Below are 54775 nucleotides of genomic sequence, written 5' to 3' on the forward strand. Positions count from 1 at the left end.
TGGCTTGGCTATCTCTCGACCACCGGGGTCTATGGCGACCACGGCGGCGGCTGGATCGACGAGGGAACGCCGCTTGCCCCCGCGACCCGACGCGGCCGCGAGCGTGTCGCGTCCGAGGAAGGCTGGCAGGCGCTTGCCGCCGCCCATGACCTGCCGCTGCATGTCTTTCGCCTTGCCGGGATCTATGGCCCCGGACGCGGGCCCTTCGCCAAGGTCAGGGCCGGGACCGCGCGCCGGATCGTCAAGCCGGGTCAGGTCTTTTCCCGCATCCATGCCGAGGATCTCGCGCAGGCATTGCTGGCCTCGATCCGCTCGCCGTCTCCCGGCGCGGTCTATAACCTCTGCGACGACGATCCCGCCCCGCCAGAGGAGGTGATCGCGCATGCCGCCAAACTGCTGGGCCTGCCCCTGCCCCCGACCGAGGATTTCGCCACCGCCGAGATGACGCCGATGGCCCGGTCCTTCTATGCCGAAAGCAAGCGCGTCTCGAACGCGCGGATCAAGCGCGAGCTGGGCATCCGGCTGAAATATCCCGATTACCGCAGCGGCCTTGCGGCGCTGCTGGCCGAGGGCGGCGACTGAACCCTATCGCGCGATCGAGCAGCAGCCGGTCAACATCCGCGACGGCGTTTCCGCCCCGTCGAGGATGACGGAAACCGCCAGCGCAAAGCCGCGATCGGACATGCCGTCGCTGCATTGCGCGGGGCGGATGAAGGCCGTGACGCGGCCCTTGCCGTCGCCCGCGATCAGGCCGCGCGTCGGCTCGCCCTCGATCCCGCGATCCATGACCTTGCGCAGTTCAAGCGCCCGGTCCCCGGCATCGGGTTCGGAAAAAACCATGCCCGAGCGGGTGGTCTTGAGACCCCAGAAAGGCTCGGTCCCGTGGCAGGCTAGGCTTTGGGGCAGCGAGGCAGGCTGCCAGACGCCCTTCTGCTCGGCCAGGAAGCGCAGCGCCACCCAGCCCGACCGCTCGCCCGCGTTGACCCGGCCCCATTTGCCCGAGGAATCGCGGGCCACGACCTCGACCCCCTTCGCCGTCGCGGGCAGCGTGGCGATGACCTTGGCCTGCCCGTCCGGCTTTTCGCGCACGTTCAGCGTCTCCCATGTCTCGACCACGGTGACGTCGAACAGGTTGGGCAGGAAGCCGTCGGGCTTCGCGGGCGCGGGCGGAGGCGCGACCAGCGGCGCGGGCCGCGGGGTCTCCGGCGCCTTGGCCGCCTCGTCCCCTTCCGGCGCGGCGGCCGGGGCCGGTTCCACAGCCTTGTCCTGAGCCCCGGCCGCCAGCGGCAATGTCAGGGCAAATCCGGTCAGGAGAACTCGAAGCATGGAACCTCTCAGGCACGTTTGGCGATGGCGACGCCCAGAACCTCCAATACCTTGGCCCTGATGTCCGGGGCGGACATGCGGGCTTCGCGGTACATGGCCTCGGGGCTGGCATGATCAATGAACGTATCCGGCAGAACCATCTGACGGAAGCGCAAGCCGTCATCGAAAATACCTTCATCGGCAAGAAGTTGCGCGACGAGGCTACCGAAGCCGCCGACGGCCCCTTCCTCGATGGTGATCAGCGCCTCATGCGTGCGGGCAAGGCGCAGGATCAGCTCGCGGTCGAGGGGCTTGGCGAAACGCGCGTCAACCACTGTGGGCTGGACGCCCGAGGCGGCAAGTTCCTCGCGCGCGCGCATGACCTCGGCCAGACGCGTGCCGAAGGAGAGGATCGCGACGCCCTTACCCTCGACAATGACGCGGCCCTTGCCGATCTCGAGCGGGATGCCGCGTTCGGGCATCTCGACGCCCGTGCCCTCGCCACGGGGATAGCGGAAGGCGATGGGGCCGGCATCATGCGCGGCCGCGGTCGCGACCATGTGGACCAGCTCCGCCTCATCCGCGGCGGCCATCACGACCATGCCGGGCAGATTGGCGAGGAAGGCGATGTCATAGGCCCCGGCATGGGTCGCGCCATCCGCGCCGACAAGGCCCGCGCGGTCGATGGCGAAACGCACCGGCAGGCGCTGGATCGCAACATCATGGACGACCTGATCATAGCCGCGCTGCAGGAAGGTCGAATAGAGCGCGCAGAAGGGCTTCATCCCCCCCGCCGCCAGCCCGGCCGAGAAGGTCACCGCATGTTGCTCGGCAATGCCCACGTCGAAGCAGCGGCGCGGGAAACGCTCGGCGAAAAGGTTGAGGCCGGTGCCGTCCGGCATGGCAGCGGTCACCGCGACGATCTTCTCGTCCCGGCTCGCCTCCTCGATCAGGGCGCGCGCGAAGACCGAGGTATAGCTCGGCGCGTTCGACTTTGCCTTGGCCTGCGCGCCGGTGGTCACGTCGAACTTGGCGGTCGCATGGCCCTTGTCGGCGGCCTGCTCGGCCGGGGCATAGCCTTTGCCCTTGCGCGTCACCGCATGGATCAGGACCGGCCCGGTCGCGCGCGCCTTCAGCGTGCGCAGCAGCGGCAGAAGCTGGCTGAGGTCATGGCCGTCCACCGGGCCGACATAGGAAAAGCCCAGCTCCTCGAACAGCGTGCCGCCGACGGTCATGCCCTTGAGCATCTCCTTGGCGCGGCGCGCACCTTCCTGCAGGGTCGGCGGCAGGAAGCCCACCGCGCCCTTGGCCACGGCCTTCAGGTCCTGGAACGGGTTCTCGGCATAGAGCCGGGTCAGATAGCGCGACAGCGCCCCGGTCGGCGGCGCGATCGACATTTCGTTGTCGTTCAGCACCACGAACAGGCGCTTGCCCAGATCGCCCGCATTGTTCAGCGCCTCGAAGGCCATGCCGGCGGTCATCGCGCCATCGCCGATCACCGCGACCGCATCGCCCGTATCGCCGCCCAACTCGCGCGCCATCGCAAAACCCAGCGCCGCGCTGATCGAGGTCGAGCTGTGCCCCGCCCCGAACGGATCATAGGGGCTTTCGGAACGCTTGGTGAAGCCCGAGAGCCCGCCCTCGGTCCGCAGCGTGCGGATGCGGTCGCGCCGTCCGGTCAGGATCTTGTGCGGATAGCATTGGTGGCCGACGTCCCAGATGATCTTGTCGCGCGGCGTCTCGAATACCGCGTGCAGCGCGACCGTCAGCTCCACGACGCCAAGGCCCGCGCCAAGGTGCCCCCCGGTCACGGAAACGGCGCTGATCGTCTCGGCGCGTAGCTCTCCGGCAAGCTGGATCAGCTCACGGTCGCTCAGCGCCTTCAGGTCCGAAGGCAGGTTGACCCGGTCGAGGACGGGGGTGGCTGGGCGGTCGGGCTGCTGGTCGGTCTGGCTCACGGGCTGAACCCTTCTTGATCGTGAAACTTCGGGCGAGCGGGGCCTGGGATCAGGCATCCCGCTCGATGATGAACCGCGCAAGCCGCCGCAGGTTTCCTGCCGCCTCGCCATAAGGTTCAAGCGCGGCATCTGCGTGACGCACAAGCTCGCGCGCGTTTTCGCGCGCGCCGTCGAGGCCAAGCAGCGAAACGAAGGTCGCCTTGTTCGCCTCGCCGTCCTTGTGCAGGCGCTTGCCGGTCTCGGCCTCGTCGCCGGTCACGTCGAGGATATCGTCCTGAATCTGGAAGGCGAGGCCGATATTCCGGGCATATTCGGTCAGCGGCGCCACGTCCCGGCCCGCCATGATCGCGCCGGCGGTGCCGGAAAAGACGATGAGCGCCCCGGTCTTGGCACCTTGCAGGCGCTGGATCGCGGCAATGTCCAGCGGCTCGGACGCGGTTTCGGCCGCGATGTCGAGGGCCTGACCCCAGACCATGCCGCGCGCGCCCACCGCATCAGCGAAGGCGCGGATCAGATTGATGCGCGCTTCGGGCGAGCCAACCTCGGGCTGGGTCAGAAGACCGAAGGCAAGGGTCTGGAGCGCGTCGCCGGCAAGAATCGCCGTCGCCTCGGACCATTTGACGTGGCAGGTCGGCAGGCCCCGGCGCAGGTCGTCATCATCCATCGCCGGCAGGTCGTCATGGACGAGGCTATAGGCGTGCAGCGCCTCGACTGCGGCAGCGACGGGCAGCGCGGCGGCATCCGGCAGCCCAAACAGGCGCGCCGATTCCATGACGAGGAAAGCGCGCAGCCGCTTGCCGCCGGTGCAGGCATAGCGCATCGCGTCGGTCAATTCGCCCGGCGGAAGGCCGGCCATGGCCGCGTCCAGCGCGGCCTGAACCTGCGCCTTCACATCATCGAGGCGGTGCTGCATCACAGCCCCTCGACGGGCACTGTTCCGGTCGGCTGACCATTGGCGGCAAGGGTAATCTTCTCGACCCGTTCCTCGGCCTTGCGCAAAACCTCGTCGCAATGCTTGCGCAGCGCGGCGCCGCGTTCGTAAAGCGTGATCGATTCCTCCAGCGTGGCCTCGCCATGCTCGAGCTTGCCGACGGTCGCCTCAAGCTCGCGCATCGCCTCCTCGAAGGACATGTTTTCGATCTCGGTCATAGCGACGTCTCCCTCAGAACCTCGACATGGGCGCGCGTGGTGCGGCCCAGGGCGGCAAGATCATAACCGCCTTCGAGGACCGATACCACCGGGGCCGAACATGCCGTGGCGGAGTCGCAGATCATCCGGCTGATCGCACGGAAATCATCGTCGTCCCACGCAAGCGAGGCCAGCGGGTCGTCGGCATGGGCGTCGAAGCCTGCGGAAACCAGCACAAGCTGAGGCCGCCAGTCGGCAACGCGGTCGCAAATCTCGCGCCAGGCGGCCCGCGCGGGCGTGCCATCCGTCCCCGAGTGCAGCGGAAAGTTCGCGATCTGGCCATATGCCCCACGCTCGGATGCAGCGCCGGTGCCGGGATAAAGCGGAAACTGATGGGTCGAGGCGAAGAAGGCCCGCGGTTCGTTCCACAGCAAGTCCTGCGTGCCATTGCCGTGATGAACGTCGAAATCCAGCACCGCCAGCCGGTCGATCCCGTGATGGTCCAGCGCCCGCTGCGCCCCGATCGCGATGGAGTTCAGGATGCAGAAGCCCATCGCCCGCGCCCGCTCGGCATGGTGGCCCGGTGGGCGCATGGCAACGAAGGCATTCGGCCCCTCGCCCGCAAGGACCGCATCGACAGCTGCGCAGACGCCGCCCACCGCATGGCGCGCTGCGGTCAGGCTGCCCGCCGAAAGATAGGTGTCCGCATCGAGCATCGTCCAGCCTTCATCCGGCACCTTGCGCCGGACGGTCGCAAGATAGCTGGCGGGATGGCAGCGCAGAATATCCTCATCCTCGGCGTCGGGTGCTTCGCGGCGATCGAGGTCCATATCCCGCAACGCACCGATCACGGCATCGAGTCGCGACACCTGTTCCGGGTGGCTTGGCGGCGTAACATGCCGAAATCCCGACGGATGTGTATAAAGGAGCGTCATCGCGCAACGATTATGCGCGGCCCATTTCCCGAGCAAGAACTTGTTCCCGAACCTGCCGAAATGGACGACTGGCACCTTGCCCTACTGCCTAAGCAAAGCGCAGATCGCGGTTTCGCGCGCCGGATCTTGCTGCAACGCAGCATGGAATCAGGCGATCAGGCGCTGTCCGTCATGGCCGGTGATCGCAACCTCGATCAGCGAGCCTTCGGGCATGTCGCGATCAAAGGAAACCTCGGTGAAATGCTCGGTCCGGGCAAGGCGCGGCCCCTCGGTCAGCACCAGACGGCGCGTGCCGACCTGCGCCTGAAGATGGCGGGCCAGCGCCTTGTCGCCCGCGGCGCGCAGGCGCGAGGCGCGCTCCTTGATCGCAGGGCCATCGACGCGGGGCATCCGCGCAGCCGGGGTGCCCTTCCGCGCCGAATAGGGAAAGACATGCAGGAAGGTCAGGCCGCAATCCTCGACCAGCTTCAGGCTGTTTTCGAACATCGCTTCGGTCTCGGTCGGGAAACCGGCAATGATATCGGCGCCAAAGACGATGCCGGGGCGCAGGCGGCGGGCATCCTCGCAAAAGCGGATGGCGTCGTCGCGCAGGTGGCGGCGCTTCATCCGCTTCAGGATCATGTCGTCGCCCGCCTGCAAGGACAGGTGCAGATGCGGCATCAGGCGCGGTTCGGTCGCGATGGCCAGCATCAGGTTCTCATCCGCCTCGATCGAATCGATCGAGCTGATGCGCAGTCGGGGCAGATCGGGAACCAGCCGCAGGATGCGCATGACCAGATCGCCCAGCTTCGGCTGACCGGGCAGGTCCGCGCCCCATGAGGTCAGGTCAACGCCGGTCAGCACAACCTCGTTGAAGCCGCGGTCGCGCAGGCGCTTGATCTGCTCGACCACCACCCCCGCCGGGACCGAGCGCGAATTGCCGCGACCGTAAGGGATGATGCAGAAGGTGCAGCGATGGTCGCAACCGTTCTGGACCTGCACATAGGCACGATGACGGCCGAAGCCGTCGATCAGGTGGCCCGCCGTCTCCTTCACCGACATGATGTCGTCGACCTGCACCTTCTCGGTCTCGCCGATCAGGTCGGGGGCCTGCATCGCGGCCCATGTCGCGGGCTGCATCTTTTCGTGGTTGCCGATGACCCGCGTGACCTCGGCCATGGCGGCAAAGGTCTCGGGTTCGGTCTGGGCCGCGCAGCCGGTGACGATGACGGGCGCACCGGGATTTTCGCGGGCAAGGCGGCGGATCTCCTGCCGGGCCTTCCGCACCGCCTCGGCCGTCACGGCGCAGGTGTTCACGATCACCGCGCCGCTGAGCCCGGCGGCATCGGCCATCTCGCGCATGGCCTCGGTCTCATAGGCATTGAGCCGGCAGCCGAGCGTCGCGAAGACCGGAGGGTTTGCCTGATCCTTCATCCCCGCCAGACCCCGTCAAAGACATGCGCGGTCGGGCCGGTCATCCAGACCCCGTCCTCGCGCCAGTCGATCTCCAGCACGCCGCCCGGCACGTTGACCTTGACCTTGCGGTTCGTCAGCCCGCGCCGCGCCGCCGCGACCACCGCCGCGCAAGAGCAGGAACCGGAGGCCAGCGTGATGCCCGTCCCGCGTTCCCAGATGCGCAGAATGATCTCGTCAGGCGAGACGACCTGCACCACTTCCACATTGGTGCGTTGCGGGTAAAGCGGATGTCTTTCGTGGATCGGGCCGAAATGCTCCAGATGGACTGCCGCCACGTCCTCGACAAAGAAGGTCATGTGCGGATTGCCCATGCCGGTGGCGACGGGATCGCCCGCAATCGGCAGGTGCAGCATATCGACATCCTCGGCCAGCGGCACATGCGCCCAGTCGAGCACGGGCGGCCCCATGTTCACGCGCGTCAGGCCATTGCCCGCCTCCTCTGCCAGAAGGACGGCGTGATCGGTCGCAAGGCGCAGCTCACGCCGGCCCGATTCGTCCAGAAGATAGCGCGCGACGCAGCGCGTGGCATTGCCACAGGCGGCCGAGATCGAGCCGTCGGAATTGTAGAAGACCAGCCGCGCATCGGCATTCTCGCCCGGCAGGATCACGGCCAACTGGTCGAATCCGATGCCGAAATGGCGGTCCGCCATGGCCGCCACCACGGCAGCATCGGGCAGCCGCCCGGTCTCGCGACCGTCGATGACGACGAAATCATTGCCCAGCCCATGCATTTTCATGAAGGGCAGCGGGGCGCGGAGGCCAAGGTGCTGCTGCTGATCCATGCCGGTCACATACGCTCGCTGCAAAGTTTTTTCCAGAGGTCGCGTTTTTTCCGCTTGACCCCACCAGCCACCAACACTAATCAGCCCCCCGTGATGTGGGCCCATAGCTCAGTTGGTAGAGCAACTGACTTTTAATCAGTGGGTCACAGGTTCGAATCCTGTTGGGCTCACCACTTTTTCTCGCAGAGAAACAGGCGCTTCGCTGCAGCCGTCCGACAAGGACGGCCGGCAGCTTCCGACTTCCCCGAGCAGCCGTCAAGTGGTGACAAGACATCGGCAATCGGCCAGGCCAAAACCGGCCACGAGGTCGGGTTTTTCCTGCCCTATTGCGTCCGCGGCCCGGCTATGGGCTCATTGACCTCTCCGCGACGGGATCGCCCCGCCGAGACGACAAGAGAGGTCATCATGAACCCCAAACTCGCAATCCCCGCCGTCGCCATGCTCGCGGCCCTATGCGCGCTGCCCGCCGCCGCCGAAGAGGCCGCGGCCTGCCGCACGGTGCGCCTTTCCGATCCCGGCTGGACCGACATCACCGCCACCAACGGCGTCGCCCGCGCCCTGCTGCAGGGGCTGGGCTACAAGCCCGACATCAAGACCCTGTCGGTTCCGATCGGCTATGAGGCGCTGAAGAGCGGCGAGACCGACGTCTTCCTCGGCAACTGGATGCCGGCGCAGCAGAAATTCCGCGACGACCTCGACGCCTCGGGCAAGACCGAGGTTCTGGTCCAGAACCTGACCGGCGCGAAATTCACCCTCGCCGTGACCGATGCGGCAAGCGATCTGGGCGTCAAGGACTTCGCCGATCTCGACCAGCACAAGGACGCCTTCCAGGGCACGATCTATGGAATCGAGCCGGGCGCGCCGGCAAACCAGTCCATCACCAAGATGATCGACGAGGACAAGTTCGGCCTCGGCGACTGGAAGCTGGTCGAATCGGGCGAGCAGGCGATGCTGGCGCAGGTCGCGCGTAATGACGCCGCGGGCACGCCCTCGGTCTTTCTGGCCTGGGCGCCGCATCCGATGAACGTGAACCTGAAGATCACCTATCTGTCCGGCGGCGATGCCGAGTTCGGCCCCGATTTCGGCGGCGCGACCGTTCATACCGTGGCGCGCAAGGACTGGATCGCGGCCTGCCCCAATGCGGCGAAGCTTTTCCGGCAACTGACCTTTACCGTCGATCAGGAAAACCTGCTGATGGGCAGCATCCTTGACGAGGGCATGGACGCCGCGGATGCCGCCAAGGCATGGATCGCCGAAAATCCCGAGGCGGTCGCGAAATGGCTCGATGGTGTCACCACGTTTGACGGCCAGCCCGGTGCGGATGCGGTCATGGCTTCGGTGAAGTAATTGTCACGCCCGAATATCCTGATCGTCATGGTCGACCAGCTGTCGGGGGTGCTTTTCCCCGACGGCCCGGCCGAGTTCCTGCACGTCCCGAATCTGCGCAAGCTGGCCGAGAAATCGACCCGCTATGCGAATGCCTATACCGCAAGCCCGCTTTGTTCCCCCGCGCGGGCCAGCTTCATGGCCGGGCAATTGCCGCGCCGCACCCGCGTCTATGACAATGCGGCCGAATTCGCCTCGGACATCCCGACCTATGCGCATCACCTGCGCCGGGCGGGCTATCAGACCTGCCTCTCCGGCAAGATGCATTTCGTCGGCGCCGACCAGCTCCACGGGTTCGAGGAGCGGCTGACGACCGACATCTATCCCGCCGATTTCGGCTGGACCCCGGATTACCGCAAACCGGGCGAGCGTATCGACTGGTGGTATCACAATATGGGCTCGGTCACGGGCGCGGGCGTGGCCGAGATCACCAACCAGTATGAATATGACGACGAGGTCGCCTATAACGCCTGCCGCAAGCTCTATGACCTGTCGCGCGGTGCGGATCCCCGGCCATGGTGTCTGACCGTCAGCTTCACCCATCCACATGACCCCTTCGTCGCGCGGCGCAAGTATTGGGATCTTTACGAGGGCATCCCCGAGCTGGAGCCGCCCGAGGCCATTCCCTACGACCGGATGGACGCCCATTCGCAGCGGCTGATGGAGTCCTGCGACTGGCGCGGCCTGAACGTCACGCCCGAGAACATCCGCCGCGCCCGGCAGGGCTATTTCGCCAACATCACCTATGTCGACGAAAAGCTGGGCGAGCTTCTGGACGTGCTGGACCGCAGCCGGCAGGAGGCGATCGTGGTCTTCGTCTCGGACCATGGCGAAATGCTGGGCGAGCGCGGCCTGTGGTACAAGATGAACTTCTTCGAGCCCTCGGCCCGCGTGCCAATGATGATCTCGGCCCCCGGAATGGAGCCGGGGCTGGTCGAGAACCCGGTTTCGACCATCGACCTGCTGCCGACGCTTTGCGAGCTTGCCGGCATCCCGAGGGAGGAGGTCGCGCATTGGACCGATGGCGAGTCGCTGGCGCAGGGCAGCGCGGATCATGGCCCGGTCGCGATGGAATACGCGGCCGAGGGTTCGATCACGCCGCTGGTCGGGCTGCGCGAGGGCGACTGGAAATATATCGCCTGCAGCGCCGATCCCGAACTGCTCTACAACCTCGCCGACGACCCGGAGGAGCGGGTGAACCGCGCGACCGATCCGACCGCCGCGCCGGTGTTGGAGCGGATGCGCAGCCGAGCAGCCGAACGCTGGGATCTTGCCGCCTATGACGCTGAGGTGCGGGAAAGTCAGGCCCGGCGCTGGGTGGTCTATGAGGCGCTGCGTCAGGGCAACTATGAATCCTGGGACTTCCAGCCGCTTCAACTCGCCTCGGAACGCTATATGCGCAACCACATGGACCTGAACGTGCTGGAGGAATCCAAGCGCTTTCCGCGCGGGGAATAGTCAGTCGAAAAGGTCGAGCGTCAGCGCAAGATCGCTCCAGTCGAGGGTGAAGACGGTGTCATTGCCCTCGGCCACCACAAGGCCATAGCGCTGCCCCAGCCGGTCGCTCAACTGCTTCAAGGTCGCCGCGACGCGGTCGGGCGGCTGGATCGGCAGGATCGCCGCGCCGGGCGGTGCGACGATGATGCCATGCACCAGATGGCTGCCCTCGACGCCCACGATGGCGCGGGCGGCACCGCAAGCCTCGATCAACTCATCGACGGTCGAGGCGAGCGGGTCGATCACCTTGAACCCGCGCTCGGCCGCGAGCTTTTCGGCCAGCTCCCGCTCGTTCTTCAGCAGGCGCAGGTCGCCGCCGGTTCCCCTGAGCAGGAAGACCCCCGGCACCGGCGCGGGGTTGCGCCCGGCCAGCAGACGCTCGCGCAATTCCGCCTGCCGCCGCCATTTGTCGGGATTGTTCGGCAGGTCCGAGAAAAGGACGAGTTCATCGAAATGCACATCAGCCGGAAGGCGCTGCGGGGTCACGCCCAACAACTCCTCGTAACGGCCGGCATGGCTGGAGGGCGAAGGCGCAGGCGTCATCGAGAGCGGCTGCCCGGTCCTTTCAGCCAGCGGCCACGAGACCAGCGCATCCATCAGCCAGCTTCCGAACCAGCGATTGGTGTTCCACGTCTCGTAAAGCGCGCCACTGGCCGAGACCCGCGGACGCAGGGCCAGACCGATGCGGTTGCGGCGGCTGCGCAGATGCATCTCGGCGCCGTCGCCATAAAGCACGCCATCGACCAGATCGACATCGCGGAACCGCCAGCCGAGCGTCGGCCCCTCGCGCGCCTCGCCCTCCTGCGTCAGGGCGGTGACGGTGTCGGCAAGGGTGGCAAAGACGCTGGCCCTGATCCGCTCTACCTGCCCCGGCAGGAACAGGGCGGGCTGGATATGAACGATCCCGTCCGGCGCCTCCTGCCAGTTTTCCACCGCGCCGGCGAAGAAGTCGGTCTCGGGACGGCCAAGCAGCCTGCGGATTCGCGCGCTATAGGGGCGAAGGGGATTTGGCATAGGCCGCGATGGCTCCGGTCTGTGGCGGTAAGGGCGAGGTCGGCGCTAGGGGCGGGTGACGGCGCGCCCTTCGACCAGAATCGGCGCGAAGAAGCGCTTGCTGCGGCGGCCCGTGGTCAGCGGGTCAATCAGTTCGATGCAGCGGCGATAATGCGGGGTCGCGCGATGCTGGTCCAGCGCAGCCTCGTCGGCGAAGATCTCGTAGACGGAGAAGCTGTTCTCGTCCTCGGGATCGCAGAGCAGGTCGAAGCGGATATTGCCCGGCTCGGTCTGCGCGCCCTGCCAGTTCAGCCGGAACGCCTCGATGAAGGCATCGCGTTTGCCCGGCTGGACCTGGATATGGACAAGCTGGATCAGCATTCGCACCTCATGCGTCGTAAGGATCGGCGGGTCGGCTTCCATTTGGCACCATCGGACCTGCCGGTGACAAGACCGGATCCGCCCAAAGCCCCAAGTTTGGGGCTTGCGCCCATGCCGCGACAGGGGAAAGATCACGGCACCGGAACGGGTTGCCGGCTTGCGGCGTTCCGCCCGCGCCATCCCACAACGAGGATTCCACTGATGTCCGATCTGCTTGTCATTGCCTTCGACGACGAGGCCACCGGCTTCGAACTGCGCAGCGAACTGGTCAAGATGCAAAAGGAATACCTGATCCAGCTTGAGGACGCGGTGGTCGTGACCCGTCCCACGGCCGAGGACATCCAGCTGCATCAGGCGGTGAACCTGACCGCCGCCGGCGCGGTCGGTGGCGGCTTCTGGGGAACGCTGGTCGGACTGCTGTTCCTGAACCCGCTGATCGGGGCGGCGGTGGGCGCGGCCTCGGGCGCGATTGCGGGGCGGCTCAGCGATATCGGCATCAACGACGCCTTCATGCGCGATATCGGCCGCTCGATCCCGCCGGGCGGCTCGGCCGTGTTCATTCTGGTGCGCAAGATGACTGCGGACAAGGTGCTGTCGCGGCTTGAGGCGTTCCACCTGCGCGGCCGGGTTCTGCAAACCTCGCTGCCGGACGAGCAGGAAGCGAAGCTGCGCGAAGCCTTCGCCGGCGGCAAGCTTGGCAGCGCCCTGGGCGTGCCCCAGGCCGATGCCCGCCCCGCCACCGCCCCGCAACCAGGCGAAGGGGCCGCCGGCGCCTGACCGGCGCCGCAAATGCTTGACGCAAAGGGCATCGGCGTGACAGGACGCGCCCATGCCCCGACGCAGTGACAGCATCACCGATACCGAGGAGCTGGTCGAGGCACCGGCCCGACCAAGGCGACGCCGAGCGCGCCGGCCGCGGCGCCTGCGGCCGCTGCGCAGCGCCGCCCTCTGGCTTGCCGGTTGGCTGCGCTGGATCGGGGTCCGGCTGCTGGCGCTGATGTTCGTGCTGGTCTTCCTGTTTTCGTTCATCAACCCGCCGACAAGCTGGACCATCATCAGCGGAACGCGGGAATATCCCGGCACGCCGCGCGAATGGACGCGCCTCGCGCAGATCTCTCCCGCCATGGTGCGCGCCGTGGTGGCGGCCGAGGACGCGAATTTCTGCAACCACTGGGGTTTCGACATGATCGAGATCCGCAAGGTGATCGCTTCGGGCTCCAGCCGCGGGGCCTCGACCCTCTCGCAGCAGACGGCGAAGAACGTGTTTCTGTGGCAGGGCCGAAGCTGGCCGCGCAAGGTTCTCGAGACGGTCTATACCCCGATGATCGAGGCGCTCTGGTCCAAGCGCCGCATCGTCGAGGTCTATCTGAACCTTGCCGAATTCGGCCGCGGGGTCTTTGGCATCCATGCCGCCGCTCGGCATTATTTCGGCACGACTCCCGACAAGCTGACCGCGCGGCAGGCAGCGGCGCTCGCCTCGATCCTGCCCTCGCCGAAAACCCGCATGCCGCAGACGGGATCGGCCAGAACGCGGGCTATCGCCGACGGGGCGGCCACGATCCGCGCGGATGGGCGCGATTCCTGCCTGTTGCTGCCGCGCTGATCCAAGCTTGTTGAAACCGCGGGTTACGCAGCGTATCACACAAGCTGTCCGCGAATGTTCCCCGGTGTTTTCCCCAGATGAATACTGCTCCCAGCAATTCCACGATTCGACTCTATCACATCGCGCTCTCGCCCTATTGCCGCAAGGTGCGGCTGGTTCTGGCCGAGAAGCGGGTGGAGGTCGAACTGGTCGAGGACCGCTATTGGGAACCCGGCACCGAGATCATGCGCCGCAACCCGGCCGGCAAGCTGCCGGTGCTGCGCCTGGATGGGCGCCTGCTGGCCGAAAGCCAGGCGATCTGCGAATATCTGGACGAACGCTATCCGAACCCGGCGCTGATGCCCGCCTCGGCGATCGACCGCTATGAGGTGCGCCGCCTTTGCTCGTGGTTCGACGACAAGTTCGCGAATGAATGCACGCGCCCGGTGATGAATGAACGGGTGTGGAAAAAGGTCATGCGCCTCGGCTACCCGGATTCGCGCACCGTCAAGGCGGGGCTGTCGTCCATCCGCTATCACATGGATTACATGAAATCCCTGCTGGAGCAGCGCCGCTGGCTGGCGGGCGACGTGATGACGATGGCGGATTTCGCCGCGGCCGCCCATATCTCCTGCCTCGACTATATTTCGGACGTGGACTGGACCCATTCCTCGGAGGTGCAGGAATGGTATGCCAAGATCAAGTCGCGCCCGGCTTTCCGCAGCCTGCTGGCCGACCACTTGCCGGGCGTGCACCCGGCGCCGCATTATGCGCTCCTGGATTTCTGACCCGGCCCAGATCCGTTCCCGGCTGGAGGCGCAAGCGCGGGCCGAGGGTTTCTCGGCCCTTGGCATTTGCGCGCCGGACGCCGATCCGCAGCTTCCCGAACGGCTGGCCGAGTTCATCGGCAAGGAGCGTCATGGCCAGATGGCATGGATGGCCGAGCGGACGCATTGGCGCGGCTCGCCTCCGACCCTCTGGCCGTCGGCGGGGTCGGTCATCATGCTGGCCGAACTCTATACCCCCGACCACGACCCGCTGGAGGTGCTGTCCCATCCCGATCGCGGCGGGATCAGCGTCTATGCGCAGGGCAAGGACTATCACGATCTGGTCAAGAAGCGGCTGAAGCGGCTGGGCGGCTGGCTGGTCAACCTGACCGGATGCGAGATCAAGGTCTTTGTCGATACCGCGCCGGTCATGGAAAAGCCGCTGGCGCAGGCGGCGGGGCTGGGCTGGCAGGGCAAGCACACCAACCTGCTGTCGCGGGAGTTGGGAAGCTGGTTCTTCCTCGGCTCGATCTTCACCACGCTGGATCTGCCCAAGGACAAGCCGCAGCGGTCAAATTGCGGCTCGTGCCGGGCTTGCCTCGACGCCTGCCCGACCGGAGCCTTTCCCGCGCCCTACCAGCTCGACGCGCGGCGCTGCATCTCCTACTTGACGATCGAGCATAAGGGGCCGGTCGATCCCGAATTGCGGCCGATGATGGGGAACCGCATCTATGGCTGCGACGATTGCCTTGCCGCCTGTCCCTGGAACAAGTTCGCGCAGGCCGCGACCGAGTTGCGCTATCACGGCCCGCATGGAGCGCCGGCGCTGGCGGAACTGGCAGCCCTTGACGATGCGGCCTTTCGCGAGCGTTTCGCCGGCAGTCCGATCAAGCGCATCGGCCGGGACCGGATGGTCAGGAACGTGCTTTATGCGATCGGCAATTCGGGGCTTGCACATCTGCGCCCGGTGGCCGAAGGCTTGACCCGTGATCCCGATCCCGCAGTCGCCGACGCGGCGCAATGGGCCTGCCAAAGACTGACATGACTCCGACCCCTCCAAGCCCGCTGCGCGGCATCCTGCTGAAATGTTTCAGCGTTGTCGTCTTTACCCTGATGGCCTCGATCATCAAGGCGACATCCGCGGAGGGCCTTGGCATCCCGCCGGGGCAACAGGTCTTCTTCCGCTCGCTTTTCGCGATTCCGGTGATCCTCGTCTGGCTGATCTGGCGCAAGGAACTGGGTGTCGGGCTGAAAACCTATCGCCCGATGGGGCATTTCTATCGCGGCGTGATCGGCACCATGGCGATGGCGCTGGGGTTCTGGGCGCTGTCCCTGCTGCCCTTTCCCGAGGTGACGGCGCTTGGCTATGCCGCACCGCTGCTGACCGTGATCTTCGCGGCCATGTTCCTTGGCGAGGAGGTGCGTCTTTTTCGCATCGCGATGGTGGTGATGGGGCTTGCCGGCGTAGTGGTCGTGCTGTCCCCGCGCCTGACCACGGGAACCGAGATGGACCTGCGCGAAAGCCTTGGCGCGGTGGTGACGCTGGCCGGGGCGGCCTGCACGGCGCTGGCGATGATCTTCGTGCGCAAGATGGCGCAGGAGGAGCGCACCTCGGCCATCGTCTTCTGGTTTTCGGTGACATCGACCATTCTCAGCCTGCTGACCCTGCCCTTCGGCTGGGTGATGCCAGATCCGGGGACCGCGGCCTTGCTGGTGACGATCGGCCTGCTGGGCGGGCTGGGGCAGATCCTGTTGACCTCGGCCTATCGCTTTGCCGATGCCTCGCTGATCGCGCCCTTCGAATATGTCTCGATGCTGTTTGCGCTGCTGATCGGCTGGTTCGTCTTTGGCGAGGCGCCGACCGTGGTGATGCTGGTGGGGGCCGCGCTGGTCATCACGGCCGGCATCCTGATCATCTGGCGCGAACGGCAGCTTGGGCTTGAACGCAACCGCCAGCGCAAGGCGATGACGCCGCAGGGCTAGACCCGCTCAGGGCTGCCCCGCGAAGCCGAAGGCAATGTAGTCGCGCAGATAGGCCCGCTTCGCCGCGCCGCGCAGTTTCTGGTCCTTCAGGAAATCCGGGAACTGCTCGGCCCTTGGCAGGGCGGGCGCCGACTTGATCCCCGCGCTGCCGGCAAGCCAGCCCAGATCCTCGTCCAGATCCGCCTCGCGCAGCACCATGTCCGGCGCGCCGAACCGCGAGAAACCCGACAGGACTTCGGCCTGCGTGGCCCAGCCCGGATGCGTCGGCAATGAGGTCTGCCCGCTGAGGTTGCGGCGCAGGAAATCGAGGAAGGCTTCGAAAAGCTCGGCCTTGCGGTCGTCGGTCAGCGCGGCAAGCTCAGCCTCCGGCGGCAGGGCGACGCGGTAGATCTGTCGCATCAGGTCGCGAAGCTGGGCATTGCTGCTCGTCAACAGCAAATCAAAGGCGGTCCATGCACGCCGCAGGGGATGACGCAGCACCGTGAAACTGCGATGCCCGGCATGGTCGCGCTTCCATTGCCGGAGCGTGTTGTGGTTCAGCCCCGTCGTCACCTTGCCGATCTGGCCCAGCCATGCCTCGATCCGCTCCGAGGGGCCGCCCTTGACGGGCATGAAGACCAGCCCCCTGCCCGCCTCCGAGGCGACGAAGGAGGGGATGGCCGGGCCGCGCTTCGGCTCGAAATTCGGGATCCGCCGCAGCATGAACGGGTCGAGCCGGGAGAGCGCCGCCTCCATCTCGTCGAAATTCGAAACCTTCTCGGACAATTCGCGCGGGTTCTGCGGCACCTGATCGCTGGCCGGCTCGACCTTCTTGACGTCGGTGCGCCCAAGCCAGTGCAAAAGGCCGGTCATCACCTCGGTGTCGCGCAGGTCGTCATAGCCCAGCCAGAAGGCGGTCTGGCCCGTCACCTGCAGCCGGTGCTGGACCTTCAGCTGGAACTCCTCGATCTCCGAGACCACCTGATCGAACTCCTCCGGGTCGAAGCGAGCGGCGGCGGGGATCGGGGTCTCGGTCTCGTTCAGCTTCCACTGGTTCGTCGCGCGGGCCAGCGCGGTCGAGACATAGCTGTCGACCGGATTCCGGGTCAGCACGATCTTGGCGCAGGCCCGGTCCTCCATGATCGCGTCAAAGACCCGCGGGTCATGGTCGTGGAAATAGCGAAAGCCCGGCAGATGGTTCGGCTTGTTGAAGATCGCGGCCAGCAGGGGCAGCGGGTCGATGTCGCGTTCGGCCTTGGTGATGCCCTTCAACTCGTCCTTGTCCGGCCAGCCCATCATATAGGGGTTGAAGGCCTCGCCAAAGCAGGTGACGCGCTTGACGCCGTTCAGCGTCGCCTCAAGCAGGTTCGAGCCGGTCCGCATCTCGGCAAAGATGACAAAGCGCTGGAAGGGCTGGTTCATGTCAGATGCTTTCCTTGCTCGGGGCGGGGTCGACGACGGGGAAATCACCCATCAGTTGCGGGCGCAATCCCGCATTGCGAAGGCGCTGGAGGAATCGGCCCATCCCTGCCAGTTCCCGCATCTCGGGCAGGTTCGCGGCGGCATCGGGGTCGCCGCCCAGCTCGCGCAGGACGCTGCGCAGCGCGCCCGCGGGGCGTGCGCAGAAATCGCCCAGATCCCAGATCCGCGTCCGGGCCTTCAGCCAGACCGAATTCAGAATGTTCATCTGCTCAAGCTCGATGCGTTGGAGCAGCGCGGCAATGCGGCGAATGTCGTCGAAAGGCATGCCGGAATGCAGCAGGGGCACAGCCCAGGCCCCGGTGATGACGAAGAATTGCGCGTTCGGATCGGTAGCCATGAACCAGTTCAGATCCTGCTGGTCGCGCGGACTGAACTGGATGACCTGCATCCGCGGCGACATGCGGATCAGGTTCGCCACGAAGCCGCGCGCGTCGAGGTCGCGCAGCGCCGCGCTGTCCGGGAGCCCGCCCGGCCCGACCTGCGCCCTGCCCCCGAACTCGACCCTGTCCTGCGCCATCAGATGCCCATGGACATCGGCATCGGCCCGCTCGGCCAGCCAGGGTTCGAAATCTGGAAACAGGTCCGAGAAACCCTGCAAGACGGTATAGGGAGCGGCGGTCTTGCCGTTCTCGCGGTCCTTGAGCGGGAACCGGCTCTGCATGTAAAGACCCGGCCGGCCAAGGCGGCGGCGGCTGACCGCCTGGCCAAGGATACGGTCCAGCCTCTCGGGCCGGGGTTCGGCCGCCGAGGGCTCGGCCTGTGCGGGGCGCGGGAAATAGGCATAGAGCGCACTCGCCCGCGGCCAGATCTTGCGCGCGACGAAACAGCGCGATTCCTCGAGAATCTGGCGGTGATCGTTGTAGAACATGTAGGGCTTGCCCTGATCGTCGAACTTGGCCAGCGTCAGGGACCGGCTCTCGATCCGGTTCGAATGCATCCGGGCGAGGGTCTGGAAATAGCTCTCGTCCGGGATCCAGACGCGGCTGAAATAGCGATCAAGCTCGGGCCGGCGCCGATCGGCGAGGATGGCGTGCAGAGTGGCGCGGGTCAGGCACCACCATTGCGAGCCGAGATGCGGCACCACGCCTTCGGGGATGCGGCGCTTGAGCTTGAGGCGACGCTGCAGTTCGACATAGCGGTCGAAAAGCTTCCGCCGCCGACGATAGGCAAAGGGGAAGCGCAGGGTGAAGCGTTCCTCGTTCAGCCCGCCAACGGTCCAGCCCACATCCTCGGCCGTCACGCTTTCGATGAAATCACGGGTCGGGCGCTGCGCGAGAAAGGCGATCAGATCCGCAACCGGCCGGAGCGGCAGGCAGGAACCCGAGACCACCATCACATGGCTCACATCCTCGAACCGATCCAGCAGCAGCGAGGCCGCGTCCTGCGTCGCCTTGATCAGGCTGAACGTGCCCCATTCGCAGGGATGACGGCGCGAGAAGATGATCTCCTCATGCGGCTCGAGGTCGGCCTTCATCGTCGCGACCTCCTCGGCTGCGACCTTGGCGTCGATATGGATCGCGACGACCGCACCGCCCGCCGCCCAGACTTCGGCCATGCGCGCCGCCAGCGGCAATTCGTTATGGCACAGCATAACGATGCCAAGGCGGACCTTGGCGGGATGGGGCGGAGCCGGCGGCTCGTGCTCGGGCGCCGTCATGCCCAGTTCCCCTTCGAGATCAGCCCCAGATCCTCAAGCTGCCGCCAATCCTCATAGCGGCGCGATTCCTCGCACCAGAAATTCTGCTCGTCCTGCAGGCCGGAATGATAGGCCATGTATTCCTGACTGTCGGAATAATGCTGGCGGCGCTCGATCTCCTCGGCGGATTTCCCGGCGAATGTGGACAGGAACTTGGCATGGAGGAGGCAGCCCGAGGCCTTCTCTCCGCCATTCTCGTCGTAGACGAGGTTCAGCGAGCGCGGCAGCAGCATATGGGTCGAGCTGACATAGACATAGGGCCGTTCCCACCTGACCAGCGGGATCTTGTTCAGCGCCGGCCCCTGCACCGGATTGTCGCGGAAAAACGCGCGGCTGCGCGGCCCACCCTGAATCCACAGGTTGCCGAATTCGCCATTCTTGCGGATCGTGTAATTCGCCGGATCGAACCAGGAAGCGATCTGGAACGGATCCTCGCCCTCGCGATAGCTCCGCGCATCCAGCGCGCCCTTGGGATACATGTCGAGGAGCATCGCCGAAAAGGACTTGATCGCCGAGGCGTCCAGCCAGTCGGTCAGCGCCCGCAGCGGCCGGGTGTCGTGATGGGGATAGATCAGGAACTCATCCGGGTCGACGGTCAGGCACCAATGCCCCGTGCCATAGCGCAGCAGCAGCCAGTTCAGCCAGTCCATCCCGAAGCGGGAGTCCTTGTAGCTTGAATGCGTCAGCCAGACCGACACATCAAGCTGCTCGCTGAGGTATTCCAGCCCGCCATCATCCGAGCCGTTGTCGACGACCAGAAAATGCTGGACCCCCATGCGGCGGTAATATTCCAGGAAATAGGGCAGCCGCACCTTTTCGTTGCGGATCGACATGAACAGAAGGATGTCGCCCCGCCGGATGCGGCGGGTGCGGACGGCGATCGGATGCAGGCGACGCCGCCGGCGGACCGCACGTCCCAGCAGATAGTGCCGAAGGGCACGCAGACGCAACTTTCGGCGGGTGATCCTGATCAGTCGCTTCACGGGAATCTTCGCTTTTCAATTGGGCATAGCCGTGGCCGCCCCTGCGCGCAATCCTTCGCGCATGAAGCCGTCCACCAGCGCGAAATGGGTGTCCCATTGCGGCACCGCCAAGGGTGTCTGCCGCGGGGCCGGAGCCGCCGTCCGGCGCATGATCTCCTCTGCCCACAGGTCGGGGCGGTCGGGGGAAAGATAGCAGGCATAATCACCCAGAACCTCGCGGGCGGCGGCAAGGGGCGCGCAGATCACCGGCACGCCCCGCGCCGCGGCCTCGGTATAGGGCAGGCCGAACCCCTCGGCCCGGCTTGGCATCAGAAGCGCCTGTGCCTGCCCGACAAGTGCCGCGACCGCGCCGTCATCGAGGCCGGAAAGCTCGGCAATCGGTCCCGCCTCCGGGCAGGCATCGAGCCGCGCGAAGGTTTCGTGATTTTCCCAGCCACGACGCCCGATGATCACGAGGGCGGGCGCCTCCCCGGGCGGAAGCCGGTCCGCGATGATCTTCCACGCTTCCAGCAACAACGCATGGTTCTTGCGCGGCTCGATCGTGCCCAGCGTCACGAAAAACGGGCGCGCGACCTGCACCACATCGGGCAGGGCCGATGCCTCGACAAGCCGGGTGCCGATCGGAGCCACGGCGATATCGGCCCGCGCGGGCAGGCCCATCCGCTCGCGCCAGCGGATCACATCGGCGCGCGTCGCCTGCGAGATCGCAAGCAGCAGGTCGGCATGACGCAGCACGGCCCCGAACCGCTGGGCGAATTTCTCGGACTGACCGGCGCGCGTATATTCGGGATGATCCAGCGGGATCGTGTCATGGATCATCACAACCCGGCGCAGCGGCGCGAGGTTCGAGAGAAGACTGTCCGAGAGATTGCTGTGGCCCGTCGAAAGATAGGTCGCGCCCTCGCCCAGAATGGCCCGCGCCGCACCGGCAATCCCCCGCCCCGAGGGGTCGGCGGTCTTGAGGGCCATGCGACGCAAGGCAACCTCGGCGCGCAGCCGCGCGTCCTGCCGCCCGCGCAGCCGGTCGATCAGGGCCGCAGGAGGCAGCCCCTCCAGCTTACCGTCGAGCCAGTCGAGGATGACCCGCCCCGCCTCACGCGGCAAAAGCAGTTGGGCCCGCCTGACGCGGGCCAGCAGCAGGTAGGGCCTGCCCCCCTGATCGAGATGGCCCAGCCACTCGGCCTCGACGCGGTCGATTCCGGTGGCCGGGCCCATGCCAAGGCGTGAAATCAGGCGGGAAACATCCAGCAGAATGGCCGGATCAGCGCTCATATCCGCCGTTCTGGTGCCAGCGCCACGCATCGCGGATCATCTGCGGCAAGCTCGAGCGCTCCGGGTTCCAGCCCAGCACGGAAATCGCCTTCTCGCTGCCCGAGACCAGCTTCACGGCGTCACCGCCCCGGCGCGGTCCCTCGGTCATCGGAACCGGACGGTTGGTGACATGGCGCGAATGGTCGATCACCTCACGCACCGTGAAGCCGTTGCCGGTGCCAAGGCAGAACACCTCCTGCGCCCCGCCCGAGACCTTGCCGTCAAGCAGATGGCGCAGGCCCAGCACATGCGCATCGACCAGATCCATCACATGGACATAGTCGCGGATGCAGGTGCCGTCATGGGTCGGGTAATCCGTGCCATGAATGGTCAGCGCCGCGCGCTTGCCATCGACCGCATCAAGGATCAGCGGGATCAGGTGCGTCTCGGGCTGGTGGAACTCGCCCACCTCGCCATCGGGATCGGCACCCGCCACGTTGAAATAGCGGAAGATGACCGAGCTGAGCCCGTCCGAGGCGCCGAAATCCTTCAGCATGTCCTCGATCGCGCGCTTGCTGGCGCCATAGGCGTTCAGCGGCGTCTGGATAGTCGTCTCGTCCAGGACGACGCCGTCATGGTCGCCATAGGTCGCGCAGGTCGAGGAAAAGACGAAGTTTCTGACCCCGGCTGCCAGCGTCGCCTCTATCAGGCTGAGCGATGCGCCGACATTGCCGCGCCAGTATTTGCCCGGCTCGCGCATCGCCTCGCCCACCTGGCTCAGCGCGGCGAAATGCATGACCGCGACGGGTTTGTGGGTCGCGAAGACCTCGTCCAGCCGCGCCCGGTCCATCAGGTCGCCCTGTTCGAACGGACCGAATTTGACCGCGTCGCGCCAGCCTGTGCAGAGATTGTCATAGGTGACGGGCTCGAAGCCCGCGTCACGCAACGCCTTGCAGGCATGCGAGCCGATATAGCCCGCACCCCCGGTAACCAATACCTTCTGCGTCATCTTATTCTGCGGCTTTCCGCATGGACATGATATCCGCCAGATAATCGCCGAACTCGTCCTTCAACTCGTCGCGAGCAAGGCCGAAGGCGACGGTCGCCTGCAGGAAGCCCGCCTTGGAGCCGCAATCGAAACGCTGGCCGCGGAAGCGCAGGCCATAGACGTCGCGCCCGGCCTCGATCTCGTCGGCGATGGCGTCGGTCAGCTGGATCTCGCCGCCGGCACCCTGCTTGAGCTTGTTCAGGTTCTCCATCACGGTCGGCGCAAGGATGTAGCGGCCGATGACGGCGAGGTTCGAGGGCGGGTTTTCCTTGGGCTTCTCGACCATGCCCTTGGCACGGACGATCGCGCCCATGTCCTCGGCGACGTCCAGAACGCCGTAAGCCTTGGTCCGCTCGGGCGAGACTTCCATGGTCGCGACCATGGTGCCGCCGGTTTCCTGATAGGCTTCGATCATCTGCTGAAGGCAGGGCGGCTCGCCCATGATGACGTCGTCGGTCAGGATGACGGCGACCGGCTCGTCCTGCAGAAGGCGGCGGGCACACCAGACGGCATGGCCAAGGCCAAGCGCCTTGTGCTGGCGGACATAGGCGATTGCGCCCGAATCCATATTGGTCGCGCGCAAGGTGTCGAGCAGATCGTTCTTGCCGGCTTTCTTGAGGCTCGATTCCAGCTCATGCGCGTGGTCGAAATAATCCTCGAGCGCGCCCTTGCCCCGCGAGGTGACAAAGATGAATTCCTCGATCCCGGCCGCGCGGGCCTCGTCGATCGCATATTGGATCAGGGGCCGGTCAACCAGCGTCATGATCTCTTTCGGAATGCTCTTTGTGGCCGGCAGAAAACGGGTTCCAAGTCCCGCGACCGGGAAAATGGCCTTCGTCACTTTGCGACTCATCAATTTGGTCTCCTGATGTCTGCGCCGGTCTGGCAAGAGTATCTGCGTTTAGCCGACGGTTGCACAACAATCCCCCGGCACACGGAATGGTTCGATATAATTAAGGAAACTTTTATGAATTCAACTTGAAGCGGCAGGCTTTTGCCGATCATTGCCGCAACGCGGCAAAAAACCCCCATTCGCGTGCAATTCTAGCAGAGCGCCTCATCAAAATCACGGCATAATCGCCGGGCCGCGACGCCCCCCAAAGCCCGCCATATTGCTCCCACCAGCCGCCTTCACGCAGAATCAGGCGATGCGGCAGAAATGTTGGGGTCAGCAATAACACCGTCACCAGATTGCCCTGCGCGACCGCATCCCGCGCCTTTTTTCGCAGCTTGCGGGCATTCCAATGCCATCCCGAGAGGAATACCGCCTTCGGCGGCTCCGTCGGCAATTGCTGGAAGGGTGGCGGCGCGGGGTGATCCCATTGCGGCAAGGCGGGGGCGCCCATCGCCTCGGCCTCGGCAATCCCCGCCTCAAGCGTGGCAAGCAGCGGCCCGACCCGCATCGGATCGAGGCGGCCCGCCACCATGTGACGCAGCAACCGGCGGCGCTGTTCCTCGCGCAGCCAATCCAGATTGCCGCCATGCCGCGAGGCGAAAAGCGCCGTCGAGCGCCCGATCGCGGCAAGGTCATGGGGCACGCCCACGGCGGCGCGGGACACGCCGGGCGCAAGGCCGTGAATGACCTCGGCCTGGGGAACCACGGCGGTCAGGCCGGCGGGGAAACGCTTCGCCAGCCGCATGTTCACGTCGCTCTCATCCAGGTGATAGGCGAATGCCGGATCAAAGCCGCCGATCTCGACAAGGGCGCTGCGGCGGAAGGCGCAATTCGTTCCCAGCGTGCTGACCGGCGCACCCTCCTCCGGTCCCAGAAGCCGAAGCCCCGGCACCTCGATCTCATAGCTGAAGCCGCCGGGCGTGATCCGCTCGGCCCGGACCTGCCAGGCCAGCCCGTCCGGGCCGCGGGTGAAGCCGGTCGCGGAATGGACGCGATCCTCCGCAAAGGGTGCCGTCAGGGCGGCCACCCATCCCGGCTCGGCCAGCGCGTCGTCGTCGATGAAGAGCACCACCTCGCCCGAGGCGAGGGCGAGACCCGCATTGCGTGCGATCGAGATGTTCGCGACGTCGCAGAGTGCCCGCTTAACAGGCAGTTCCGGCATGATGGAAAGCGAATCGCGGTCGGCGACCAGCACCAGTTCCAGCCGGGGATGGGTCTGCCGGGTCAGGGCGGCCAGGCAACGCGCCAGCTCGCGGGGGCGGTGGCGCGAGACGACGATGACCGTCGCGCCGGCGTCACCCGCCGGCTGCATCAGGCAATGCCCATGCGCTGCATCATGGCTTCCAGCTTCGGCACGTCCGAGGGGTTGTTCAATTCCCAGAACTCGCGGCCACGCGCCTCGACCTCGACGCAGAGAACCTTGCGGCCGCGCTCAAGGAAGCGAAGCTGCTCCAGCCCCTCCAACACCTCCAGCCGGCCCTCGCCCCAGCCCGGATACTCGGCCAGTGCCGGCGGACGATAGGCGTAGACACCGACATGGTGGTAAACCGGGGTCGGATCGCTGGGGCCGAAATCCGCGGCGGCGAAGGGGATCACTTCCTTCGAGAAATAGAGCGCGCGGCCATCATGGCCAAAGACGGCGGTGGTTCCGCCGACACGACCGGCAACCCGGTCCGCGATCAGGTCCGAGCGCATCGCGCCCGAACAGCGCAGAACCGGAGTCGCGACATCAGCCTCGACATCGGCGCGCAGGCCCGTGACCAGGCTCTCGATGAACCAGGCGGGGGTGAGCGGCGCGTCGCCCTGCAGGTTCACGACGATCTCGGGCGCGAAGCCCAGACCCGCCACGGCCTCGGCACAACGCTCGGTCCCGTTTCGCGCATGGGGAGAAGTCATCGCCACCTCGGCCCCAAAGCCCTCGGCATGGTCGCGGATGCGGTCGTCATCCGTCGCGACGATGACGCGTTCGATCCCCTCGACCTGCTGCGCCGCCTCCCAGCTGCGCCGGATCAGGCTCAGCCCTTCGCCGGTGGCGCCGCGCAGCTCCACCAGGGGTTTGCCGGGATAGCGCGTCGAGGCATGGCGCGCGGGGATGACGATGACGACAGACATTCCTATTCCTTGACCAGCAGGACACCGGGGGCGAAGGCGATGAAGAACGGATTCTCGAACCCGGCCTTCCCATAGCCCAGCGGGCTGTGGTCATCAAAGCGCACGACCACACCGCCGGCGCCGCGCAGCACGGCGTCGCCCGCCGCGGTGTCCCATTCCATCGTGCGGCCCAGACGGGGATAGAGGTCGGCCTCGCCCGTCGCGACCAGACAGAATTTCAGCGACGACCCGGCCGAGGTCATGTCCCGCACGCCGTAGCGCGCGATATAGGCGTCGGTCGCCGCGTCGCGATGCGATTTCGAGGCGACGACCATCAGAGCGCGGTTATCGGGGGTCGAGTTCACGCCGATCGGAACCGTCTGGCCGGGCTTCTCGCCGAACGGCCCCTTCTCCTCGACCGACCCACCCTCGGCGGTGGTATAGAAGAGCCGCTCCTTGGCCGGGGCGTAGACCACGCCCAGCCGCGGCACGCCGTTCTCGACATAGGCGATGTTCACGGTGAAATCGCCGCGCCGCTGCACGAAGTCCTTGGTGCCGTCGAGCGGATCAACGATCAGGAAGGTCGAAAGCCGCTGGCCGTGAGTCGATGCCTGCTCTTCGGTCACCAGCGGAATTTCGGGGAATTTCTCGCGCAGGCCGGCAGAAATCAGCGCATCCGCCGCCTCGTCCGCCTCGGTCACCGGAGAGGCGTCCGATTTGGCCCGGACGTCAAAATCTTCGGAACCATAGACCCGCATGATCTCGTCGCCCGCCTTCAGTGCCAGTCGGCGCATTTCGGCAATCATGACATCAAATTGCATGGGCTATCCCTTTCCTCGCGGCCGGCCGGCGATGTGCGGGCGATTGAATGCGGCATCGTCGTTCCTTATGATGCGACGGATTGCACAGGGCAAGCGCCCCCTCGCAACAGCACGGGATACCGCCGATCGATGTTCGTACAGCGCCGCAACCGCAACATGATCGAGGCCGGGTTCAGCACGCTCGCCCTCATCTATCATGTGACCGTCAATAACCTGCGGAAGGGTCAGCGCAATGCTCTGGTCGGCCTGCTGATGACTATCGTGCAAAGCATGATGATGATCGCCGGCCTCCTCATGCTCTTCTGGGTTCTGGGTGTGCGCCGCTCGCCCATCCGGGGGGATTTCCTCCTGTTCATCATGAGCGGGATCTTCCTTTTCATGACCCAGACCCAGACGATCGGAGCCGTCGCCGGGGCGGGCAATCCGGCCAACCAGATGAACCGGCACGGGCCGATGAACCCCCTGGTGATGATCGCGGCATCGGCGCTTGCGACCCTCTACAAGCAGACGTTTTCCGCCTTCGTCATCCTCACCGCCTATCATTTCTTCATCAACCCGATCGAGATCGAAAATCCGGTCGCCTGCTACGGCGTGCTGCTGCTCGCCTGGTTCTCGGGGTGCTGTATAGGGCTGATCTTCCTCGCGCTCAGGGCATGGTGGCCACAAGGGGCGCCGGTGGCGACAACCTTCTACCAGCGAATAAACATGGTCTTTTCCGGCAAGATGTTCGTGGCCAATGCGCTTTCCACTGCGATGCTGCACAGTTTCGGATGGAACCCGCTTTTCCACCTCATCGACCAGATGCGCGGATTTGCCTTCATCAATTACTCGCCGCGCAATACCAGCCTTGAATATCCGCTTTATTGCACGGTCGCGCTGCTGATGATCGGCCTGATGATCGAGTTCGTCACCCGCAAGTCGCTCTCCATCAGTTCCATGGCGGGGCGCTGAGGGCGCGCGCCCTGTACCGGCGGTCGGCGCGATAATTCCCGCGCCGATTCCGGCTCATGCTCAGCTTGCAGGCGGTTTGCGGCCTTCCTATATAGCCCCAAGAGTTCGGAGGCCTGTCCTCCGGTCAATCCAGGGATCGGGCTATGGGGGCCTCTCGGGGACCCGGAGCCCATAATATCGCCGCAAGAAAGGTTATTGCATGTCTAAAGTCATCGGCATCGACCTCGGGACCACGAACAGCTGCGTCGCCATCATGGATGGCAGCCAGCCCAAGGTCATCGAGAACTCGGAAGGCGCGCGCACGACCCCCTCGATCGTCGGCTTCACCGACACCGAGCGTCTGGTCGGCCAGCCTGCCAAGCGCCAAGCCGTCACCAACCCGTCGAACACCGTATTCGCCGTCAAGCGCCTGATCGGGCGCCGCACCACCGACGCGGAAGTCGAGAAAGACAAGAAGCTCGTCCCTTACGCCATCGTCGATGGCGGCAATGGTGACGCCTGGGTCGAAGTGCGTGGCGAGAAATATTCCCCGAGCCAGGTCTCGGCCTTCATCCTGCAGAAGATGAAAGAAACCGCCGAATCGTATCTGGGCGAGCCGGTCACGCAGGCCGTCATCACGGTTCCGGCCTATTTCAACGACGCCCAGCGTCAGGCGACCAAGGACGCGGGCAAGATCGCGGGCCTCGAAGTCCTGCGCATCATCAACGAGCCGACCGCGGCCGCGCTGGCCTATGGTCTGGACAAGAAGGAATCGAAAACCATCGCGGTCTATGACCTTGGTGGCGGCACCTTCGACATCACCATCCTCGAGATCGACGATGGCCTCTTCGAAGTGAAATCGACCAACGGGGACACGTTCCTTGGCGGCGAAGACTTCGACATGCGCATCGTCAACTACCTCGCCGACGAGTTCAAAAAGGAACACGGCGTCGACCTGACCAAGGACAAGATGGCCCTTCAGCGCCTGAAGGAAGCCGCCGAGAAAGCCAAGATCGAGCTGTCCAGCTCCTCCCAGACCGAGATCAACCAGCCGTTCATCTCGATGGACAAGGATTCGGGCACGCCGCTGCACATGGTCATGAAACTGACCCGCGCCAAGCTGGAAAGCCTGGTCGGCGACCTGATCAAGCGCACGATCAAGCCGGTTCAGGACGCGCTGAAGGATGCCGGCCTGTCGAAAGGCGACATCGACGAGATCGTTCTGGTCGGCGGCATGACCCGCATGCCGAAAGTCATCGAGACCGTCAGCGAATTCTTCGGCAAGGAACCCCATAAGGGCGTGAACCCCGATGAGGTCGTGGCGCTTGGCGCGGCCATTCAGGCCGGCGTGCTGCAAGGCGACGTCAAGGACGTGGTCCTGCTCGACGTGACCCCGCTGTCCTTGGGCATCGAGACGCTGGGCGGTGTCTTCACCCGCCTGATCGACCGCAACACCACGATCCCGACCAAGAAGTCGCAGATCTTCTCGACCGCCGAGGACAACCAGAACGCCGTCACCATCCGGGTCTTCCAGGGTGAGCGCGAGATGGCTGCCGATAACAAGCTGCTCGGCCAGTTCAACCTTGAGGACATCCCGCCCGCGCCGCGCGGCATGCCGCAGATCGAAGTCACCTTCGACATCGACGCGAACGGCATCGTTTCGGTCTCGGCCAAGGACAAAGGCACCGGCAAGCAGCAGAACATCACCATCCAGGCCTCGGGCGGTCTCTCCGACGAGGATATCGACAAGATGGTGAAGGACGCCGAGGCCAATGCCGAGGCGGACAAGAAGCGCAAGGAACTGGTCGAGGCCCGGAACCAGGCCGAAAGCCTGATCCATTCGACCAAGAAATCGCTGGAAGAGCATGGCGACAAGGTCGACGGCTCGACTGTCGAGGCAATCGAACTGGCCGTCGGCGCGCTGGAAGATACCCTGAAGTCGGACGATGCCGGCAAGATCAAGGGTGGCATCCAGAACCTGATGGACGCTTCGATGAAGCTCGGCGAAGCGATCTACAAGTCGAGCCAGGCCGAGGGCGGCGAAGCCGGTGAGGCCGAGGAGCCCCGCTCGCGCGATGACGACGACATCGTCGACGCCGATTTCGAAGACCTCGGCGACAACAAGCGCAAGTAAGCGTTATGTGAACCTACCTCAGCCGGCCCGCTGCGCCACCCGCGCGGGCCGGTTATTTCTTGAAGGACCCCGGACGCAATCGACATGGCGAAACGTGACTATTACGAAGTGTTGGGAGTGACGCGGGGCGCTGCGGCCGACGAAATCAAGAAGGCCTACCGCGCCAAGGCAAAACAGCTTCACCCCGACCGCAACAAGGACTGCAAGGTATCGGAGGCCGCGTTCAAGGAAGTGAACGAAGCCTATGAATGCCTGAAAGACGACCAGAAGAAGGCCGCCTATGACCGCTTCGGCCATGCCGCCTTCGAGGGCGGCGGCGGTTTCGGCGGGGGCTTCGGTCGCGGCGCGAATGGCCAGGGCGATTTCGGTTCCGCCTTTGCCGATGTGTTCGAGGATCTGTTCGGCGACATGATGGGCCGCCGACCCGGCGGGGCCAATGGCCGGTCGCGGGCGACGCGTGGCCAAGACCTGCGCTACAATCTCCGCGTGACGCTGGAGGAAGCCTATGGCGGCGCGCAGAAGGCGATCACCGTTCCCGGCTCGGTCGCCTGCGGCGCCTGCAACGGCACCGGGGCCGAGGGCGCGGTCGAACCCGCCACCTGCCCGACCTGCTCGGGCATGGGCAAGGTCCGCGCCAGCCAGGGTTTCTTCACCGTCGAGCGCACCTGCCCGACCTGCAACGGACAGGGCCAGATCGTCAAGAATCCCTGCAAGGAATGCCACGGCGCCGGCCGGATCGAGAAGGAGCGCACGCTCTCGGTCAATATCCCCGCCGGGGTCGAGACCGGCACCCGCATCCGCCTTGCCGGCGAGGGCGAGGCCGGGATGCGCGGCGGTCCTGCGGGCGACCTCTATATCTTCATCGAGGTGAAGGAGCATCAGATCTTCATCCGCGACGGCAGGATCCTTGCCTGCCAGGTGCCGGTCAGCATGATCAGCGCCGCGCTTGGCGGAGAGATCGAGGTGCCGACGATCGACGGCGGACGCTCGCGCGTCAAGATCCCGCCGGGCACCCAGTCCGGCAAGCAGTTGCGCCTGCGCGGCAAGGGCATGCCTCCGCTGCGCCACGGCCCCGGCATGAACGGCGAGTTCGGCGACATGCTGATCGAACTGACGGTCGAGACGCCGGTGAACCTGACCTCGCGCCAGCGCGAATTGCTGCGCGAATTCGAGGCGATCAAGGCCGATAACAGCCCCGAGACGCAGGGCTTCTTCCAGAAGATCAAGGGCTTCTGGGACGAGATGAAGGGCTGAGGCCTTTCCTGGACGGGCCGCGTTAACGGCCCGTTTACCGCTGCCATGACAGCCTCGCGTCATGGACACGAATCGATCATTCGACGAAGCGATGCTGCCCCTGTTCCCCGCGCCGCAACCGGCGGAACCGGGCGACGGTCCGACTGCGGCATCCTCCCGCCTGCCCAGCTATCTCGCCGACCACCGCGCCCGCCTGCGTGAGCGGTTCATGCAGGGCGGCGCCAGCGCGATGCCGGATTACGAATTGCTCGAACTGGTGCTTTTCCGCGCGATTCCCCGTCAGGATGTGAAACCCCTCGCCCGCGCGCTGATCGAGAGATTCGGGGACTTCAACCGGGTTCTGTCCGCCTCGCCCGCCCGGCTGGCCGAGGTGCTGGGTGTCGGCCCGGCCGTCATCGGCGAGCTGAAGATCGTCGAAGCGGCGGCGCAGCGCCTCGCCCGCTCTCGCGTCATCCACCGCCCGGTGCTGACAAGCTGGGAGGCGCTGCTCGATTATTGCCACACGGCGATGGCCCATCGCGAGATCGAGGAGTTTCGCGTTCTCTATCTCGACCGCAAGAACGTGCTGATCGCGGATGAGGAGCAGGCCAAGGGCACCGTCGACCACGTCCCGGTCTACCCGCGCGAGATCATGCGCCGCGCGCTGGAACTCAGCGCCAGCGCGCTGATTCTGGTCCACAATCATCCCTCGGGCGACCCGACCCCCTCGCAGGCGGACATTACCATGACCAACCGCATCGCCGCCGCGGCCGAGGTCATGGGGCTGACGATCCATGACCATCTGATCGTCGGCAAGTCGCGTGAGCTGAGTTTTCGCGCCGAAGGCCTGTTGTGAGGACGCTTCTCCGGGCAAGCGCAACCAAAATCCCACACCTCCGGGCCTTAGCGTTCCGACCCGCGCTGGACTGACAAGAATTTGACCGCTACAAACTTTTCCGGGAGGGGGAAGTGCGTCGTGTCACGGCCCGTTCCGTCATATCGCCCTGTAGCAGGGGAATAAATGGAGAGCAGACCCGTGTCCCACGCAGACGACCACGCAGGAGACAGCGGCGCCACCCGGAGGGATTTCCTCTATTTCGCGACGGCAGGGGCCGGCGCGATTGCAGCCGGCGCAGCGGCCTGGACCCTTGTCAACCAGATGAACCCGTCAGCCGACGTGCAGGCGCTCTCGTCGATCCAGGTCGATGTCAGCGGCGTCCAGACCGGCACGCAGCTGACGGTCAAATGGCTGGGCAAGCCCGTGTTCATCCGCCGCCGGACCGAGGACGAGATCCAGAAGGGCCGCGAGGTGGAGCTGAACCAGCTCATCGACCAGAGCGCCGAGAACGCAAACAAGCCGAACGAACCCGCGCTTGACCAGAACCGCACGCTGGACGAGGCCGGGGAATGGTTGGTGATGCTGGGGGTCTGCACCCATCTGGGCTGCGTGCCGATCGGCGACGGTGCGGGTGACTTCGGCGGCTGGTTCTGCCCCTGCCACGGCTCGCACTACGACACGGCGGGACGTATCCGCAAGGGGCCGGCGCCGCAGAACCTGCATGTTCCCGTCGCCGCCTTCGTCAACGACACCACCATCCAGCTGGGCTGAGGAGCGCAAGATGGCCGGAATTCCCCACGACCATTACGAACCCACGACTGCGCCCGAGCGCTGGCTGCACCGCCGCCTGCCGATCGTCGGCCTGCTCTATGACACCCTGATGATCCCCACGCCCAAGAACCTGAACTGGTTGTGGATCTGGGGCATGGTGCTGGCCTTCTGCCTCGTGCTGCAGATCGCGACCGGCGTTGTCCTCGTGATGCATTACACCCCGCATGTCGACCTGGCCTTCGCCTCGGTCGAGCATATCATGCGCGACGTGAACGGCGGCTACATGCTGCGCTACCTGCATGCAAACGGCGCGTCGCTCTTCTTCTTCGCCGTCTATATCCACATCTTCCGCGGCCTCTATTACGGCTCCTACAAGGCCCCGCGCGAGGTGACGTGGATCGTCGGCATGCTGATCTATCTGCTGATGATGGGCACGGCCTTCATGGGCTATGTGCTGCCCTGGGGTCAGATGTCCTTCTGGGGCGCGACCGTGATCACCGGGCTTTTCGGCGCCATTCCGGGCATCGGCCAGTCGATCCAGACCTGGCTGCTGGGCGGGCCTGCCGTCGACAACGCGACGCTGAACCGTTTCTTCTCGTTGCATTACCTGCTGCCCTTCGTCATCGCCGGGCTGGTGATCGTCCATATCTGGGCCTTCCACACCACCGGCAACAACAACCCCACGGGCGTCGAAGTCCGCCGCACCTCGAAGGAGGAGGCGCAGAAAGACACCCTGCCCTTCTGGCCCTATTTCGTGATCAAGGATCTTGTCGGGCTGGCCGTCGTGCTGGTGGTGTTCTTCGCGGTGGTCGGCTTCATGCCGAACTATCTGGGCCACCCTGACAACTATATCGAGGCGAACCCGCTGGCGACGCCCGCCCATATCGTGCCGGAATGGTATTTCCTGCCCTTCTACGCGATCCTGCGCGCCTTCACCGCCGATGTCTGGCTGGTGCAGCTGGTGAACTTCCTGTCCTTCCGCATCATCGACGCCAAGTTCTTCGGCGTGATCGCGATGTTCGGCGCGATCCTCGTCCTTGCGCTGGTGCCGTGGCTCGACACCTCGCGGGTGCGTTCGGGCCGGTTCCGTCCGCTGTTCAAGTGGTGGTACTGGCTGCTCGCCATCGACTTCGTGATCCTGATGTGGGTGGGGGCGATGCCGGCCGAGGGGATCTATCCCTATATCGCGCTGGCTGGCGCGGCCTATTGGTTCGCCTATTTCCTCGTGATCCTGCCGATCCTCGGCATCATCGAGAAGCCGGACCCAATGCCCTCGACCATCGAGGAAGACTTCCGCGCCCATTACGGCGCCAACAACACCCATCCTGCCGAGTAAGGAGAGGCAATATGACCTTGCGAAACGCATCGCTGACGGCTGTTGCGACTCTGACCCTTGCTTTGGCAGGAGGCGCGGTGGCGCAGGACGCCACGACCGCGCCCGGCACCAGCGCACCCCTCGGGTCGAGCTATCACAGCGGGGACGCAACCACCCCGGCGCCGGTCGCCACGCCCGAGCCCGCAACCGCGCCCGTCGCGGAAGCGCCCGCGGCGACGGAAGCTGCACCTGCGGCCGAAGCACCGGCGGAGGCGCCAGCAGCAGAGCCTGCGGCAGAGGCACCTGCTCCAGCCGCTCCGGCAGCAGAGGCGGAAGCTCCTGCCGCAGCGGATACCCCGGCGGAGGCTCCTGCCCCCGAGGCCGCACCCGCCCCGGCGGCAGCCGCTGAAGCCCCGGCCGAAGCTGCAGCCGAACCTGCCGCGCCCGAAGCCGCCGCGACGGCGGAACCGGAAGCCGAGGGCACGACCGCAGAAAGCGCCGTGACCGAGGAACCCGCGGCCGAACCCGCTGCTCCCGAGGCGGCCCCGGCGGCCGAGCCGGAAGCCGCACCCGCAGCCGAAGCCCCTGCCGCCCCCGCAGCAGAGGGCGAGCATGCCACAGCCGAGGGCGAACATGGCGAAGCCGCCGCTGCGTCCCATGCCGCGCCGCATATCGAGGACATCTCGTTCAGCTTCGAGGGTCCGTTCGGCCGCTTTGACCAGTTCCAGCTGCAACGCGGGTTGCAGGTCTATACCGAGGTCTGCTCGGCCTGCCACGGGCTGCGCTATGTCCCGCTGCGCACCCTGCATGACGCGGGCGGCCCCGGCCTGCCCGAAGATCAGGTCCGCGCCTATGCCGCGACCCTGACCATCACCGACCCGGAAACCGGAGAGGAGCGTCCGCGCATCCCGACCGACCATTTCCCGACCATCCTCGACGAAGGCATGGGCCCGGACCTGTCGCTGATGGCCAAGGCGCGCGCGGGCTTCCACGGTCCCTACGGCAGCGGCATGTCGCAGCTGTTCCGCGGCACCGGCGGGCCGGAATATATCCACGCCATCCTTGCCGGCTATAATGGCGAAACCAAGGAAGAGGCGGGCAGCACCTTCTATCACAACGCTGCCTTCTCGACCGGCTGGATCAAGATGCCGCCGCCCCTCTCGGACGGTCAGGTGACCTTCGAGGACGGGACCGAGGCCACGGTGGACCAGATGGCCCGCGACGTCGCCGCCTTCCTGATGTGGACAGCCGAGCCGAAGATGATGGATCGCAAGCAGGTCGGGCTGGTTTCGGTCCTGTTCCTGATCGTCCTCGCCGGGCTGCTCTGGGCGACCAACAAGAAGCTGTGGCAACCCCACAAGCAGGGTCGCAAGCAGGACTGACGCCACCCTCATTCACGACAGGACGCGCCCCCCTCGGGGGCGCGTCTTTCGTTTCGGATACTGGACAAGCGCTTGGCGCATCGGTCAGATACGGCGCCAGCGAAGAGGAAACGGCGATGACCATCTATAATCTCGGCTCGATCCATATCGACCATGTCTACCGGCTGGCGAACCTCCCGCGCTCGGGCGAGACGATCCATTCCCGCCAGCTCTCGCACGGGCTTGGCGGCAAGGGCGCGAACCAGTCGGTCGCGGCGGCGCGGGCCGGGGTCAAGGTCGTGCATCTTGGCGCAATGGGGACGGGCGACGACTGGGTTCTGGACCGGCTGTCCAGCGCAGGGGTCACCACCGACCGCATCGCACGGCTTGCCGGGCAGGTGACGGGCCATGCCATCATCCTCGTCGATGACAGCGCCGAGAATTCGATCATCGTCCATGGCGGCGCGAACCGCGCGCTGTCGCCCGAGACGGTGATGGGCGACCTCGCCTCCATCGGTCCGGGCGACACCCTGATGCTGCAGAACGAGACGAGCCTGCAGGTCGAAGCCGCGGCCCATGCCCGCAAGGCCGGGGCGCGGGTGATCTATTCCTGCGCGCCCTTCGACATCGCGGCGCTGCGCGATGTCCTGCCGCATGTCTCGATCCTTGCCCTGAACGAGGGCGAGGCGGCCGAGGCTTTCGCCGCTCTGGGAGAGAACCTGCCGGTCGAGGGGCTGTTGATCACCCGCGGCAGCGCCGGGGCGGAATATCGCGACCTGACGCGCGGCACCATTGATCGCCAGCCCGCCTATCCGGTCGAGGCGATCGACACGACCGGGGCCGGGGATTGTTTCGCCGGCTGGTTCGCCGCTGGCCTCGACCGGGGCGAGGATGTGCCGACCGCGCTGCGCAATGCCGCCGCCGCCGCCGCGCTTCAGGTGACGCGGCACGGTGCGGGCGATGCCATGCCCGACCGCGCCGAAGTCCTCGATTTCCTTGACGCGAGGGGCGAGCGGCTTGCCTAAGCGGAAAACGCTTCCTATCTGGGAACACATGCGAATTCCCTTTCTCAACCGCCCTCCCACCGTTGCCGTGCTCAGGCTGCAAGGCATCATCGGCTCATCCGCTCGCGGTGGCGCGGGCCTTTCCGACGCCACGCTGGCCCCCCTGCTCGAGCGCGCGTTCAAGCGCCGCAAGCCGGTGGCCGTCGCGATCGCGCTGAACTCTCCCGGTGGGTCGCCCGTCCAGTCCAGCCTGATCGGCGCGCGTATCCGGCGCCTGTCAGAGGAGCATGAGGTTCCCGTCCACGCTTTCGTCGAGGATATGGCGGCATCGGGCGGCTACTGGCTGGCCTCGGCCGCCGATTTCATCTGGGCCGACGAAAGCTCGGTCCTCGGCTCGATCGGCGTGATCTCGGCCGGGTTCGGCTTTGCCGACCTGATCGGCCGCTACGGGATCGAACGGCGCGTGCATACCGCCGGCCAGTCGAAATCCATGCTCGACCCGTTCCGGCCCGAAAACCCCGAGGATGTCGAGCGGTTGAACCGCCTGCTTGAGCCGATCCACGGGGCCTTCAAGCAGCAGGTCGTCAGCCGGCGCGGCAACCGCCTGGCGCAGGATCGCGACCTGTTCACGGGCGAGATCTGGACCGGGAAAGAAGCCGTGACGCTTGGCCTCGCCGACGGGATCGCCCATCTGGTCCCGAAAATGCGCGAGCTTTACGGCGAGAAGGTCCGCTTCCAGACCTATGGTCAGCGCGTGCCCCTGCTGCGCCGCTTCGGCATATCGGCAGGAGACGTCTTCGACACGATCGAGGAACGCGCCGCCTTTGCCCGCTTCGACGCGAGGGGCTGATGATCAAGGCCGTCCTGCTTTGCCTGCTCATCATCATCGCGCTGGCGCTCGCGGCGGGACCGGGGGTGCGGCGGCTGATCGCGCGGTTGCTGGGCATCCCGAGGAAATGACCGCCCTCGTCACCGGAGCCGCCCGGCGGCTGGGGCGCGAGATGGCGCTGGAACTGGCCGCGCGCGGCCATGATGTCGCCATCCATTTCCACCATTCGGCGGAGGCGGCCGAGGATACCGCGCGCGAGCTGCGCGCCTTCGGCGTCCGGGCAGAGTGCTTTGGCGCCGACCTCCTCGACCTCGACGCGGTCGAGGGCCTTCTTCCCCGCGTTGCCATGGCAATGGGGCCGGTCCGGGTGCTGGTGAACAACGCCTCGATCTTCGAGGCGGACACGATCGAGAGCGCAACCCACGAAAGCTGGGACATGCATCTCGGCTCGAACCTGCGCGCGCCCTTCATCCTGTCGCAGGCCTTCGCGGCGCAGGTTCCGGTCGGTCGGGACGCCGGGCCTCAGGGGTTGATCGTCAACATGCTGGACCAGCGCGTGTTGAAGCCCACGCCACAGTTCATGACCTATTCGCTGGCCAAGGCCGGGCTCTGGTGGCTGACGCGGACCATGGCGCAGGCGCTGGCCCCGGCGATCCGGGTCAATGCAATCGGCCCCGGCCCCGCGTTGCAGGGCGCGCGCCAGTCGGAGGCCCAGTTCCGCGCCCAACAGGCGGCTACCTTGCTGGGGCATGGCACCGATGCCGCCGAGATCCGCCACGCCCTCGCCTATCTGCTGGAGGCCCGTTCCGTCACCGGGCAGTTGATCTGTGCCGATGGCGGGCAGCATCTGGGTTGGCAGACGCCCGATACGCTGATCGCCGAGTGATCCGGCCTTCTTCGCAGCTGCGGCAACTTGTCCACTTTGCTTCTGGCCTTCGCAATTTCTTCACGATTCTGCCAGCAAATTCATGGGATTGTTGTGGTGATAAATAATTTCCAATGAAATCAATGGCGTGAGAAAATGCGGCATTTTTAGGCAACTCGAGGAATCCCCAACAAACGCTTGCCAAACGTATACTGCTCCCAAGGAGACTCACAGAGTTATCCACAGATTCCGTGGACAGGATTCAGCTTGAATTTAGTCCCGCGAACTTGCAGCCGGATCCAAGAATCAATTGTGTTGACAGGATGAACGATTCTCCCACCACAAATCAGGCAGCCCGCACCGGGCAGGCGCTGATTCAGGACTATCTCAGGACGCTCGACGCTTCGCCGGGGGTTTACCGCATGCTCGACCAGCATGGGGCGGTGCTTTATGTCGGGAAAGCCCGGAACCTGAAGGCTCGCGTCTCAAGCTATGCGCGCGGTCAGGGGCATTCGGCGCGGATCGCGCGGATGATCCGTGAAACCTGCTCGATGATGTTCCTGACCACGCGGACGGAGACCGAGGCGCTGCTTCTTGAGCAGAACCTGATCAAGCAGCTGAAGCCGCGCTACAACGTGCTTTTGCGCGATGACAAGTCGTTCCCGAATATCCTTGTCGCGAAGTCGCATCCCTTTGCCCAGATCAAGAAGCATCGCGGCGCGAAATCGGAAAAGGGCGACTATTACGGCCCCTTCGCCAGCGCGGGCGCGGTCAACCGGACGCTGAACCAGTTGCAGCGGGTCTTCCTGCTGCGCTCCTGCACGGATGCGACCTTCTCCAGCCGGACGCGGCCCTGCCTGCTTTACCAGATCAAGCGATGCAGCGCGCCTTGCGTCGGGCGGATCGACATTGCGGATTACAACGAGCTTGTCGCCGATGCCGAGCTGTTCCTGCAAGGCAAGTCGACCGCTATCCAGGCCCAGCTTGCGACCGAGATGAACGCCGCTTCCGAGGCGATGGAATATGAACGCGCCGCCGCGCTGCGCGACCGGATCAAGGCGCTGACCGCCGTGCAATCTGTGCAGGCCATCAATCCCAAGGGCGTGGCCGAGGCGGATGTGGTCGCGCTGCATATCGAGGGTGGGCAGGCCTGCGTTCAGGTCTTTTTCATCCGCGCGAACCAAAGCTGGGGCAATCGCGACTTCTATCCGAAGCTCAACGGCGTCGAATCCGCCGACGAGGTGATGCAGGCCTTTCTGGCGCAATTCTATGACGGAAAGATCCCGCCGCGCATGATCCTGCTGTCGCATGGGATCGAGGATCCCGACCTGATGACCGAGGCGCTGTCGGAAAAGGCCGGGCGCAAGGTCACGCTGGGCGTGCCCCAGCGCGGCGAAAAGGCCGAGCTGGTCGAGAACGCCTTGCGCAATGCCCGCGAAAGCCTTGCCCGGCGGATGTCGGAAAGCGCCGCGCAACTGCGCCTGCTCGAAGGTCTGGCCGAGGCCTTCGACCTGCCCGGCCCGCCGCAGCGGATCGAGATCTATGACAACAGCCATATCCAGGGCACCAATGCCGTCGGCGGCATGGTCGTGGCCGGGCCGGATGGCTGGATCAAGAGCCAGTATCGCAAGTTCAACATCAAGGGCACCGAGATCACCCCCGGCGACGATTTCGGCATGATGAAAGAGGTGCTGACCCGCCGCTTCGCCCGGCTTCTGAAGGAGGATCCCGACCGGGTCTCGGACGCCTGGCCGGACCTTCTGCTGATCGATGGCGGCGCGGGACAGGTCAGCGCGGTCCATGAGATCATGGCCGAGATGGGGGTCGAGGACATCCCGATGGTCGGTGTCGCCAAGGGCGAGGATCGCGACCACGGCAAGGAGGAGTTCCACCGCTTCGGCCAGCGCCCCTTCGCCTTGCGGATGAACGACCCGGTCCTCTATTTCGTCCAGCGCCTGCGGGACGAGGCGCATCGCTGGGCCATCGGCACCCATCGCGCCAAGCGGGCCAAGGCCAGCATGGCCAACCCGCTGGACGAGATTGCGGGCGTCGGCGCCAGCCGCAAGCGCGCATTGCTCGCGCATTTCGGCAGCGCCAAGGCCGTCGGTCGCGCCGGCCTTGCCGATCTGATGGCGGTCGACGGGATCAGCGCGGCGCTGGCGCAGAAGATTCTGGACCATTTCCAGAAGGGATAGGGCAAGGCCCCATCCCTTCCCTTGCATTCAATGGGCCATCATCTCGGCCGCGACTTCACCCGCCGCCATCGCGGCCGGGTAATAGGTCGGCCAGTTCGTGACCTCGCCCAGCAGCGCGGCGCGGTCGTCGCCCCAGTAAAGGTGGAAATGTCCCGCCGCGACCGGCGCAATGGCATGGTCGCTGAACTGGATATAATCCGGCGCGTCTGCATCGCCCGAAACCTTGCGGAAGACATAGCGCACGCCGCGATTTCCGGCCTCGTAGGTCAGGATCTCATGGCCGTCCGAAGCGTAGCTGCCGCCGAGCGCCGCGTCCTTGCGATGGAAGGTGACGGCATCCCCGGCAATCTCGATCCGGTCCACGTCGGTCTGGTAGCCGGTGCGGTAATAGTCGCGATAGGCCTCGGCGCTTTTGTCGCCATGTTCGGCCTTGTGCTCCATGACCGGGTCGAGGCTGCCATCCGTCAGCAGGGGATAGACCGACTGCCAGTCCCCCTGCCAATCGGCGAGGCTGCGGGCCTTGACCTGATCGTCGCGGAAGATGCCCTTGTAGATCGCCGAGGCGGCGTCGCTGTCATGGCTGTGCCCCGCTGCGTGGTCATGGCTGTGGTTGTCATGCGCCAGCGTTGGCCCGGCCATCATCAGCGCGATCCCGAATGTCACCGCGCCGAGCATTTTAGGTCCCTGCATCCCCAATCCTTTCCATGCGTGATATGCAATGTTATTACATTACTATTATTCCTTAACCGATGCCGCCGCCCGATGACAAGAGGCTTGGTCGCACCCTCTTCCCCCCGCCGCGGCAAAGTCCTAGATTGCCGCCCATGCGTTGGACCTTGCCAAATCTTCTGACCGTCTTGCGTCTTGCCGCCGCGCCGCTCGTGCCGCTGATGTTTCTGTTCCTCAGCCGGCCTTTTGCGGATTTTGCGGCCCTGGTGCTGTTTCTGGTGGCCGCGATGACCGACTGGTTCGACGGCTATCTTGCCCGCGCCTGGGGGCAGGAAAGCCGCTTCGGCGCGGCGATGGACCCGATCGCCGACAAGGCCATGGTGATCATCGCGGTGGTCGTCATCACCGGCTATTCCGGGATGAACCCCTGGCTGATCCTGCCCTCGACGGTGATTCTCTTCCGCGAGGTCTTCGTCTCGGGACTGCGGGAATATCTGGGCGACCAGTCGCGCCTGCTGAAGGTGACGAAGCTGGCGAAATGGAAGACCACGGCGCAGATGACTGCCATCTCGGTCCTGTTCCTTGGAACCGGGCTGAAATATTACGAGGTCGGGCATCCGCCGCTGGTCGGCCAGCCCTCGCTGCCCTGGTCCGATAGCTGGTCGGATCTGGCGACGCAGGCCGGACTGGCGCTGGTCTGGATCGCGGCCATCCTGACCGCGATCACCGGCTGGGACTATTTCGACAAGGCCCGCCCCTATCTGAGGGAACCCGATGGTCGTTGACGTCCTCTATTTCGCCTGGCTGCGCGAGCGCGTCGGACAGGCGCGCGAGCGGGTCGAGACCGGGGCCGGAACCGTGCGCGAGCTGGTGGCCGAGCTGGCGGCGAAGGACGAATGGCACGCCGCGGCGCTTTCGGATCTGTCCGCGGTGCGCGTCGCCCTTGATCAGGAACTGGCCGATCTGGACGCCCCGATCGCGAATGCGCGCGAGATCGCGTTCTTTCCGCCGATGACAGGCGGTTGAGATGACGGCGCGGGTCCAGACCGATGCCTTCGATCTTGGGCAAGAGATGGCGGGATTCGGTCAGGGTGCCGGTGCGATCGTCACCTTTTCCGGGCTGGTCAGGGACGAGGGCGGCAGGCTGGTCGCGCTCGAGATCGAACATTATCCCGGCATGACCGAAAAGGCGCTCGACGCCTATGGCCGCGAGGCCGCCGCGCGTTTCGGCCTGACCGACTGGCGCATCATCCATCGCCACGGCCGATTGCAGGCGGGTGAGCAGATCATGATGGTCGCGACCGCCGCGCGCCATCGCGCCGCAGCCTTCGAGGCCGCCGAATATCTGATGGACTGGCTGAAGTCCCGCGCGCCCTTCTGGAAGCGCGAGATCACCGCCGAGGGGCCCGGCGACTGGGTCGAGGCAAAGGGTGCGGACGAGGACGCGCTTGCGCGCTGGCAAGGCACAAGTTGCAATCCCGCCGACTGACGAGCATATAGACGCGAACCCGACCGGATGACGACGCGGAGCCCTGAATGACCTATCTCGAGTTCGAAAAGCCTCTTGCCGATCTGGAAGGCAAGGCCGAGGAGTTGCGCGCCATGGCACGCAAGGGCGAGGGTGTCGATCTCGAGAAGGAAGCCGCCGCGCTGGACGAGAAGGCCCGCGATCTGCTGCGCGACCTTTACAAACAGCTCGATCCCTGGCGCAAGACGCTGGTGGCCCGCCACCCGGAGCGGCCGCATTGCACCAATTACATCGAGGCGCTCTTTTCGGAATACACGCCTTTGGCCGGCGACCGCGCCTTTGGCGAGGATCATGCCGTGATGGGCGGCCTTGCCCGCTTCCGCGACCAGCCCTGCGTGGTGATCGGCCATGAGAAGGGCAATGACACCCGCACCCGGCTTGAGCACAATTTCGGCATGGCCCGGCCCGAAGGCTATCGCAAGGCGATCCGGCTGATGGATCTGGCCGACCGGTTCCGCCTGCCCGTCATCACGCTGGTCGACACGCCCGGCGCCTATCCGGGCAAGGGCGCCGAGGAACGCGGCCAGTCCGAGGCCATCGCGCGTTCGACCGAGAAATGCCTGCAGATCGGCGTGCCGCTGGTCTCGGTCGTGATCGGCGAGGGCGGCTCGGGCGGGGCGGTGGCCTTCGCCACGGCGAACCGCATCGCCATGCTGGAGCATTCCATCTATTCGGTGATCTCGCCCGAGGGCTGCGCCTCGATCCTGTGGAAGGACGCCGAGAAGATGCGCGAGGCGGCCCATGCGCTGAAGCTGACGGCGCAGGATCTGAAGAAGCTCGACGTGATCGACCGGATCATCCCCGAACCGCTGGGCGGCGCACAGCGCGCGCCCGCCGAGGCCATCGCCTCGGTCGGGGACGCGATCGCCGAGATGCTGGCCGAGCTTGACGGCAAGAAGCCGGCCGAGATCATCAAGGACCGCCGCCAGAAATTCCTGAACATGGGGTCGAAGGCCCTGGCCTGATCGCCTGCCCGCAGGCTTGGCATGGGTATTGGGGAAACGGTGAATGGAAACGTCCGGCCCGAGGGTCGGACCTTTCCTTTACTGGCGGGCGGCGCGGATCGAATCCTCGAGAATGTCGAGCGCCTCGTCGAAGACCGCATCGGGGATGGTCAGGGGCGCGAGGAAGCGGATCACATTGCCGTAAACGCCGCAGGTCAGCAGGATCAGGTTGCGCGACAGCGCCTCCTCGCGCACGCGGTTTGCCATCTCGGGATTGGGTTTGTCGCTGCCTGACACGGCAAATTCGACGGCGTTCATGAAGCCGGGGCCGCGGATGTCGACGATTTCGGGAACATCGTCTCTGAGCGAGGCGAGGCGTTGCTTGAGCCGCTGGCCCAATCGGGTGGCGCGGTCGCAGAGCCCTTCATCCGCGATCACGTCGAGCACGGCATGGGCCGCCGCGACCGCAAGGGGGTTGCCGGCATAGGTGCCGCCAAGGCCGCCCGGCGCGGGGCTGTCCATGACCTCGGCCCGGCCGGTGACCGCGCTGATCGGCAGCCCGCCGCCCAGACCCTTGGCCATGGTGGTGAGGTCCGCGGCGACGCCGTGATGCTCCATCGCGAAGAGCCTGCCGGTGCGCGCGAAGCCGGTCTGCACCTCATCCGCGATCAGCAGCATCGAATACTGGTCGCAGATCTCGCGCAGGCGGCGGATGAAGCCGGGTGGCGCATCGTAGAAGCCACCCTCGCCCTGCACCGGCTCGACGATGATCGCGGCGACGCGCGAGGGGTCGATATCGGCCTTGAGGAGCCGGTCCAGCGCCGCGAGCGCCTCGTCCTGGGTGACGCCGTGGAGGTCGTTCGGGAAGGGAAGATGCCAGACGTCGTTCATCATCGGCCCGAAGCCCGCCTTGTAGGGCTGGACCTTGCCGGTCAGCGACATGCCCATGAAGGTGCGGCCGTGGAAGCCGCCCGAGAAGGCGACGATGCCCGCCCGGCCGGTAGAGTGGCGCGCGATCTTGACCGCGTTCTCGACCGCTTCGGCGCCGGTGGTGTAGAAGGCGGTCTTCTTCGGCCAGTCGCCCGGCACGGCGGCATTGAGCCGCTCGGCCAGCGCGACATAATTCTCATAGGGCACGACCTGGTGGCAGGTATGGGTGAAGCGGTCGAGCTGTTCCCTGACTGCCGCGATGACGCGCGGGTGGCGATGGCCGGTATTGACCACCGCGATCCCGGCGGCGAAGTCGATATAGCGGTTGCCGTCCTTGTCCCAGATCTCGGCATTCTCGGCGCGGTCGGCATAGATCTGCGTCGTCATTCCGACGCCGCGGGAAATGGCGGCGTTCTTGCGGTCGGTCAGGCTGGTCATCGGCGCCTCCTCGGAGCGATTCGGAGGAATGCTATATCCGGGATGGCCGTCGGAACAGCCGTCGCTTGCGCGTCGGGGCGGCATCGGTCACGCTGGCCGGCGAAGCGAAAGGCCGCCCGATGTTCCCGATCCGTGACCACAATCCCTCCGAGCGTCCGGCCTATGTCCGCAATGCGCTGATCCTGCTGAACCTGCTGATGTTCCTGCTGACCGAGCCGTGGCTGGGCGGCATGGTCCATCTATGGGACCGGCTGGCGCTGTATCCGCTGGCGGTGTCGCATGGAGACTGGCTCTGGGGCCTCGTCACCCATATGTTCCTCCATGCCGGGATCATGCATCTGGCCGGGAACATGTTGTTCCTCTGGGTATTCGGCGACAATCTCGAGGACCAGATGGGGCATTTCGGCTTCCTCGTCTTCTACCTCGCCTGCGGGCTGGCGGCGGCGGGCGGGCAGGTGTTGTCGGACCCCGAAAGCACGATCCCGATGGTCGGCGCATCGGGGGCGATCGCTGGGGTGATGGGCGGCTATCTGCTGCTGTTTCCGCGCGCGCGGGTCGATGTGATCGCGATCATCATCATTATCATCAAGCGCTTCACCATCCCGGCCTGGGTGCTGTTGCTGGCCTGGTTCGGGATCCAGCTTCTCTCGAGCGCGCTGGTGGCGGATGAGGGCATCGCCCATGTCGCCCATGCGGCCGGTTTCGCCGCTGGCGTGGTACTGACGGTCCCACTGTTCCTGCGCCGCGGCGGCACCGCCTTCTGGGGCGTCACGCGCGGCCGGCCGCCGAACAAGGCGACAAGCTTTGCGCCCTCACGTATCCCCGAGGTCCGCCGCTAGCCGCCCCCGGCTCATGTGGCGCTTGCCGGCGAAGCCCGGCGCGCGGCTGACGGTGAATCCCGCCGCGGCAAGCGCCCGGCGGACATGGCCCGCTGCGGTATAGGTCGCGAAGGTGCCGCCCGGCGCGGTGTGGCGCGCGACCGCCTCCATCAGATCCTCGCCCCAAAGCTCGGGGTTCTTGGCCGGAGAGAAGCCGTCGAGGAACCAGGCATCCGCCCTGTCTTGCCACAGGGGCAGCGCGTCGCGCGCGTCGCCCTCGATGATCCTGGCCTCGACCTTGCCGACGTTGAAGCGGCGCGCGGGCCAGCCGGCGCGCAATTCCGCGGCCAGTTCGGCCAGATCGGGAAAGGCGGCATGGGCGCGGGCAAGCTCCTCAAGGCTCATCGGATAGGCCTCGAAGCTGGTGAAGCGGACGGGACAGGTCGCGACCGAGGCCAGCGCCAGCAGGTTCAGGCCCGTGCCGAAGCCCAGTTCGGCAACGTGAAAGCCCGGATGCAGCCGCGCCGGCAGGTCGTTCCCGGCCAGAAAGACGTGCCGCGTCTCGGCCAGCCCGCCGTTCAGGCTGAAATAGGGATCGTCGAAGCGGCGCGAGACCGGAATCGCGCCCTCGCGCCAGTCGAGATCGGCCCTGCTCTGGTCGTGTTCTGCCATTCGCGCTAACTCCTTGCCTGACGCAGATGGGACAGGGGTGCCGGCATGGCAAGCGGAAAGATCACGGTGGCGGGCGCGGGCATATTCGGCCTCAGCTGCGCGTGGGAGCTTTTGCGCCGCGGCCAGCCGGTCCGGGTCTACGAGGCTGCCCGTATCGGCGCCGGCGCCTCGGGCGGGCATGTCGGCGCACTGGCCCCCCATGCGCCCGAGAACTGGAACGCCAAGAAGCAGATCCAGCTTGATGCGCTGGTCGCCGCACCGGGTTGGTGGGCGGAGGTGGCGAAGGCAGGCGGGCTTGATCCCGGCTATGCCCGGTCGGGCCGGATCCAGCCGGTGCCTGAGGGCACCGAGGCGCGCATGGCCGAGCGGATCGAGGCCGCGAAAGCCAACTGGCCCACATGGGCCGGGATGAAGCTGACGGAGCAACCAGCGGGCGATTTGCTGCCCGCCTCTCCCTCCGGCCTCTGGCTGGTCGACCGGCTGACGGCGCGGATCAACCCGCGTCAGGCCGTCGCCGCGCTGGCCGCCGCCATTCGCGCGCATGGCGGCGAGATCATCGAGGGCACCCCTGCCCCGGACGCCCCCGCGATCTGGGCCACCGGGGTCGCGGGCCTTGCCCCTTTCGGGGGCGGAGGCGTCAAGGGACAATCCGCGCTGCTGCGCTGCGACCGGGCCGATGCGCCGCAGGTCTTTGCCGACGCCCTCCATATCGTGCCCCATGCCGACGGCACGGTGGCGATCGGCTCGACCTCCGAACGCGACGTGACGGATACCGGGACCGACGGGCAACTCGACGCCCTGATCGCGCGCGCCCGTGACATCTGCCCCATCCTGCGCGACGCTCCGGTCGTCGACCGCTGGGCCGGAATCCGGCCGCGCGCGAAATCCCGCGCCCCAATCGTCGGCCCATGGCCGGGCAGGCCCGGTCACTATATGGCGAATGGCGGCTTCAAGATCGGCCTCGCCATGGCGCCCGCGGCGGCCACCATGCTCGCCGATCTGATCCTCGAGGGGCGGGACCGCATTCCCGAAGGCTTCCGGGTGCCGGGGTAAAACTGCCCAACCGCGTTGACGCCGGACATGCCTGAGGCATGATGTCCCGAAAAAAGGAACCCCCATGACCCGAGTCCAGACAGCCTTCGCCGCCATCGACCAGGCCAATTCCGCCGATCCCGCCCGTTCCGAGGGCCAGCCCGAAGCCCTGCTCTACGGCCAGCGGATGACGGCCGAGCTGGAGGCGCTCTATCCCGAAGCGCCCGAGCCACTGCGCATCGCCTGCCGCGGCCAGCATATCGAGCGCTGGACCCTGCCCCGCTCCGATTACCCGATGGACCGTGCCGGCTATCTGGCCTGGCGGACGGAACAGGGCCGCCGCCACGCCGCCCGCATCGCCGGCATCATGCGCGACGCGGGCTATGATCCCGAGGAGATCGCCCATGCCGAACGGATGCTGACCAAGCAGGGGATCAAGCGGGACGAGGACGTGCAGGCGCTTGAGGATGTGGCCTGCTTCACCTTCATCCGCTGGTATCTCGGCCCCTTCGCCGAGGGTCGCGACCCGCAGGAATTGCAGCGCATCGTGGAAAAGACCGCGCGCAAGATGTCGGCATCCGCCCGTGCCCGCGCCCTCAGCGAATTTGCGATCCCCGAGCCTTTCGCCGCCGCCTTCCGTGCCTGACGTCCTGATCGTCGCCCACGGCCAGCCCGGCAATCCCGCCCCCCAGCAGCAGGCGGTCGAGGCGTTGGCCGCCGAGGTCGCCCTCTACCTGCCCGAGGCGCGGGTTGATGGCGCGACGCTCGCGATGCCGGGGGCGCTCGACCGGGCGGCGGGCGCGCAGCTCGTCTATCCGATGTTCATGGCCGAGGGCTGGTTCACCCGCAGCGAACTTCCGCGCCGGCTGCAACTGGCAGGCGCGGCGAATGCGGAGATCCTTCCGCCCTTCGGCAGCGATCCCGGCCTCCCCGCCCTCTGCCGCCTGCTGCTTTCCCGCGCCGCAAAGGCACAGGGCTGGCCGCTCGAGAAAACCCATCTGCTCCTCGCCGCGCATGGATCGGGCCGTTCCCGCGCACCGTCCGAGGCGGCGCGCAGGATGGCCCGCGACCTCCACCCCCTGACCGCGACCTGCGGCTTCATCGAGGAAGCCCCCTTCCTCGCCGATGCCGCGCGCGACCTGCCGTCACGCTCGATCTGCCTGCCCCTCTTCGCGACCCGCGCCGAACACGTGACCGACGACCTGCCCCGCGCCCTGTCCAAGGGCGGGTTCCGGGGCATCCTCCTCCCCCCCGTCGGGCTGGCCGCCGAAGTCCCCGCGATGATCGCCGAAACGATAAGGGCCGCGCTCATCGCACGGCCCTGATTTCACTGTTTCCCAAATACCCATTGCGACCGCGCCACCAGAAGCGGCGCGGCAGCCGGGATCACATGGCGGCCAATTGCCCCAGCGCCACGCGGATGCGGGCGATGTCATCCTCGATCGCGGCCAGTTTCACGCGCGTCTCCTCGATCACCTCGGCTTCGGCATTCTCGACGAATTTGGGATTGGCAAGCCGACCGCGCAGGCCCGAGGCGTCCTTCTCGGCCTTGCCCGCCGCCTTTTCCAGCCGCGCGGTCTCGGCGCCCACGTCGATCATCGCGCCGACCGGCAGGGCAAAGCTCGCCCCCAGCGCCGCGACCGAGATCATGCCGGGCCCCATGCTGCCCTCGACGGGGGCATTCACGCGGGCAAGCCGCTCGATCAGCGGACCGTTCGCGGCCAGCGCCTCGCGCGCCGCCTCGTCGGCCTCGGTCACGATCAGGTCGGGGCGCGCGCCGGCGGGAACGCCGATCTGGGCCCGGGCCGAGCGGATGTTCTCGATCACCGAAATCACCCAGTTCATCTGGCGGTCCGCCTCGGCGTCGATCAGCTCCGCACCGAATTCCGGCCAGTCGCCATGGACCAGCATCTTCGCGCGGTCGCCGGTCAGGGCCCAAAGCTCCTCGGTGACGAAGGGCATGATCGGGTGCAGCATGATATAGCACTGATCCAGCACCCAGCCCATCGTGGCCAGCGTCTCGTCCCGATATTCGCCGTCGAACAGCGGTTTCGAGAATTCGACATACCAGTCGCAGACCTTGCCCCAGACAAAGGCGTAAAGCCCGGTCGCGGCATCGTTGAAGCGATAGGAGGCCAGCGCCTCGTCGGTCGCCATGCGGATGCGGGCGACCTCGCCGATGATCCAGCGGTTCACGACATGGCTGGGCGCGGGACGGGCGACGCCGCCGCGAACGCCGTTCATCTCGGCAAAGCGGGTGGCGTTCCAGATCTTGGTGACGAAGTTCCGGTTCGCCTCGACATGCTTCGGCCCCAGCTTCGGATCGCGGCCCATCGCGGCCATGCTGGTCAGGGTGAAGCGCAGCGCATCCGCGCCATATTCGTCGATCAGCGTCAGCGGGTCGATGACGTTGCCTTTCGACTTCGACATCTTCGCGCCTTTTTCATCGCGGACGAGGCCGTGGACATATACGGTGCGGAACGGCACCTCACCCACGACGGCAAGCTGCATCATCATCATCCGGGCGACCCAGAAGAAGATGATGTCAAAGCCGGTGATCAGGGTCGAGGTCGGGAAATACTTGCGCAGCTCCGGCGTGTCCTCGGGCCAGCCCAGAGTCCCGATCGGCCAGAGGCCGGACGAGAACCAGGTGTCCAACACGTCGGGATCACGCCAGACCGGATAGACCAGCTTGGTCGGGTCTTGCGTCAGGTTGTAATCGGCCAGACCCTGCGCGAAGGCGTCGATGGCCGCCTCGCGATCCGCGACCTCGATCACGCGGGCGATTTCCAGGGGCTGCGGCAGGTTTGCATTGCTGTCGCGGAACTGCTCGGCCGCTTCGGCGAAATTCGCGGCGGCGTGGTGGATCTCGTCGCGATGGACAAGGCCTTCCTCCAGCAGGGCGAAGATCTCGACATCGTCCAGCGCGCCGTCATGGTCGTCATCGACGCTACCCTCGAGCTTCAGGTCAAGGCCGTACCAGACCGGGATCTGGTGGCCCCACCACAGCTGGCGGCTGATGGTCCAGGGCTCGATGTTTTCCAGCCAGTGGAAATAGACCTTTTCATGCTGCTCGGGCAGGATCTTCGTCGCGCCGCTGCGCACGGCATCCAGCGCGGGACCGACGATCCTTGCCGTATCGACGAACCACTGGTCGGTCAGCATCGGCTCGATCACGACGCCCGAACGGTCGCCGAAGGGCTGCATGATCGGCTTCGCTTCAACCAGCGGGCGGCGCTCCAGATGCTCGGCACCGGTCTCCTTGTCGATTTCCTTGTGGAGATAGGTGACGGCCAGACCTTCGGCATTGATCTGCTCGATGACCAGCTTGCGGGCAGCGTAGCGGTCAAGGCCGCGCAGATCCTCGGGGACGAGGTTCACGTTCGAGACGTCGCCCACATCCTCGCCACCCGCGGCGCGGGTCGCGATCTCGGCGCTTTCGGCATAGCTGAGGCCGTCCTGACGCATCGCGCCCTTGCCATCCATCAGCGCGTAAAGCGGGATATTGTTGCGGGTCGCGACGCCATAGTCGTTGAAATCATGCGCGCCGGTGATCTTGACCGCGCCCGAGCCGAAATCCGGGTCCGGGTATTCGTCGGTGATGATCGGGATCAGGCGGCGATGCTCTTTCGGTCCGACCGGGATCTCGACCAGCTTGCCCACGATCGGGGCATAGCGGGCATCGCCGGGATGGACGGCGACCGCGCCGTCGCCCAGCATCGTCTCGGGGCGGGTGGTGGCGATGCTGATATAGTCGCGGGTCTCGCGCAGGATGACGTTCCCGTCCTCGTCGCGCTCGACATATTCATAGGTCGCACCCCCGGCCAGCGGGTATTTGAAATGCCACATATGGCCGGGAACCTCGCGGTTCTCGACCTCGAGGTCGGAAATCGCGGTCTCGAAATGGGGATCCCAGTTCACCAGCCGCTTGCCGCGATAGATCAGGCCCTTGTTATACATGTCCACGAAGACCTTGATGACGGCATCGTGGAAATTCCCCTCCTCGCCCGCAGGCGCGCCGGGGGCACCCGACATGGTGAAGGCATTCCTCGACCAGTCGCAGGAGGCGCCGAGGCGCTTCAACTGCTCGATGATCGTGTCGCCGGATTCCTGCTTCCAGTCCCAGACCTTCTTCAGGAAGGCCTCGCGCCCGATCTCGCGGCGGTTCGGCTCCTGCCGTTCTGCCATGCGGCGCTCGACCACCATCTGGGTCGCGATGCCGGCATGGTCCTGTCCGGGCTGCCAGAGCGTGTCGAAACCGCGCAGCCGGTGCCAGCGGACAAGGATGTCCTGCAGGGTGTTGTTCAGCGCGTGACCGATATGCAGGCTGCCGGTGACGTTCGGCGGCGGAATCACGACCGAGAAGCTCTCGGCCCCCGGTTTCGCGTTGGCACCTGCGGCGAAAGCATTGGTCGCCGCCCATTCACCCGCGATCCGCGCCTCGGCGGTGGTCGCGTCGAAGTTCTTTTCCATGGCCATCTGGTCACCCCTTTGATCGCAAAGGGGATAGCGAAACGCAGACAAAAGGCCAAGAGGCGCTAGGGCAGGAACCGCGCCGGAGCGAGGTCGGAAAAGGGAAAATACTTCAGCCAGGGCAGCGCCTCGGTCCGGGCGCGGTGAAAGGAGGTCCGTTCCACCAGCCGCTCGAAATAGGCGGAAAGGGCGGGATAGGCGTCAAAGGGCCGCAGGATCCCGGCATAGAAGAGCGACGGAGACGCCGCGCATTCCGCCAACCCGTAACCCCCCGCCGCCCAGTCCCGGCCGGTCAGGTGCCGGTCGAGCGCGGCATAGGCCAGATCGAGCTTGCCATGCACGAATGCCGTCATCGCGCCTTCCGCCCCGGATCCCATGAACAGGCGCGCATCGACGACCTGCTGCACCATCTGCATGATCTGGAAGTCGAAGAACCGGTCCCATTGCCGGGCGGCCAGCGCCTCGTCCGGGTCGGGGGGCAGCAAATGCTGCGGGCCGGGATAGTGACGGTCGAGATATTCGATCATCACCGAGGATTGCGACAGCGTGACGCCCCGCGCCTCGTCCCGCAGGCCCGGCATCCGGCCCATCGGCTCGATCGAGGCCATCAGGGCGCGATCCGCCTCATCGCCAAGGTCGATCATCCTGAAGGTGAAGGGCGCGCCGGTCTCGTAAAGCGCGATCAGCACCTTTTGCGTATAGGAGGACAGCGGATGGCCATAAAGCGTCAGCATCACGCGGCCTCCGCGAAATGCGCAAGCTGCGCGGCATGGGCGCGCCGGAATGCCGGGCGGGCGGTCATGCGTTCCAGATATGCCGCCAGCACCGGATAGGGCTGAAGCTCGCCGATGCTGTCCACGATCCGCAGCACCTCGGCCAGCATGATGTCGGCGATGGTGAAGCGGTCGCAGGCGATGAACTCGCGCCCCTCCAGCACGGGGACCAGCTGGCGCAGGCGCTCATGCAGGCGGGGCAGGACCAGCGCGGCGGCGGCCTCGTTACCGTCAAAGACGCGGGCGACGACCAGCGCCATCACCACCGGCTCAAGGCTGTTGAGGCTGGCGATCAGCCATTGCTGCGTCTCGGCCCGGCCAGCGCGGCCCTGCGGCATCAGGGCTTCGCGTCCCTCGGCCAGATAAAGCAGGATCGCGCCGCTCTCGAACAGGGACAACTCGCCGTCCTGAAGCATCGGGATCTGACCGAAGGGCTGGCGCGCATAGTGCCGGGGCGTCTTTTCGCGCACGCTCGTCGTCTCGATCTCATAGGGCAGGCCGGCTTCCTCGCAGGCCCAGCGGACCCTCAGATCCCGAACATAGCCCCGGGCCATCTCGGGCACCCAGTCATAGGTCGTGATAACCAGTGTCATCATTCACTCCTTTCGGGCGAACTCCGCGTCGATCTCGATCGGGATCGGCGTGGTGAAGAATGCGTTCAAACCGTAGGCCTGCGGGTCGATCTCAGTCTCGGCGCGCAGGCCGATCAGGTCACGGATCACCGGGTTGCCGTTCTCGTCCCCGGTATAGCCCCTGCCCGCGCCCACCAGTTCGGCGCGGAAGGTTGCGGGATGGGTCTTGCCCATGATGGTCAGCGGACCCGAAACCGTGCCGCTGGTATTGCTTTCCGCCACGAAGCTTTCTGCGGTGAAGCTGGCGGTCGGATACGCCGTCCCGTTCAGATAGTCCGGGCCGAGCAGGACTTCGCGAAAGCCCTCGACCGGGTTCGAGATCGACGCGATCTCGACCTCGACCGACAGCTTGCTGGCGGCGGGATCGTCGGGATTCCATTCCAGCGCCCCGGTGACCTTGTCGAAGCGGAACACGCTGTAGGAGAAGTCCAGATGCCCGACCCGCGCGATGACCGCGCTGTGATAGGGGTCGAGGTTATAGCTGCCCGCCGCAGCGGCGTGGTAGTCCTTTTGCCCGCGCGGAATCTGCGCGGGATCCTGCGCCAGCGCGGGCATGGCCGCGCCAAGGGCAAGGGAAAGGCAGAGGGCGCGCAGCATCAGCTTTCCTCCTTCGGCCCGACGACCGAGAAATGCGCACCCTGAGCATCGCGCGCAAAAGCGATGAAGGCAGAGCCGGGCACCTCGACCGGGCCATGCAGGATCTCGCCCCCGGCGGCGCGGATACGCTCGATCGCGGCATCGACGCCGTTGACCCCGAAATAGGGCAGCCAGCACGGCACCGGAGAGCCGCCGAGACCCATCATCCCGCCGATATCCGCCCCGTGCCATGCGAAAAGCTGGTAGGTGCCCATCTCGTCCATGCTAACGGCCGAGGATTTGGTCCAGCCGAAAAGCTCGGCATAGAAATCCAGCGCGGCAGCGGGATCGGTCGACATCAGCTCGATCCAGTTGCCATGCGATTCCTTCTGCTGGTTCCACGCACCGGATTCGACCGGAGGCTGGGGATCCATCGGCTTCGGCTCCAGCACGCCGAAGGTCGCGCCCTGCGGGTCGGTCAGGATGGCGAAGCGTCCGGTGCCCGGAATATCCGCCGGCTCGCGAAAGACCTTGCCGCCCAGCACCGTGACCTTGTGGGCCGCCGCATCCGCATCGTCCACGTCGAAATAGACCATCCAGAACGGCGGGACTTCGGCGCAATCGGGCGGCATTTCCATCAGCCCGGCGATCATGTCGCCGCCGTGGCTGGCCAGATGATAGGTGAAATCCGCCATTCCGGCATCCGCGACCTGCCAGCCGAACACCTTCTGGTAAAAGGTGTCGGCATCGGAAAGGGTGCCTCGGGCCGTCGAAAGCTCGAACCAGCAGGGTTTGCCGTGATACATGGCCCGCCCTCAGCTCACATCGACGACGGGCTCGAACCCGCCCCACATCATCCGCATCCCGTCAAAGGGCATCTCGCCCATCTTCTGCATGTCGGGGTCGGACATCATCTTTTCAAAAGCCGCATCGGCGGTGGCGCGGTCGGGCCATTCGACCCATGAGAACACGACCGTCTCGCCATCCGTGGCCTTGGTCGACATGTAGAAATCCGTGACCTTGCCATGCGGGACATCGACGCCCCAGTTCTCGACCATGCGCGTCGCGCCGAACTTCTTGAAGTAGGGCCAGGCGGAAAGGGCTTGGTCGACATATTTCTGCTTGTTCGCGGTGGGTACCGCCAGAAGAAATCCCGAAGTGTAGCTCATCTGTCGTCCTCCTCTGCCGACGAAGAAATCGCCGGTGAGTCGAAGGCTGGCACTTGCAGTAGTAAAAAGCAACTGTTAATATGAAAACATGAGTAACATCGGCCAATCTCCGCGTTTGCGCTATGACGAAGGGTGCCTTGGCGCCCATGCCCTGAATTTCATCGGCGACCGCTGGGCGCTTCTGGTCGTGCGCGAGCTGATGTTCGCCCCGAAGCGTTTCCAGATGATCCGCGCCGGCATGCCCGGCA

General features: G+C 65.8%; 55 protein-coding genes and 1 tRNA gene (1 of these 56 cut by a window edge). 29 read left to right on the top strand and 27 right to left on the bottom strand.

Features of this window, described 5'->3' with window-relative positions:
• Window positions 1-582 (top strand): NAD-dependent epimerase/dehydratase family protein (locus VNQ78_RS03085; RefSeq protein WP_325686481.1); only part of this gene is annotated, 582 nt, incomplete at its 5' end.
• Between the two features lie 3 nt (window positions 583-585).
• Here the strand turns inward: VNQ78_RS03085 and VNQ78_RS03090 are convergent.
• The 7 genes from VNQ78_RS03090 to dapF form a co-directional block, all read right to left on the bottom strand.
• A complete protein-coding gene (locus VNQ78_RS03090; protein WP_325686483.1) occupies window positions 586-1326 on the bottom strand; it encodes a COG3650 family protein in 741 nt (246 codons plus the stop codon).
• A gap of 8 nt (window positions 1327-1334) precedes the next feature.
• Window positions 1335-3320: a 1-deoxy-D-xylulose-5-phosphate synthase gene (gene dxs / locus VNQ78_RS03095; protein ID WP_325686485.1), complete on the bottom strand. Its 1986-nt coding sequence runs from the start codon at window positions 3318-3320 to the stop codon at window positions 1335-1337.
• Window positions 3313-4176, bottom strand: coding sequence for a farnesyl diphosphate synthase (locus VNQ78_RS03100; RefSeq protein ID WP_325686487.1), 864 nt, complete (start codon window positions 4174-4176; stop codon window positions 3313-3315). The genes dxs and VNQ78_RS03100 overlap by 8 nt, the downstream gene beginning before the upstream one ends.
• Window positions 4176-4412 carry an exodeoxyribonuclease VII small subunit gene (locus VNQ78_RS03105; RefSeq protein ID WP_325686489.1) on the bottom strand — a complete coding sequence of 79 codons (237 nt, stop codon included), beginning with the start codon at window positions 4410-4412 and terminating at the stop codon, window positions 4176-4178. Before VNQ78_RS03105 ends, VNQ78_RS03100 begins: the two co-directional genes overlap by 1 nt.
• Window positions 4409-5326: a histone deacetylase family protein gene (locus VNQ78_RS03110; protein WP_325686491.1), complete on the bottom strand. Its 918-nt coding sequence runs from the start codon at window positions 5324-5326 to the stop codon at window positions 4409-4411. Before VNQ78_RS03110 ends, VNQ78_RS03105 begins: the two co-directional genes overlap by 4 nt.
• A 147-nt stretch (window positions 5327-5473) precedes the next feature.
• On the bottom strand, window positions 5474-6739 hold the full coding sequence (mtaB, locus tag VNQ78_RS03115; protein ID WP_325686493.1) for a tRNA (N(6)-L-threonylcarbamoyladenosine(37)-C(2))-methylthiotransferase MtaB: 1266 nt from the start codon (window positions 6737-6739) through the stop codon (window positions 5474-5476).
• Window positions 6736-7563 carry a diaminopimelate epimerase gene (dapF, locus tag VNQ78_RS03120; RefSeq protein ID WP_325686495.1) on the bottom strand — a complete coding sequence of 276 codons (828 nt, stop codon included), beginning with the start codon at window positions 7561-7563 and terminating at the stop codon, window positions 6736-6738. Before dapF ends, mtaB begins: the two co-directional genes overlap by 4 nt.
• A 97-nt stretch (window positions 7564-7660) precedes the next feature.
• Between dapF and VNQ78_RS03125 the strand changes: the two genes are divergently transcribed.
• From VNQ78_RS03125 to betC, 3 genes are all read left to right on the top strand, one after another.
• Window positions 7661-7736 (top strand) — tRNA-Lys (locus tag VNQ78_RS03125).
• 232 nt (window positions 7737-7968) lie between these two features.
• Window positions 7969-8910, top strand: coding sequence for a choline ABC transporter substrate-binding protein (gene choX / locus VNQ78_RS03130; RefSeq protein WP_325686497.1), 942 nt, complete (start codon window positions 7969-7971; stop codon window positions 8908-8910).
• Complete coding sequence (gene betC / locus VNQ78_RS03135) at window positions 8911-10407, top strand: choline-sulfatase (RefSeq protein ID WP_325686499.1); 1497 nt, start codon at window positions 8911-8913, stop codon at window positions 10405-10407. It begins immediately after the preceding gene.
• Here the strand turns inward: betC and VNQ78_RS03140 are convergent, their stop codons facing one another.
• The gene (locus VNQ78_RS03140) at window positions 10408-11460 is read right to left on the bottom strand and encodes a glycosyltransferase family 61 protein (RefSeq protein ID WP_325686501.1); all 1053 of its coding nucleotides are present in this window, start codon (window positions 11458-11460) and stop codon (window positions 10408-10410) included.
• Between the two features lie 45 nt (window positions 11461-11505).
• Window positions 11506-11820, bottom strand: a complete 315-nt coding sequence (locus VNQ78_RS03145; RefSeq protein ID WP_325686503.1) for an antibiotic biosynthesis monooxygenase — start codon at window positions 11818-11820, stop codon at window positions 11506-11508.
• A gap of 201 nt (window positions 11821-12021) precedes the next feature.
• Here VNQ78_RS03145 and VNQ78_RS03150 point away from each other — a divergent pair, with 201 nt between their 5' ends.
• The 5 genes from VNQ78_RS03150 to VNQ78_RS03170 all read left to right on the top strand — a co-directional run bounded on the left by VNQ78_RS03150 (window position 12022) and on the right by VNQ78_RS03170 (window position 16152).
• Entirely contained in the window at window positions 12022-12597 is a 576-nt protein-coding gene (locus VNQ78_RS03150; RefSeq protein ID WP_325686505.1) for a DUF1269 domain-containing protein, read from the top strand.
• Between the two features lie 52 nt (window positions 12598-12649).
• Window positions 12650-13423, top strand: coding sequence for a monofunctional biosynthetic peptidoglycan transglycosylase (mtgA, locus tag VNQ78_RS03155; RefSeq protein ID WP_325686507.1), 774 nt, complete (start codon window positions 12650-12652; stop codon window positions 13421-13423).
• Window positions 13424-13500: 77 nt separating this feature from the next.
• Window positions 13501-14190, top strand: coding sequence for a glutathione S-transferase family protein (locus VNQ78_RS03160; RefSeq protein WP_325686509.1), 690 nt, complete (start codon window positions 13501-13503; stop codon window positions 14188-14190).
• Window positions 14171-15214, top strand: coding sequence for a tRNA epoxyqueuosine(34) reductase QueG (queG, locus tag VNQ78_RS03165; protein ID WP_325686511.1), 1044 nt, complete (start codon window positions 14171-14173; stop codon window positions 15212-15214). Before VNQ78_RS03160 ends, queG begins: the two co-directional genes overlap by 20 nt.
• A complete protein-coding gene (locus VNQ78_RS03170; protein ID WP_325686513.1) occupies window positions 15211-16152 on the top strand; it encodes a DMT family transporter in 942 nt (313 codons plus the stop codon). Before queG ends, VNQ78_RS03170 begins: the two co-directional genes overlap by 4 nt.
• A 6-nt stretch (window positions 16153-16158) precedes the next feature.
• Here the strand turns inward: VNQ78_RS03170 and VNQ78_RS03175 are convergent, their stop codons facing one another.
• The 9 genes from VNQ78_RS03175 to cysQ form a co-directional block, all read right to left on the bottom strand.
• Window positions 16159-17553, bottom strand: coding sequence for a hypothetical protein (locus VNQ78_RS03175; protein WP_325686515.1), 1395 nt, complete (start codon window positions 17551-17553; stop codon window positions 16159-16161).
• Between the two features lies 1 nt (window position 17554).
• A complete protein-coding gene (locus VNQ78_RS03180) occupies window positions 17555-19270 on the bottom strand; it encodes a beta-1,6-N-acetylglucosaminyltransferase (RefSeq protein WP_325686517.1) in 1716 nt (571 codons plus the stop codon).
• Window positions 19267-20292, bottom strand: a complete 1026-nt coding sequence (locus VNQ78_RS03185) for a glycosyltransferase family 2 protein (protein ID WP_414694038.1) — start codon at window positions 20290-20292, stop codon at window positions 19267-19269. The genes VNQ78_RS03180 and VNQ78_RS03185 overlap by 4 nt, the downstream gene beginning before the upstream one ends.
• Before the next feature lie 15 nt (window positions 20293-20307).
• On the bottom strand, window positions 20308-21564 hold the full coding sequence (locus tag VNQ78_RS03190) for a glycosyltransferase family 1 protein (protein WP_325686519.1): 1257 nt from the start codon (window positions 21562-21564) through the stop codon (window positions 20308-20310).
• Complete coding sequence (gene galE / locus VNQ78_RS03195; RefSeq protein ID WP_325686521.1) at window positions 21554-22552, bottom strand: UDP-glucose 4-epimerase GalE; 999 nt, start codon at window positions 22550-22552, stop codon at window positions 21554-21556. Before galE ends, VNQ78_RS03190 begins: the two co-directional genes overlap by 11 nt.
• 1 nt (window position 22553) lies before the next feature.
• Window positions 22554-23444, bottom strand: a complete 891-nt coding sequence (locus VNQ78_RS03200) for a UTP--glucose-1-phosphate uridylyltransferase (RefSeq protein ID WP_325686523.1) — start codon at window positions 23442-23444, stop codon at window positions 22554-22556.
• A gap of 148 nt (window positions 23445-23592) precedes the next feature.
• Window positions 23593-24798, bottom strand: coding sequence for a glycosyltransferase family A protein (locus VNQ78_RS03205; RefSeq protein WP_325686525.1), 1206 nt, complete (start codon window positions 24796-24798; stop codon window positions 23593-23595).
• Window positions 24798-25598 carry a manno-octulosonate cytidylyltransferase gene (locus VNQ78_RS03210; protein ID WP_325686527.1) on the bottom strand — a complete coding sequence of 267 codons (801 nt, stop codon included), beginning with the start codon at window positions 25596-25598 and terminating at the stop codon, window positions 24798-24800. The genes VNQ78_RS03205 and VNQ78_RS03210 overlap by 1 nt, the downstream gene beginning before the upstream one ends.
• Window positions 25599-25600: 2 nt before the next feature.
• Window positions 25601-26398: a 3'(2'),5'-bisphosphate nucleotidase CysQ gene (gene cysQ, locus VNQ78_RS03215; RefSeq protein ID WP_325686529.1), complete on the bottom strand. Its 798-nt coding sequence runs from the start codon at window positions 26396-26398 to the stop codon at window positions 25601-25603.
• A 129-nt stretch (window positions 26399-26527) separates the two neighbouring features.
• Here cysQ and VNQ78_RS03220 point away from each other — a divergent pair, with 129 nt between their 5' ends.
• The 11 genes from VNQ78_RS03220 (at window position 26528) to uvrC (ending at window position 39873) form a co-directional block, all read left to right on the top strand.
• Window positions 26528-27349: an ABC transporter gene (locus tag VNQ78_RS03220; protein WP_325686531.1), complete on the top strand. Its 822-nt coding sequence runs from the start codon at window positions 26528-26530 to the stop codon at window positions 27347-27349.
• 199 nt (window positions 27350-27548) lie between these two features.
• On the top strand, window positions 27549-29462 hold the full coding sequence (dnaK, locus tag VNQ78_RS03225; RefSeq protein WP_325686533.1) for a molecular chaperone DnaK: 1914 nt from the start codon (window positions 27549-27551) through the stop codon (window positions 29460-29462).
• An 84-nt stretch (window positions 29463-29546) separates the two neighbouring features.
• Window positions 29547-30716 (top strand): molecular chaperone DnaJ, encoded by a 1170-nt coding sequence (dnaJ, locus tag VNQ78_RS03230; protein WP_325686535.1) that lies wholly within the window; start codon window positions 29547-29549, stop codon window positions 30714-30716.
• Window positions 30717-30777: 61 nt separating this feature from the next.
• Window positions 30778-31551, top strand: a complete 774-nt coding sequence (radC, locus tag VNQ78_RS03235) for a RadC family protein (protein WP_325686537.1) — start codon at window positions 30778-30780, stop codon at window positions 31549-31551.
• 180 nt (window positions 31552-31731) lie between these two features.
• Window positions 31732-32304, top strand: a complete 573-nt coding sequence (gene petA / locus VNQ78_RS03240) for a ubiquinol-cytochrome c reductase iron-sulfur subunit (RefSeq protein WP_325686539.1) — start codon at window positions 31732-31734, stop codon at window positions 32302-32304.
• Window positions 32305-32314: 10 nt separating this feature from the next.
• Window positions 32315-33640, top strand: a complete 1326-nt coding sequence (gene petB / locus VNQ78_RS03245) for a cytochrome b (protein WP_325686541.1) — start codon at window positions 32315-32317, stop codon at window positions 33638-33640.
• A gap of 11 nt (window positions 33641-33651) precedes the next feature.
• Complete coding sequence (locus tag VNQ78_RS03250; RefSeq protein WP_325686543.1) at window positions 33652-35001, top strand: cytochrome c1; 1350 nt, start codon at window positions 33652-33654, stop codon at window positions 34999-35001.
• Window positions 35002-35117: 116 nt separating this feature from the next.
• Entirely contained in the window at window positions 35118-36005 is an 888-nt protein-coding gene (locus tag VNQ78_RS03255) for a ribokinase (protein WP_325686545.1), read from the top strand.
• Between the two features lie 28 nt (window positions 36006-36033).
• Window positions 36034-36834 carry a S49 family peptidase gene (locus VNQ78_RS03260; protein WP_325686547.1) on the top strand — a complete coding sequence of 267 codons (801 nt, stop codon included), beginning with the start codon at window positions 36034-36036 and terminating at the stop codon, window positions 36832-36834.
• A gap of 106 nt (window positions 36835-36940) precedes the next feature.
• Window positions 36941-37699 (top strand): SDR family oxidoreductase, encoded by a 759-nt coding sequence (locus VNQ78_RS03265; RefSeq protein WP_325686549.1) that lies wholly within the window; start codon window positions 36941-36943, stop codon window positions 37697-37699.
• Window positions 37700-38001: 302 nt separating this feature from the next.
• Window positions 38002-39873 carry an excinuclease ABC subunit UvrC gene (gene uvrC / locus VNQ78_RS03270; RefSeq protein WP_325686551.1) on the top strand — a complete coding sequence of 624 codons (1872 nt, stop codon included), beginning with the start codon at window positions 38002-38004 and terminating at the stop codon, window positions 39871-39873.
• A 27-nt stretch (window positions 39874-39900) separates the two neighbouring features.
• Here uvrC and VNQ78_RS03275 read toward each other — a convergent pair whose 3' ends face one another.
• Window positions 39901-40563: a metal-binding protein ZinT gene (locus VNQ78_RS03275; protein ID WP_325686553.1), complete on the bottom strand. Its 663-nt coding sequence runs from the start codon at window positions 40561-40563 to the stop codon at window positions 39901-39903.
• Between the two features lie 134 nt (window positions 40564-40697).
• On the opposite strand from VNQ78_RS03275, the gene pgsA reads away from it, so the two are divergent.
• From pgsA to VNQ78_RS03295, 4 genes are read left to right on the top strand one after another with little or no spacing between them, the layout of a single operon-like run.
• A complete protein-coding gene (gene pgsA / locus VNQ78_RS03280; RefSeq protein WP_325686555.1) occupies window positions 40698-41327 on the top strand; it encodes a CDP-diacylglycerol--glycerol-3-phosphate 3-phosphatidyltransferase in 630 nt (209 codons plus the stop codon).
• Window positions 41317-41568: a molybdopterin converting factor subunit 1 gene (moaD, locus tag VNQ78_RS03285; protein ID WP_325686557.1), complete on the top strand. Its 252-nt coding sequence runs from the start codon at window positions 41317-41319 to the stop codon at window positions 41566-41568. Before pgsA ends, moaD begins: the two co-directional genes overlap by 11 nt.
• A 1-nt stretch (window position 41569) precedes the next feature.
• On the top strand, window positions 41570-42031 hold the full coding sequence (locus tag VNQ78_RS03290; protein ID WP_325686559.1) for a molybdenum cofactor biosynthesis protein MoaE: 462 nt from the start codon (window positions 41570-41572) through the stop codon (window positions 42029-42031).
• A gap of 47 nt (window positions 42032-42078) precedes the next feature.
• Window positions 42079-43035 (top strand): acetyl-CoA carboxylase carboxyltransferase subunit alpha, encoded by a 957-nt coding sequence (locus VNQ78_RS03295; RefSeq protein WP_325686561.1) that lies wholly within the window; start codon window positions 42079-42081, stop codon window positions 43033-43035.
• Between the two features lie 78 nt (window positions 43036-43113).
• Here VNQ78_RS03295 and VNQ78_RS03300 read toward each other — a convergent pair whose 3' ends face one another.
• Window positions 43114-44382 carry a 4-aminobutyrate--2-oxoglutarate transaminase gene (locus tag VNQ78_RS03300; RefSeq protein ID WP_325686563.1) on the bottom strand — a complete coding sequence of 423 codons (1269 nt, stop codon included), beginning with the start codon at window positions 44380-44382 and terminating at the stop codon, window positions 43114-43116.
• 119 nt (window positions 44383-44501) lie between these two features.
• Between VNQ78_RS03300 and VNQ78_RS03305 the strand changes: the two genes are divergently transcribed.
• Window positions 44502-45221, top strand: a complete 720-nt coding sequence (locus tag VNQ78_RS03305; protein ID WP_325686565.1) for a rhomboid family intramembrane serine protease — start codon at window positions 44502-44504, stop codon at window positions 45219-45221.
• On the opposite strand, the gene mnmD is transcribed toward VNQ78_RS03305, so the two are convergent.
• Window positions 45195-45872, bottom strand: coding sequence for a tRNA (5-methylaminomethyl-2-thiouridine)(34)-methyltransferase MnmD (mnmD, locus tag VNQ78_RS03310; RefSeq protein ID WP_325686567.1), 678 nt, complete (start codon window positions 45870-45872; stop codon window positions 45195-45197). The two genes, VNQ78_RS03305 and mnmD, sit on opposite strands and share 27 nt — an antisense overlap.
• Window positions 45873-45917: 45 nt before the next feature.
• Here mnmD and VNQ78_RS03315 point away from each other — a divergent pair, with 45 nt between their 5' ends.
• The 3 genes from VNQ78_RS03315 (at window position 45918) to VNQ78_RS03325 (ending at window position 48229) form a co-directional block, all read left to right on the top strand.
• A complete protein-coding gene (locus VNQ78_RS03315; RefSeq protein WP_325686569.1) occupies window positions 45918-46925 on the top strand; it encodes an FAD-dependent oxidoreductase in 1008 nt (335 codons plus the stop codon).
• Window positions 46926-46989: 64 nt separating this feature from the next.
• Entirely contained in the window at window positions 46990-47550 is a 561-nt protein-coding gene (locus VNQ78_RS03320; RefSeq protein ID WP_325686571.1) for a DUF4202 domain-containing protein, read from the top strand.
• A complete protein-coding gene (locus VNQ78_RS03325; protein ID WP_325686573.1) occupies window positions 47543-48229 on the top strand; it encodes a cobalamin biosynthesis protein CbiX in 687 nt (228 codons plus the stop codon). Before VNQ78_RS03320 ends, VNQ78_RS03325 begins: the two co-directional genes overlap by 8 nt.
• A 61-nt stretch (window positions 48230-48290) precedes the next feature.
• Here the strand turns inward: VNQ78_RS03325 and VNQ78_RS03330 are convergent, their stop codons facing one another.
• Genes VNQ78_RS03330 through VNQ78_RS03355 form a run of 6 tightly spaced genes read right to left on the bottom strand, consistent with a single transcriptional unit; the run spans window position 48291 to window position 54527 of the window.
• On the bottom strand, window positions 48291-51383 hold the full coding sequence (locus tag VNQ78_RS03330) for a valine--tRNA ligase (protein ID WP_325686575.1): 3093 nt from the start codon (window positions 51381-51383) through the stop codon (window positions 48291-48293).
• 59 nt (window positions 51384-51442) lie between these two features.
• Entirely contained in the window at window positions 51443-52111 is a 669-nt protein-coding gene (locus tag VNQ78_RS03335) for a glutathione S-transferase family protein (protein WP_325686577.1), read from the bottom strand.
• Window positions 52111-52743: a glutathione S-transferase family protein gene (locus tag VNQ78_RS03340; protein WP_325686579.1), complete on the bottom strand. Its 633-nt coding sequence runs from the start codon at window positions 52741-52743 to the stop codon at window positions 52111-52113. The genes VNQ78_RS03335 and VNQ78_RS03340 overlap by 1 nt, the downstream gene beginning before the upstream one ends.
• 3 nt (window positions 52744-52746) lie before the next feature.
• Entirely contained in the window at window positions 52747-53379 is a 633-nt protein-coding gene (locus VNQ78_RS03345; RefSeq protein WP_325686581.1) for a YceI family protein, read from the bottom strand.
• Window positions 53379-54164: a VOC family protein gene (locus VNQ78_RS03350; RefSeq protein ID WP_325686583.1), complete on the bottom strand. Its 786-nt coding sequence runs from the start codon at window positions 54162-54164 to the stop codon at window positions 53379-53381. Before VNQ78_RS03350 ends, VNQ78_RS03345 begins: the two co-directional genes overlap by 1 nt.
• Before the next feature lie 9 nt (window positions 54165-54173).
• On the bottom strand, window positions 54174-54527 hold the full coding sequence (locus VNQ78_RS03355) for a DUF1428 domain-containing protein (RefSeq protein ID WP_325686585.1): 354 nt from the start codon (window positions 54525-54527) through the stop codon (window positions 54174-54176).
• 88 nt (window positions 54528-54615) lie between these two features.
• On the opposite strand from VNQ78_RS03355, the gene VNQ78_RS03360 reads away from it, so the two are divergent.
• Window positions 54616-54775 carry the 5' end (the start) of a winged helix-turn-helix transcriptional regulator gene (locus VNQ78_RS03360; protein WP_325686587.1) on the top strand. Its footprint extends 593 nt past the window's final position, so only the first 160 of its 753 coding nucleotides appear in the window; its start codon is at window positions 54616-54618; its stop codon lies off the right edge, out of view.

It is taken from the genome of Paracoccus sp. (in: a-proteobacteria), from assembly GCF_035556475.1.
Lineage (GTDB): Bacteria > Pseudomonadota > Alphaproteobacteria > Rhodobacterales > Rhodobacteraceae > Paracoccus.

Bases quoted from the DNA above. Each gene is read 5' to 3' on its own strand.
- VNQ78_RS03335 (WP_325686577.1), bottom strand. From the start codon at position 52,111: ATGCTGACGCTTTATGGCCATCCGCTGTCCTCCTATACGCAAAAGGTG.
- VNQ78_RS03315 (WP_325686569.1), top strand. From the start codon at position 45,918: ATGGCAAGCGGAAAGATCACGGTGGCGGGCGCGGGCATATTCGGCCTC.
- VNQ78_RS03255 (WP_325686545.1), top strand. From the start codon at position 35,118: ATGACCATCTATAATCTCGGCTCGATCCATATCGACCATGTCTACCGG.
- VNQ78_RS03200 (WP_325686523.1), bottom strand. From the start codon at position 23,444: ATGAGTCGCAAAGTGACGAAGGCCATTTTCCCGGTCGCGGGACTTGGA.
- cysQ (WP_325686529.1), bottom strand. From the start codon at position 26,398: ATGCAATTTGATGTCATGATTGCCGAAATGCGCCGACTGGCACTGAAG.
- moaD (WP_325686557.1), top strand. From the start codon at position 41,317: ATGGTCGTTGACGTCCTCTATTTCGCCTGGCTGCGCGAGCGCGTCGGA.
- VNQ78_RS03305 (WP_325686565.1), top strand. From the start codon at position 44,502: ATGTTCCCGATCCGTGACCACAATCCCTCCGAGCGTCCGGCCTATGTC.
- VNQ78_RS03180 (WP_325686517.1), bottom strand. From the start codon at position 19,270: ATGACGGCGCCCGAGCACGAGCCGCCGGCTCCGCCCCATCCCGCCAAG.
- VNQ78_RS03105 (WP_325686489.1), bottom strand. From the start codon at position 4,412: ATGACCGAGATCGAAAACATGTCCTTCGAGGAGGCGATGCGCGAGCTT.
- VNQ78_RS03190 (WP_325686519.1), bottom strand. From the start codon at position 21,564: ATGAGCGCTGATCCGGCCATTCTGCTGGATGTTTCCCGCCTGATTTCA.
- VNQ78_RS03160 (WP_325686509.1), top strand. From the start codon at position 13,501: ATGAATACTGCTCCCAGCAATTCCACGATTCGACTCTATCACATCGCG.
- VNQ78_RS03340 (WP_325686579.1), bottom strand. From the start codon at position 52,743: ATGACACTGGTTATCACGACCTATGACTGGGTGCCCGAGATGGCCCGG.
- VNQ78_RS03170 (WP_325686513.1), top strand. From the start codon at position 15,211: ATGACTCCGACCCCTCCAAGCCCGCTGCGCGGCATCCTGCTGAAATGT.
- petB (WP_325686541.1), top strand. From the start codon at position 32,315: ATGGCCGGAATTCCCCACGACCATTACGAACCCACGACTGCGCCCGAG.
- VNQ78_RS03295 (WP_325686561.1), top strand. From the start codon at position 42,079: ATGACCTATCTCGAGTTCGAAAAGCCTCTTGCCGATCTGGAAGGCAAG.
- VNQ78_RS03320 (WP_325686571.1), top strand. From the start codon at position 46,990: ATGACCCGAGTCCAGACAGCCTTCGCCGCCATCGACCAGGCCAATTCC.
- choX (WP_325686497.1), top strand. From the start codon at position 7,969: ATGAACCCCAAACTCGCAATCCCCGCCGTCGCCATGCTCGCGGCCCTA.
- dnaK (WP_325686533.1), top strand. From the start codon at position 27,549: ATGTCTAAAGTCATCGGCATCGACCTCGGGACCACGAACAGCTGCGTC.
- VNQ78_RS03090 (WP_325686483.1), bottom strand. From the start codon at position 1,326: ATGCTTCGAGTTCTCCTGACCGGATTTGCCCTGACATTGCCGCTGGCG.
- VNQ78_RS03265 (WP_325686549.1), top strand. From the start codon at position 36,941: ATGACCGCCCTCGTCACCGGAGCCGCCCGGCGGCTGGGGCGCGAGATG.
- VNQ78_RS03140 (WP_325686501.1), bottom strand. From the start codon at position 11,460: ATGCCAAATCCCCTTCGCCCCTATAGCGCGCGAATCCGCAGGCTGCTT.
- pgsA (WP_325686555.1), top strand. From the start codon at position 40,698: ATGCGTTGGACCTTGCCAAATCTTCTGACCGTCTTGCGTCTTGCCGCC.
- mtaB (WP_325686493.1), bottom strand. From the start codon at position 6,739: ATGAAGGATCAGGCAAACCCTCCGGTCTTCGCGACGCTCGGCTGCCGG.
- queG (WP_325686511.1), top strand. From the start codon at position 14,171: ATGCGCTCCTGGATTTCTGACCCGGCCCAGATCCGTTCCCGGCTGGAG.
- VNQ78_RS03145 (WP_325686503.1), bottom strand. From the start codon at position 11,820: ATGCTGATCCAGCTTGTCCATATCCAGGTCCAGCCGGGCAAACGCGAT.
- dxs (WP_325686485.1), bottom strand. From the start codon at position 3,320: ATGCCTGATCCCAGGCCCCGCTCGCCCGAAGTTTCACGATCAAGAAGG.
- dnaJ (WP_325686535.1), top strand. From the start codon at position 29,547: ATGGCGAAACGTGACTATTACGAAGTGTTGGGAGTGACGCGGGGCGCT.
- VNQ78_RS03355 (WP_325686585.1), bottom strand. From the start codon at position 54,527: ATGAGCTACACTTCGGGATTTCTTCTGGCGGTACCCACCGCGAACAAG.
- dapF (WP_325686495.1), bottom strand. From the start codon at position 7,563: ATGGATCAGCAGCAGCACCTTGGCCTCCGCGCCCCGCTGCCCTTCATG.
- mnmD (WP_325686567.1), bottom strand. From the start codon at position 45,872: ATGGCAGAACACGACCAGAGCAGGGCCGATCTCGACTGGCGCGAGGGC.
- VNQ78_RS03330 (WP_325686575.1), bottom strand. From the start codon at position 51,383: ATGGCCATGGAAAAGAACTTCGACGCGACCACCGCCGAGGCGCGGATC.
- uvrC (WP_325686551.1), top strand. From the start codon at position 38,002: ATGAACGATTCTCCCACCACAAATCAGGCAGCCCGCACCGGGCAGGCG.
- VNQ78_RS03220 (WP_325686531.1), top strand. From the start codon at position 26,528: ATGTTCGTACAGCGCCGCAACCGCAACATGATCGAGGCCGGGTTCAGC.
- VNQ78_RS03110 (WP_325686491.1), bottom strand. From the start codon at position 5,326: ATGACGCTCCTTTATACACATCCGTCGGGATTTCGGCATGTTACGCCG.
- VNQ78_RS03350 (WP_325686583.1), bottom strand. From the start codon at position 54,164: ATGTATCACGGCAAACCCTGCTGGTTCGAGCTTTCGACGGCCCGAGGC.
- VNQ78_RS03175 (WP_325686515.1), bottom strand. From the start codon at position 17,553: ATGAACCAGCCCTTCCAGCGCTTTGTCATCTTTGCCGAGATGCGGACC.
- VNQ78_RS03275 (WP_325686553.1), bottom strand. From the start codon at position 40,563: ATGCAGGGACCTAAAATGCTCGGCGCGGTGACATTCGGGATCGCGCTG.
- VNQ78_RS03345 (WP_325686581.1), bottom strand. From the start codon at position 53,379: ATGCTGCGCGCCCTCTGCCTTTCCCTTGCCCTTGGCGCGGCCATGCCC.
- galE (WP_325686521.1), bottom strand. From the start codon at position 22,552: ATGACGCAGAAGGTATTGGTTACCGGGGGTGCGGGCTATATCGGCTCG.
- VNQ78_RS03250 (WP_325686543.1), top strand. From the start codon at position 33,652: ATGACCTTGCGAAACGCATCGCTGACGGCTGTTGCGACTCTGACCCTT.
- VNQ78_RS03150 (WP_325686505.1), top strand. From the start codon at position 12,022: ATGTCCGATCTGCTTGTCATTGCCTTCGACGACGAGGCCACCGGCTTC.
- VNQ78_RS03205 (WP_325686525.1), bottom strand. From the start codon at position 24,798: ATGCAGCCGGCGGGTGACGCCGGCGCGACGGTCATCGTCGTCTCGCGC.
- mtgA (WP_325686507.1), top strand. From the start codon at position 12,650: ATGCCCCGACGCAGTGACAGCATCACCGATACCGAGGAGCTGGTCGAG.
- radC (WP_325686537.1), top strand. From the start codon at position 30,778: ATGGACACGAATCGATCATTCGACGAAGCGATGCTGCCCCTGTTCCCC.
- VNQ78_RS03100 (WP_325686487.1), bottom strand. From the start codon at position 4,176: ATGCAGCACCGCCTCGATGATGTGAAGGCGCAGGTTCAGGCCGCGCTG.
- VNQ78_RS03290 (WP_325686559.1), top strand. From the start codon at position 41,570: ATGACGGCGCGGGTCCAGACCGATGCCTTCGATCTTGGGCAAGAGATG.
- VNQ78_RS03210 (WP_325686527.1), bottom strand. From the start codon at position 25,598: ATGTCTGTCGTCATCGTCATCCCCGCGCGCCATGCCTCGACGCGCTAT.
- VNQ78_RS03260 (WP_325686547.1), top strand. From the start codon at position 36,034: ATGCGAATTCCCTTTCTCAACCGCCCTCCCACCGTTGCCGTGCTCAGG.
- VNQ78_RS03300 (WP_325686563.1), bottom strand. From the start codon at position 44,382: ATGACCAGCCTGACCGACCGCAAGAACGCCGCCATTTCCCGCGGCGTC.